We start from the raw sequence: 57,671 nt of genomic DNA, 5'->3' as shown, positions 1-57,671 counted from the left end.
AACTACGCCAAGCTGCTCGCCTACAAAGACGAGTACGAGGTGGCGCGGCTCTACTCCGACTCGGCATTCCAGGCGGCGATTAAGCGCCAGTTCGAGGGCGACTACACGATCAGGTTCCATCTCGCCCCGCCGCTGCTCGCCAGCCGCGATCCCAAGACCGGCCATCTCGTGAAGCATGCGTTCGGTCCCTGGATGATGCCGGTGTTCAAGGTCTTGGCGAAGCTCAAGGGCCTGCGCGGCACGGCGTTCGACCTGTTCGGCTACACGGCCGAGCGGCGCACCGAGCGCGCCCTGATCGGCGAGTACGAAGCCTTGGTCAATGAGCTGCTGAGGGAGCTGTCGCCGGCCAACCACCCGCTTGCCGTCAAGCTTGCCTCCCTGCCCGACGAGATCCGCGGCTACGGCCACATCAAGGATGCCAGCATCGAGAAGACCCGCCGCAGGCAGGCCGAGATGCTGCACCAATGGCGCAACGCGGAGACGCTCCGCATCGCGGCGGAGTAGTCACAGTCCTCCCCAGCTTCGCTGGGGAGGTGCCCCGTCACACGGGGCGGAGGGGTCATGAGCTTCAGGCTCGACCCTCTCCCATGACTCATGACCCCTCCGTCGCCGTATGACGGCGACACCTCCCCAAGCTTCGCTTAGGGAGGAAAATGATTACCGATCGTGATCGCGATGGACATCGTGCACGACGATGCCAGAGCCATGCTGCGGCATCACCACCCAGTCTTCGCGCCGCAGGGTGCGCTTGGTGTCCTCGTAGCAGCTTTGCCAATGCTCGCGCATCGAGGTCGCCGAGAATTCGTAGTCCTTGTGCCGCCCCATCACCTCCAGTGGCGCGATCTCTGATGATTTCACACATGACGCGCCACTGGAGTGGCGCGCCCCCGGCACAAGAGCCCTTACCCGGCCCCCGTTGACAACGCCCCCTGCCCGCGCGCCCAATTCGCGCCGGAAGTGGAGTGCGTTGCATGAACGATATTGGCGTCTCGTCCCTCCATAAGCCCGATCCGGTGGCCCGCGCCCGCGAGGTCGGGCCGGCGATCGCCGCCGTGGCCGACGAGATCGAGCGTCTGCAGGATATCCCCGAGCCCCTGATCAGCCGGCTGCACGAATCGCGCCTGTTCCGCATGCTGCTGCCGCGCTCGGTCGGCGGCGACCAGGTCGAGCCGTGGGTCTATTTCCGGGCGATCTCCGAGATCGCGCGCTACGACGGCTCGGTCGGCTGGAACATGTTCGTCGCCAACAGCTCGGCCCTGATCGCGCCCTTCATCTCACTCGAGGCGGCGCGCGAGATCTACGGCGACCCGCGCGGACTGATCTCCTGGGGACCGCCCAACCAGCATCGCGCCGTCGCCGCACCGGGCGGCTACCGCGTGACCGGCGAATGGCATTTCTCCTCCGGTTACCGCCAGGCCAACTGGATCGGCGCTCACGCGCTGGTGGTCGAGCCGGACGGCTCGCTGCGCCTCAACCGGTTCGGCCGGCCGACCGTGCGTACCATGCTGATGCCCAAGAGCCGCACCGTGCCGATCCACGACTGGAACACGCTCGGCATGCGCGGCACTGCCTCGGAAGGCTACTCCGTGAAGGACGTGTTCGTGGCCGAGGCGTTCAGCGGCACGCGCGAGGATCCGACCTTGCGCCGCGACCGTGGCCCGCTCTACGCCTTCACGACACAGGGCCTCTACGCGGTGGGCGTCGCGGCCGTGGCACTCGGCCTGGCGCGCGCCATGCTCGACGCCTTCATCGAGCTCGCGCTGGAGAAGACGCCACGCAACATGGTCCGGCTGGCCGACAGCCCGGTTATCCAGTCCGACGTTGCACGCCGCGAAGCCGATATCGGCTCGGCCCGCGCCTACATGGTCGAGATCCTGCAGGACATCTGGGAGCACGCCGACGACGTCGAGCCGATCGGCACCAGCGATCGCGCACGGCTGCGGCTCGGCTGCACCCAGGCCATCCACATGGCTGAAAAGACGACGAACTGGGTCTACAAGGCGGCCGGCACGTCGGCGATCTTCATCGGCACGCCGTTCGAGCGCCGCTACCGCGACCTGCACACGCTTTCGCAGCAGATCCAGGCCCGCGAGGCCCATTTCGAGACGGTCGGCCGCATCCTGATGAACGGCGACCCGGACGGCACCTTCCTCGGATGAAAATCGTCAGGGCCTGGGATGACGATCGTCAGGGCTGCGCCGCAGAGAGATTGACCGAACGGCAGCCATTGCCCTGCCAGCGATAGGCCTTGGTGGCGCCGTTGGCGACCGTCCATTCGACGATGCAATTCTGGCGGACCAGCGTCGGCGGGAAACCGCCGATCGGCATCAGCATGCCGCCGAAGCGCTGGTACATCGGCGCCATGCCCGGGCTGATATAGGACGTGTCCCAGCGCCATTGCAGGATGCGGGTCTCGGTGTCGAGCTGGTAGGAATTGTCGGGAATGCGCCCCATGCTGCCCAGCAGATCGCGCTCGCTCGAGCCCGCCATCTCGCGCAAGCGGAGATCGAAATCCTCGACTGTCGGGCCGGCAGTGCAAGCGGCCACCACGAACATCAGCAGAAGACTGGCGAACGGACAGCGCATGCGACACCGGGCCGCCAACGGACCAAGGCTGCGCCGCGTTGCACATGCCGGTCAAGGCCCGGCACTGTCTCAGTTTGAAATTCGGCGCCTGGATCCGGCCCGGTGACGGACAACTTCGTCGCCCTGATCGACGCGGCGGCCCCGGTTCCGAAGCCTCGCGGCCCCTACAAAAAGCGGATGGTTGTGTAACCTAGGCTACGCAACGCGCGGCCCAAGATGTTAGCATCGCGGCAAGCAACCCGGCGCTGAGGCTCTATGCGATACGCAACGCTATTGGCGAAGGCAGCACTCGCGTTGGCGTTGCCGTTCATTCTTGCGCAATGCGTGGGTCTGCAGTCCACGCGAGAGCCGCTATCCTTCGATGCCAAGTCGGTCGGCGGCCCCAATAGCGGCGCTCCTTTAGAACTGTGGCTCCCGCCGGGAACCGGTCCGTTCCCGGCAGTGCTGGTCATGCATGGCTGTGACGGCGTCATTGATCACACCCGATCTTGGGCGGGTCGCCTAGTCGGCTGGGGCTACGCCGCTGTGATCGTCGACAGTTTCGGGCCACGCGGTCAACGGAGCATCTGCGAGCGTTTCGTCATCTCGGCTACCGTGCGTGGGCAGGACGCCCACAACGTCGCAATCTATCTGCGCACCCTACCCGACATCCAAGCCGATCGGATCGGGATCGTGGGCTTCTCCCAGGGTGGCTCGACGGGCATGTGGGCCGCGATCGACGAATGCATTCCTGTCGATCGCGGCGGCCGCCCGTTTCAGGCGGCAGTCGCTTATTACCCCGCATGCTCGGGCGGGACGGTCGTGTCGCCGTTTGCTACGGACGTGCTGATTCTGATCGGCAAGGACGACACTGCCACTCCGGCCGACCTCTGCATCAAGACGATTGCGTCGAGAGCTAACCAAGCCCATCCGCCCGCCATCAAGGTCTATTCCGGTGCAGTGCACGCCTTCGACTTCAGTACCTTACCCAGGGTCTCCACTTACGGTTGGATGTTTGGCAACCATCCCGAAGCGGCGGCCGATTCGTTCGCCATGACGAAGGCTTTCCTCGATGCACGTCTCAAGGCGAAGTAGCCGAGCGAATGCCCCGTTCCACGCTCGCGAAATATTCAAGCTGAGTCAGTGCCCAAGGCCCGATACGGTCCCGTGCCGAATGTCGATCGAGCCAACACGACGGCGCGCCGGAAGCGCGCCACGGATGGACGCTGAGTTTGCCGGAAGAGTGCGTCATGCGCCGGGAGCGCGCCACTCTTGTGGCGCTCTTCTCGTCGATCACGCATCCCATGAGCGCCACAGGAGTGGCGCGCTCCCAGCTGTGAACGCTGCTCCTGCGAGCGGCCGGACTCGCTTACGCTTCGCCGTTCAATGACCCTCGAGACGCCCCTGCGCTGGCTGGCGTTCGTCGCCTGCGTGGCCCTGTTCGTGTGGGGGCCGTTCGTCTCCATGTTCGAGGCGGTCGAGCGCTACGGCTACCTGGCGGACATCATGCCGTCCGACTGGCTGGCCACCAACCTGTGGCTCGACACGACCGACTGCGCGCTGCAGCGCGGCGTCTGGCTGGCCTTGTGCGAGGACGGCAAGCTGGTGCCGTTGTCGGAGCGCGCCATCGCCGACGATCCCGGGCACGCCTTCCTGCTCGACCTGTGGTCGATGGCGATCGGTCGCCGCGCCACCCTGCCGGATGTCGCCCGCCTCAACACGCTGGTCGATGCAGCCGGCCTGGTCGGGCTGGCCGGCCTGCTGTTCGCGCTGCGCGCCTATGCGACGGCGATCGTGCTGCTGGTGCTCGGTCCGCCCGAGTATCTCGGCTGGATGGGTACCTCGCCGCATTGGAGCTTCATCGGCGTGGTGAGCCTCTGCGCGGTGCTGCCGATCGCCCTGCTCGCGCGCGACAGGGGGTTGCTGTCGCGGCGCAGCGGCACGGCCTGGATTGTGGCTGGCGTGTTGTTTCTTGCGCTGGCGACCCTGATCCGCGAATCGATCGGGCTGATGGGCTTCGTACTGAGCCTTCTCAGCGTCGGCGCACTCGCCTTCGGCCGGCCGCGCTCTGTACGGCGTGTCGCCGGGTACGCGGTGATGGGCGTGCTGGTGCTTGGCGCCTTCTCGTCGGCCAAGTGGGTGGTGATGGCGCGCGACGCCGCCTTCGACATGCAGCCGGCCACGCGGTTGGCCACGCACGGCCTCTCGCACACGCTCTATCTCGGGCTCGGCACGATCGAGAACAAGTGGGGCATCCGCTACGACGACGATTACGGCCGCGAGGTCGCCCAGCAGATCGATCCCGGCATCGTCTTCTGCTCGCCGGAATACTTCCGCGTGATGTGGCGGATGTACCTGTCGCGCTGGCTCGACGATCCGGTCGAGGTGATGCGCATCTATCTCGAGAAGGCGATCTATCTCGCCACCACGCCGACCCTGTTTCCCGGGCCGCCGTTCGGCGTCGTGCTGCTGATCGGCCTGCTCCATCTCGGTGTCGCAACGGCGCTCGGCCTGTGGCGCAAGATCGGCTTCGAGCAGGGCTTCGTGATCGAGATCGTCGCCGTGGGCTTCATCGGGCTCTTTCTCGCCCAATCGATGGCGGCGTTGTCGAGCCAGACCTACGCGATGCCGGTCAACGCCTTCGTGCTGACGCTGGCGGGGGTGATCGTGGAGTTTGTAGGGCGGGCCCTCGCCTCCCCAGCTCTGCTGGGGAGGTGGCGCCGTCATACGGCGACGGAGGGGTCATGACTCAATGCCGGGAGCGCGCCACTCCGTGGCGCTCTTCTATTCGATCGCACACCCCATGAGCGCCACGGAGTGCGCGCGCTCCCAGCCCATGACCCCTCCGTCCGCGATTACGCGGACACCTCCCCAGCGAAGCCGGGGAGGAGAAGAGGCTACAGCCCCAGGCGCTGCCAAAGGGACTTGTTGCGGGGCGCCCAGCCGCGGGCTTCCATGCAGCGGGCCGTGAGCTGGTCGACGTTCCGCTTGTAACCCTGATTGGCCATGGTGTTGTAGAGGTCCTGCTGACCGAAGCGTTCGCGCTCGCCGTCGAACACGGCGCGGCGCTGGTCTTCGATGTTGCGCTCGCTCTGCGCGACCGAGCGGACCGAGGCACGGCACTGCGCCTCGTCCTTGGCCATCTGCTCGGCGCTCTTGTTGTCTGTTGGCACAGTAGGATTCGCACAGCCGCCGGCCAGCGCCAGGCTGGCCAACGCCATCGCCGCCAAAGCGGCCCGCTGCCTCATTTCGCCTCGGCCAGCGCTGCCTCGATCGCCTGCAACGCCTGATTTGCCTTGGAGGCATCGGGGCCGCCACCCTGCGCCATGTCAGGCCGGCCGCCGCCGCCCTTGCCGCCCAGCGCCGCGACGCCAGCCTTCACCAGCTCGACGGCGCTCAGGTTCTTCGACAGATCGTCGGTGACGCCGACCACCGCCGAGGCCTTGCCGTCCTCGACGCCGATCAGGGCGACCACGCCCGAGCCGAGCTTCTTCTTGAACTCGTCGGCCATGCCTTTGAGGTCCTTGCCCGGCACGCCGTTCAGCACGCGGCCGATCAGCTTGACCCCGCCGACATCGCGCACCTCGTCGGCCGTCTGGTTGCCCGACGAGCCGCCGCCCGCCAGGGCGAGCGCCCGGCGCGCCTCGGCGAGCTCGCGCTCGACCCGGCGCTGGCCGTCGACCAGCGCCGACAGCCGCGCCGGCAGGTCCTCCGGTCGGACCTTGAGGATCGATGCCGCCTCGCCCAGCAGGCGCACCTGCTCGCGCACATGCTCCTCGGCCGCCGCGCCGGCCAGCGCCTCGATGCGGCGCACGCCGGCCGACACCGCGCCCTCGCCGATGATCTTGAACAGGCCGATATCGCCGGTGCGCAGCGCATGCGTGCCGCCGCACAGCTCGACGGAGTACTTCTTGCCGTCCTCGCCGCCCATCGACAGCACGCGCACTTCCTCGCCGTACTTCTCGCCGAACAGCGCCATGGCGCCGGCCGCGATGGCCTCCTCCGGCGTCATCAGGCGCGTCTGGACTGCCGAGTTGTGGCGGATGCGGTCGTTGACCTCGTCCTCGACCCGGCGCAGCTCCTCGAGCGAGATCGCCTTGGTGTGGCTGATGTCGAAGCGCAACCGGTCGGGCGCCACCAGCGAGCCCTTCTGGGTGACGTGCTCGCCGAGATGACGGCGCAGCGCTTCGTGCAGCAGATGGGTCGCCGAGTGATGAGCCCGCAGCTGGGCACGGCGGATCGGATCGATGGTCATGACCAGATCGTCGCCGACCTTGAGCTCTCCCTTCTCGACCGTCGCATGATGGGCATGCAGGTCACCCACGCGCTTCTGCACGTCACTGACCGCCGCCTCGCCGCCGGCGCCGCCGAGACGCCCGGTGTCGCCCTGCTGGCCACCCGATTCGGCATAGAACGGCGTCTGGTTGGTGACGATCCAGCCGGTCTGGCCGGCCTTCAGCGACGCGACCTCCGCAGCCCCGACCACGATCGCCTTGATCTGGCCCTCGGCGCGCTCGGTGTCGTAGCCCAGGAACTCGGTGGCGCCGACCTTCTGGCGGACGTCGAACCAGATCGCCTGGTCGGCGGTCTCGCCGGAGCCGGCCCACGCCGCACGCGCCTTGGCGCGCTGCTCGTCCATCGCCGTGTCGAAGCCTGCGGTGTCGACCGTGATGTCGCGCGCCCGCAGCACGTCCTGCGTGAGGTCGAGCGGGAAGCCGAACGTGTCGTAGAGCTTGAAGGCGACGTCGCCCTTCAGCACGCCGCCGGCGCCGAGGTCCTTGGTCTCGTCGTCGAGCAGCTTGAGGCCGGTGCCCAGCGTCTTCTTGAAACGCCCTTCCTCGAGCTTCAGCGTCTCGGTGATCAGCGGCTGTGCCCGCACCAGCTCGGGATAGGCATCGCCCATCTCCTTCGCCAGCACCGGGACCAGCTTGTAGACCACGGGATCGCGCGCGCCCAGGAGATGGGCGTGGCGCATGGCGCGGCGCATGATGCGGCGCAGCACGTAGCCGCGGCCCTCGTTCGAGGGCAGCACGCCGTCGGCGATCAGGAACGAGGTCGTGCGCAGATGGTCGGCGATCACCTTGTGCGAGGCCGATTGCGGCCCGTCGGGATCGACGCCGGTCTCGTGCGCCACCGCCTCGATCAGGGCGCGGAACAGGTCGATGTCGTAGTTGTTGTGCTTGCCCTGCAAGACGGCGGCGATGCGCTCCAGCCCCATGCCGGTGTCAATCGACGGCTTGGGCAGGTTGACGCGCTCTTCCCTGGTCACCTGCTCGAACTGCATGAAGACCAGGTTCCAGATCTCGATGAACCGGTCGCCGTCCTGGTCGGGGCTGCCCGGCGGGCCGCCCGGGATGTGATCGCCGTGATCATAGAAGATCTCCGAGCAGGGACCGCAGGGGCCGGTGTCGCCCATCGCCCAGAAATTGTCCGAGGTCGGGATGCGGATGATCTTGCCGTCGGACAGGCCGGAGATCTTCTTCCAGTAGCCGGCCGCCTCGTCGTCGGTGTGAAACACCGTGACCAGCAGCTTTTCGCGCGGCAGGCCGAAATCCCTGGTCAGCAGGTTCCAGGCAAGCTCGATCGCGCGCTCCTTGAAGTAGTCGCCGAACGAGAAGTTGCCCAGCATCTCGAAGAAGGTGTGATGGCGCGCCGTGTAGCCGACATTCTCGAGGTCGTTGTGCTTGCCGCCGGCGCGCACGCATTTCTGCGAGGTCGCGGCACGGCTATAGGACCGCGGCTCGAGACCGGTGAAGACGTTCTTGAACTGCACCATGCCGGCGTTGGTGAACATCAGCGTCGGGTCGTTGCGCGGCACGAGCGGGCTCGAGGCCACGACCTCGTGGCCGTTGCTGCGGAAATACTCTAGGAAGGTGCGGCGGATTTCGCTGACGCTTTGCATGCCGGCCTTGTAGCGTGCGCGCGACGGTTTCGTCCAGAACGGGGACCCCGACAGAATATGGCCGAAATGGCCCATTCCACTGCCACTTTGCGCCTCACCGTGGGCGATCTGCGCATCGTCCACCCGATCACCGTGCCGAGCGGTCCGGTCGAGGCGGCCGAGGTCGTGCCCACCCTGCAGGGCCTGGTGAACGCGGTGGTCGGCGCGGCCGCGGCGGGCAAGACCGTGTCCTGCCGCAAGGGCTGCGGCGCCTGCTGTCGGCAGCTGGTGCCGGTGTCGCGTAGCGAGGGCGAGCGCCTGCTGCGCATTGTCGAGGCCATGCCCGAGGAGCGACGCGAGGCACTCCAGGTGCGCTTCGCCGCCGCCGAGGCGGTGATCGAGGCCGCCGGCCTCGGCCAGCGCGAGGGTCGCAACGACCGCGAGCTCTCGGCCGCCTATTTCGCTCTTGGCGTCCCCTGCCCCTTCCTAGAGGACGAAAGCTGCTCGATTCATCTCGAGCGACCGCTGATTTGCCGCGAGTATCTCGTCACCTCGCCGGCCGAGCTGTGCGCCGGCCCGGCCCAGGAAGGGGTGACCCCCCTGCCTGTCCCAAAGGTTTCGCTGGCGGCGCGCGGCCTGCAGGACGACGCCGACGACTGGTTCCCGCTCGCCCTGCTGATGGCTTGGCGCCGCACCCGGCCGCGCAAGACCGCGCGGCACCCGGGGCCGGAATGGATGCAGCGGTTTTTGCGTCAGCTCGGCCGCAAATAAGCATGGCTGGCGAAGAAGCCGGTTTCGCCTATATGCACTCCGGTGGCAGACTGGCTGCAGGAGGAATGATGCAGACCTATCGGAAAACTCCCGAAGCGCTCGCAAAGCTCTCGCGTGAACAGTTCCGCGTCACCCAGCAGAGCGGCACCGAGTACCCCGGCACGGGCGAATACCTGCACAACAAGGAGCCCGGCATCTATGTCGATATCGTATCGGGCGAGCCGCTCTTCGCCTCCGCCGACAAGTATGAATCAGGCTGCGGCTGGCCCTCCTTCACCAAGCCGATCGAGCCAGCCAACGTCAAGGAGCTGCACGACGCCACGCACGGCATGATCCGCACCGAGGTGCGCTCCAGGCACGGCGACAGCCATCTCGGCCATGTCTTCGAGGACGGGCCGATCGATCGCGGCGGCCTGCGCTATTGCATCAACTCGGCCTCGCTCCGCTTCGTCCACCGCGACGACATGGAGAAGGAAGGCTACGGCGCCTATCTCGACCAGGTGGAGGACGTACGATGAGCAACGAACGTGCAGTGCTGGCCGGCGGCTGCTTCTGGGGCATGCAGGACCTGATCCGCAAGCTTCCCGGCGTAATCTCGACCCGCGTCGGCTACACCGGCGGCGACGTCAGGAACGCGACCTACCGCAACCACGGAACCCATGCCGAGGGCATCGAGATCATTTTCGACCCGGGCAAGATGAGCTTCCGCCAGCTGCTCGAGTTCTTCTTCCAGATTCATGATCCGACGACGATGAACCGCCAGGGCAACGACTGGGGCACCAGCTACCGCTCGGGCATCTACTACACCAGCCCCGAGCAGAAGCAGGTCGCCGAGGACACCATCGCCGACGTGAACGAATCGGGCCTGTGGCCCGGCAAGGTCGTCACCGAGCTCGCCCCCGCCGGCGATTTCTGGCAGGCCGAGCCCGAGCACCAGGATTACCTTGAGCGCTATCCCAACGGCTACACTTGCCACTTCATCAGGCCCGGCTGGAAGCTGCCCAGGCGGGCGAAGGCGATGCAGCAGGCGTAGACCCATCATTTGGTGAAGGCGGCTGATGGCCGAGGTGCCCGCCCTCACGGATGGCGAGCGGCAGGCAGCAGCCACGTGGTTCAAGGAAGGTCATCCAGCGAGGCCGATCATCGCCACTGCCTTCGGTAGCCGTTTGCCCGGCAAGCGGAAACAGGCTTGAGCCGCGCGTCGGGCGGCCTTGCAAGCAAGGCAGTGCTCGCCCCATGCGTCCCTGTTCTAAACAAGACGGCACAGGGAGGAAGAATGACGAGATCAATCAGCCGGCGCCCCGTGCTCGTGGGCGCTCTGGCAGCAGGGGCGACATCGCTTGGAGGCCAAAGGCTGCGAGCCGAGGACGCGTGGCCGACGCGGCCAGTGCGCCTGGTTGTCCCCTATTCACCGGGCGGTGCACTCGATGCGCTTGCCCGCATCATGGCCGGCAAGATGTCCGAGATCCTGGGCCAGCAGGTCGTGGTCGAGAACAAGCCGGGCGCGGCCGGCAACATCGGCAGCGCCGCGGTCGCCCAGGCAGCGCCTGACGGCTACACGCTGCTGTGCTCCGCCGCCGGCAGCTTCTCGATCAACCAGTTCCTTTATGCCGAGATGCCTTATGTCGCCGCGCGCGACCTCGTCGGCGCGTTCGTGATGGGTCGCACCTCGCACGTCGTGATCGCCAACAAGGATCTGCCGGTGCGCTCGCTGAAGGAACTGGCGCAATACGCGCGCGACAATCCCAGCCGCATGAACTACGGCTCGGCCGGCGTCGGCACGATCGGGCAGATCGGCTTCGAGGCGATCAAGCGTGGCCTGGGGTTCAGCGCCGAGCACATCGTCTATCGCGGTAGCGGCGACGTGCTGATGGCGCTGATGGCGGGCCAGGTGCAGGCGGCGATGGACGTTCTGCCGGTCTACCTTCCGCGCATCCGCGACGGCTCGGTGCGCGCGCTGGCGGTCGGGACGGCCGAACGCTCGCCCCTCCTGCCCGAGGTGCCGACTGTCGCCGAGGCGTCCGACCTCGCGGACTTTTCCGTCTTCACCTGGTGGGCGGTCGGGGCGCCGGCGGCAACACCCAGGAATGTCGTGGCGAAGATCAACGTCGCTGGCGTACAGGCGCTTGCCGCACCGGATGTGAAGGAGAAGTTCGCTGCTCAGGGTGCTGACCCGGTCGGCGGCTCGGTCGACGAGACCATCGCCTTTCTCGCTGCCGAGACGGCAAAGTGGCGCCGCTTCATCGAGCAGGCCGGCATAAAGCCGCAATGATCCGGCGATCGCCATGACCGACGCGACAAGCCTCTTCCTGACCCCGAGATCCGCCGACTTCGTCGCCGAGGCAAACGGGGTCGATTTGCGCCAGCCGCTCCCGCCAAGCGTCGCCGCGGCGATCGAGGCAGCGATGGACCGCTACGCAGTCCTGATCTTTCCCGGCCAGCTGCTCGGCGACGCCCAGCAGGTCGCCTTCGCACGGAACTTCGGGCCACTGGAAGACGATCCCACGCAGGTCGCCCTCGATCAGCGCCGCCTCACCAATCCCGACATGACCGACGTGTCGAATCTGGACGCCCAGGGGCGCATCATGCAGGTCGACAACCGGCGCCGCCTCGCGAACCTCGGCAATCGGCTGTGGCACAGCGATTCGAGCTTCAAGCGGACGCCGGCCAAGTACTCGTTCCTGCATTGCCGCATCGCTGCCCCGGAGGGCGGTGAGACCGAGTTCGCCGACATGCGCGCGGCCTGGGACGCCCTGCCCGAGAAGACCAAGGCCAAGGTGCGTGACCTCGTGTGCGAGCACAGCCTGCTGTTCTCCCGGCGCCAGCTGGGTTTCACTGACTTCACGGACACCGAGCGCGAGAAGCACAAGCCGGTGCGCCAGCGCCTGGTACGCCGCCATGCCGGCTCGGGTCGCCTGGTGCTCTATCTCAGCGCCCATATCGGCGCCATCGTCGACTGGCCGGTCCCCGAGGCACTCGCCCTGCTTCGCGACCTTGGCGAGCACGCCACCCAGCGCGAGTTCGTCTACCGCCATCATTGGCGGCAGAACGACCTTATCATCTGGGACAACCGCGCCACCATGCATCGCGTGCGTGCGTTCGACGATCTCGAGCATCCGCGCGATATGCGGCGCGTCACTTTGAAGGACAGCGCACCGACCCTCGAGCAGGCGGCGTAGCAGCGCCCCCTCAGCCTACGGCATGCCCGGCCGAAACAGCCTACGCCGGTGGATAATGTTGCCGGCGACCATGAAGGCGCCGTCGCAAGAGCATGGCTGAGATGCCAGGAGCGCTGTTGAAACGCTACGTAGCGTAGGGTTAGCGTCCTTTCCCAAGCGCTGGCTCGAACCGGCGGTCTCGGGAGGAGACACGAACAGTCGGGATGTGCGGCCCGCAACCGCCGCTCCGCGTCGCACCGTTACGGGCACCTTCTCCTGGCCTCCTTCGCGTCTCGCGCCTGCCATCGAGCTTCAGCAGGAAAGGACAGTGCCTTGACCAAATACAGCTTCGACGAGAACGAGGGCTTCAAGAAGGGCAAAGAGGTGTGGTTCGAGATGCGCGGACCCAAGGTCGCCGAGGCGGCGATGGAGCAGGCCGCCCAGCACGAGATGACGCGCGACCTGCGCCAGTACCTGTTCGAGCACTGCTTCGCCGCGGTGTGGGCGCGACCCGGCCTGGAGCGGGCGACGCGCAGCATCATCACCATCTCGGTGCTGACCGCGCTCGGCCGCACCGAGGAGCTGAAGTCGCACATCCGCATGGGCATCAACAACGGGCTCACGCGCGAGGAGCTGAAGGAGATCTTCCTGCATGTCGGCATCTATGCCGGCGTGCCGACCGCCGTCGCCGCCGTGCGCGCAGCGATGGAGGAGTTCACCGCGCTCGACAAGGCCAAGGGGTAAGACCATGAAGATCGGATTCATCGGACTCGGCACCATGGGGGCCTTCATGGCCGCCAACCTGCAGAAGTCCCAGTACAAGCTCGTCGTGCACGACATCCGGCGAGAGTCGGCCAAGGCGCATCTCGAGCGCGGTGCCGACTGGGCCGATTCGCCCAAGGCAGTCGCCGAGCAGTGCGACGTGATCTTCACCAGCCTGCCCGGCCCGCCCGACGTCGAGAAGGTGGTGTTCGGCAAGGACGGGCTGCTCGAGGGCATCAGCGCCGGCAAGGCCTATTTCGATCTCTCGACCAACAGCCAGGCGATGATGCGGCGGGTCAACGCCGCGCTCGCCGAGAAGGGTGCGTTCGGGTTCGACGCGCCGGTGTCGGGCGGCCCCAAGGGCGCCGAGACCGGGAAGCTCGCGATCTGGGTGGGCGGCGACAAGGCGGTCTACGACAAGCACAAGAAGGTGCTCGACGCGATCGGCGACCAGGCCGCCTATATCGGCCCGATCGGCAGCTCGACGGTCGCCAAGCTGGTCCACAACATGGCGGGCTACGCCATCCAGACGGCGCTGGCCGAGGTCTTCACCATGGGCGTGAAGGCCGGCATGGAGCCGCTGGCACTGTGGAAGGCGGTGCGCCAGGGCGCGATGGGTCGCCGCCGCACCTTCGATCGCATGCAGCTGCAGTTCCTGATCGACAAGTACTCGCCGCCCGACTTTGCGCTCAAGCTCGCGCACAAGGACGTCTCGCTGGCGGTCGGGCTCGGCCGCGAGCTCGGCGTGCCGATGCGGCTCTGCAACCTCGTGCTCGAGGAAATGAACGAGGCGCGCAATCGCGGCTGGGACGATCTCGACAGCCGTTCGCCCATGAAGCTCCAGGTCGAGCGCGCCGGCGTGAAGATCAAAGTCGATCCGGCCGCGGTCGACGAGGTGATGGCGGCGGACAAGGGGTGATCAGTGTTCTTCTCCTCCCCAGCTTCGCTGGGGAGGTGTCGCGTCATACGCGACGGAGGCGTCGTGAGTCATAAGAGAGGGTTGAGCCTGGGGCTCATGACCCCTCTGTCGCCCTATGAGGGCGACACCTCCCCAGCTTCGCTGGGGAGACCCCCAGCACGCCGGCGCGCACCACGATGCTGAGAAAATCGGGGCGGTGCCCGCCCCGATTTTCATAGGAGGAGAGTTTGAGGAGTGACGCGAAATGTCGAGACTTGTTGTGCACACCAGTCGGCGCACCGTCCTGCTGGGCGCTCTCGCAGCGCCGGCAGTGCTGCGCTCGGCCTGGGGCCAGGGCTTTCCGATGCGGCCGATCCGGCTCGTCGTGCCGTTTCCGCCGGCGGGCGCGGCCGACATCACGGCGCGGCTGGTCGGCGAGCGTGTGGCCAGCCTGCTGGGCCAGAGCGTCGTCGTCGACAACAAGCCGGGCGCCGGCGGCAACATCGCGGCCGAGTTCGTCGGGCGCGCGGCGCCGGACGGCTACATGCTGTTCCTCGGCGGCGCGACCATCTTCTGCGCCAACAAGTTCCTCTACGGCGGCAGCATTCCGTTCGATCCCGTCAAGGACTTTACCCATCTGACGCGGGTGTCGATCGGCACCACCGTCCTGGTCGTCAACGCCAGGGAGCCGTGGCAGACCTTCGCGGAGCTCGTCGCCTATGCCAAGGCCAACCCCGGCAAGATCGTCATGGCGTCGTCCGGGCAGGGCACGATCAGCCATCTCACGCTCGCCAAGCTGATGCACTCGGCCGGGATTCAAATCACCCATGTGCCCTATCGCGGCCTGGCGCCGGGCCTGAACGACCTGTTGGCCGGTCAGGTCAACATGATGTTCGACGGCATCCCGGCGCTGATCCCGCAGGTGCGCGAAGGCAAGCTGCGCGCTCTGGCCGTCGGCAGCGCCAGGCGCGTCGACTACGTGCCCGGCCTCGAGTCCGTCCCGGGCATGACCGAGCTGCTGCCGGGCTCGGGCATGGACATGGAATTCTGGTACTCGATCGACGGGCCCGCGGGGCTCCCGGCCGAGATCGCAAATCGCCTGCATGCCGCGGTGGCCCAGGCCGTCAGGCAGCCCGACTGCGGTGAGAAGCTGCGGCCGCTCGGCTTCACCCCGATCACCGACCCCTCGCCCGCCGAGTTCACTGCCTGCATCGAAGCGCAGATCCCGCTCTGGCAGGAGCTGGTCCGCGTCTCGGGCGCGCGCATCGAGTAGCGGCAGCGCTCCATGCGGACCGAGGCGGCAGAGTCGGGAGGAGTCGCGCGACGCGGGCGGCCGCGCAGCGTCGAGGCGCAGGAGAAGATCCTGGCGGCAACGGCCGAGCTGTTGTCGGAAGGCGGCCTGCCGGCCGTCACGATGGAAGCCGTCGCCGCGCGCGCCGGCGTTGCGAAAACCACGCTCTATCGCTGGTGGCCCAACCGGGCCGCGCTGGCGCTCGACTGCGTCGCCGCCCGCATGGCGCCGATCGCCGACGGACCGCGCGGCGGCCGCTTCCGCGACCGCTTCCGGCGCCAGCTTTCGGCAACACTTCGCTTGCTCAATGGCAAGCAGGGCCAGGCGATCCTGGCCCTGATCGGCGCCAAGCAGATCGACCCCTCGCTCGGCCGCGCCTACACCGAGCAGATAGCCCAGCCGCGGCGTGCCCAGACACGGCGCCTCGCCCGCCAGGCAATCGAGGCCGGCGAGCTCTCGCCCAGCACCGATCCCGACCTCTTCCTCGATGCTCTGTACGGGCCGCTCTACTACCGCAAGGTGGTGTCGGGTGATCCCATCACCGACGCCTTCATCGACCAGATCGTCGATGCCGCGTTCCGCGCCTTCGCCCCGCCGCGGCGGACCATTCGATGACTTCATCTCCGTCCGGACCGCGAGCGTGCCGCTCTCTCATCATCATGAGCGAGCGAGACGCCCGCGGTCCGGAAGAACACGAACATCCTTACCAAGGACAACCATGACTCCCTACGAAGTCTACGCCATCAAGTACGCTACCCGCCCGGCGACACGCAGCGCCCACTTCATCGGCGGCGATCCGCATGACGGGCCGATGCCGATGGACTACTTCGTCTGGCTGGTGTGCAACGCCGAGCGCTGCTTCGTCGTCGACACCGGCTTCAGCGAAGCCGTCGCCCGGCAGCGCAAGCGCACCTTCCTGCGCACGCCGCGCGAGGGCCTGGCCCTGCTCGGCGTCGATGCCGCCACGGTTGAGGACGTCATCATCACCCACATGCACTACGACCATGTCGGCACGTTCTTCGACTTCCCGGCAGCCCGGTTCCATCTCCAGGACAGCGAGATGAGCTATGCCACCGGTCGCTACATGCGCCACGGCCGCTTCAACCACGGCTACGAGGTCGACGATGTCGTCGGCATGGTGAAGCTGGTGTTCAAGAACCGCGTGAGCTTCCACCTCGGAACGGCCGAGCTCGCGCCGGGCATCAGCGTGCATCACATCGGTGGCCACACCGCCGGCCTGCAATCCGTGCGCGTGGCGACCGCGCGCGGTTGGCTCGTGCTCGCCTCCGACTGCAGTCACTACTATGAGCACATGGAGAAGGGTCGCGTCTTTCCTACCGCCTTCCACATCGGCGACATGGTCGAAGGCTACGACAAGCTGCGCGCGCTGGCCGAGTCGCCCCAGCACATCATCCCAGGGCATGATCCGCTCGTGATGGAACGCTATCCGGCACCTGATAAGGATCTTGAGGGAATTGTCGCCAGGCTCGACGTCGTGCCGCGCTAACCAGCCGGGTATTGCGACCTTGGCATTGCACGGGAGGAAGACTAGATCGGTCAATCTGACCAGCTAGTACCCGTGCACAAGGTCTAATCGACGACACGGCAGCGCGAGCGGCCCGGTGCAAGCGGGCGTCACCGGACCGTGGCTTGACGCGCTGCCAGAACAAAGAGAAAACAGCCCGGAAACCCATTGCCACCTGCATTGCATGCACATCACGAGCGAATCGGCGGAGCTGTTTCGTCATCTAAGCGCGGAAAAGGCCGCGTTCTACCGCTGCATCATGGACGTGTTCGCAGCGGCGAAGCGGCAGTATCGCCTGCAACTCCGGCCGGACGAGGTCCTGGCCGAGGCCGACTGGGCAGGCACTCCGGCGCGCATCGAGGATGTCAGCGCAGCCCTGACCCAGCTCACGGCCTGGGGCAACCTCGAATCGCATCCTGACACTGCCCGGGTCTCGACCCTCAACGACTTCTACCGCGCGCGCTTCCTCTACCGGCTGTCGCATGGCGGCGAGGCCGTGGAATCCGCCTTGGCCGTCTTCGTACAGACGCTCCAGCGCCGCGCGGAACTGCAGACGGTGGCGCTCGAGGACATCGCCAGCCGTCTGCAGGCGCTTCAGGCCCTTGTCTCCGAGCCCGAGACGGACGTCGCCAAGACCCACGCGACCCTGCGCGACCTCGTGCGCGTGTTCGAGAGCCTGGCCGAGAACGCACAGGCCTTCATGGCGAGCGTGGCGCGCAGCATCGAGCTGCAGCAGGCCGAGGCGACAGCAGTGGCCAGCTACAAGCGGCGGCTGATCGAGTACCTCGAGCGCTTCATCGGCGATCTCGTTCGCCGGTCCAATGCCATCGCCCGCTGCATCATCGACCTCGAGCCGCACGTCGACGCCTTGCTGACCCGCATCGCCGAACGTGAAGCGCGCGATGCGGCACCCGGCGATCCGGGCGAGCAGGCCGACGCCCGGCTGGGCTACCGGCTGGCCTGGCAGGAACGGTGGAAGGGGCTGCGCGGCTGGTTTCTCAGCACCGGCCACGAGCCGCCCCAGGCCGAGCTGTTGCGGGCGCGTGCCCGATCGGCCATCCCGCAGCTCCTGGCGGCGATTGCGGCCCTCAACGAACGGCGCAGCGGCCGCAGCGACCGCTCGGCAGATTTCCGCGTGCTTGCGACCTGGTTTGCCGCCTGCAGCGACGACGGCGAGGCGCATCGCCTTGCGCGCGCCGCCTTCGCGCTCAACCCGGCTCGCCATTTCCTGTTCGACACCGACGCCGACGCAGGCACCGACGTACCGGCCAGCATGTCGTGGTCCGACGCGCCGCCGCTGCGGATTCATCCGCGCCTGCGGGAGTACGGCGAAGCGGCTGCGCGCGGACCCTTGCCGCGCGTCAAGGATCGCAGCGGCGACCGCGCCCGCCTGGCGCGGCATCTGGTCGAGGAGGCGCGCCAGGTCGAGGCCGCTCGCCGGCGACTTGCCACGGGCAAACCGGCGAGGCTTTCGCAGCTCAGCGATCTCGACAGGCATGCCTTCGGCCTGTTCCTGGGACTGCTGGGCGAAGCGTTGACCGAGCAGGCCGGGCCGGATGCTCCGGTCGATCGGTTGACGGGCGACGGAACGCTGCATGTTCGGCTGGCGCCGCTCGCGCCCGAGTCGCGCGCCGAGATCGCGACGCCGGACGGCATCTTCGCCGGACGTGATCACGTCATCACCATCACGCCGACCGGAGACGCGAGGTGACCTCCGATCGCATCGCAGACAGCCGCGCCATCGGCGAGCAACAACGGCGCTTCCAGCGCGAGGAGTTCCGCGGCTCCGTGCGGGCCTTGCTGATGAACCCATTGATGAACCCGGCGCACGAGGAGTTCGCCGCCGTCCGCCGCCAGGCCGAGGCCTTGCGCGACTGGTTCGCTCGCGAGACCGGCTGGGCCTTGCAGGTCGAACGCGACGGCGCGCGCCTCTACAAGAGGCCCGCCACCCTCGACGACGCGACCCGCGGTCTTCCCGGCTACGATCGCCGGCGCTACGTGCTGCTGTGCCTCGCCTGCGCGGTGCTCGAGCGTGCCGATCCGCAGATCACCTTGCGGTTGCTGGGCGAGAAATTGCCGGAGCTGGCCACCGACCCGGCGCTCGTGGCGCTTGGCTTCACCTTCACCCTCGAGACGCAGCATGCCCGACGCGAGCTGGTCGCCGTTTGCCGCACGCTGCTGGGTCTCGGCGTGCTGCAACGGGTCGCCGGCGACGAGGAAGCCTTCATCCAGGCCGGCGATCAGGCGGATGCGCTCTACGACGTGCAGCGCCGGCTGCTCGCCGGATTGCTGGCGGCGGTGCGCGGTCCCTCGACCTGGGCGCCGGAGCAGGCGCCCCGATCGCTCGATCGGCGCTTGCGCTCTCTCGTCGAGGAGCATGTGCCGGACAGCGAGGAAGGCCGCCGCACGGCCCTGCGCCACGCGCTCGCCCGGCGGCTTCTCGACGATCCCGTGATCTATCTCGACCAGCTCGAGCCGGATTCCCGCGGCTATTTCGTCAATCAGCGCGGCGCCATGGCCTCCCGCCTGTGCGACGCCACCGGCCTCGTCGCCGAGCAGCGGGCGGAGGGTGTGGCCCTGGCCGATGAAGCGGGCTCGCTCACCGATGTCGCCATGCCTGCCGAGGGAACCGAGGCGCACGCCACTTTGCTGGTCGCCGAGTTCCTCGCGACGCGCCAGCGGCAGCAGCGGAAGTCCGGCGCCGCGACAGCCGATGCCGCCCAGGTCGTCGCCGAGCAGGAGGTCGTGGCGTTCCTGGGCGACGCCAAGCAGCGCTTCGGCCGCTATTGGCGCAAGTCGGCCCGCGAGCCAGGCGGCGAGCGCGAGCTCGCCTTCCTGGCTCTCGACCGCCTCGAGAAGCTGCAGCTCGTCGAGCACTTTTCCGGTTTGGTCCGGCCCCGGCCGGCTCTGTCCCGATTTGCGCTCGGCGAGGCGGAGATCCGCGACACGCGCACGGTGCCCGCATGAACGAGGAGGTGGCTCTGCTCGATTGGGCGTTGCCGAAGCCCGCCCTGCCGACACCGACGCGGGAGCGCTGGCAGCCGCTTCGCCTGGGCCTGGTCGAGCTGTTTCACTACGACAGCGAGGAATTCTGGTTTCGCGACGGCCACCTGCTGCTGCGCGGCAACAACGGAACGGGCAAGTCGAAGGTATTGTCGCTGACCCTGCCCTTCCTGCTCGATGCCCAGCTCAAGCCGTCGCGCATCGAGCCGGATGGCGACAGCGGCAAGCGGATGGCCTGGAACCTGCTGATGAACAGCTATCCCAGGCGCATGGGCTATGCCTGGATCGAGTTCGGCCGCCGCGCCGCGGACGGCACTGCCCGCTACCTTTCCCTGGGCGCCGGCCTGTCGGCGACGGCCAGCCGGCCGCAGGTGGACAGCTGGTTCTTCATCCTCGAGGACAGCGACCGTCCGGCGCGCATCAACAGCGACGTCTGGCTGACCAGCCCGCAGCGCGTGGTGCTCACCAAGGAACGGTTGCGCGATCTTCTCGAGGGCCGCGGCCAGGTCTTCGACTCGGCGAAGGACTACCGTCGCGCCGTGGACGAGCGGCTGCTCCATCTCGGCACCAGACGCTACGAAGCGCTGATGGACACGCTAATCCAGCTTCGCCAACCGCAGCTCTCGCGCAAGCCCGATGAAACCGCCCTGTCGAATGCCTTGACGGAGGCCTTGCCGCCGCTTGCCCCGGAGCTGCTCGCCGACGTCGCCCAAGCTCTCGGTCAGCTGGAGGAGGATCGCCGCCAGCTCGAGGAGTTTCAGGCCCTGGCGCAGGCCGTCGACCGGTTCGAGCAGCGCTATCGGGTCTATGCCGGCACGCAAAGTCGCCGCCAGGCGCGAGTCCTCCGCCAGGCCCAGACGGATTTCGACAACGCCAGCCGGGCGCGGGGCGAGGCGCAGGCCCATCTCGAAGCGACGACGCAGGAGGAAGGACGCGCCCGGTCGCTTCGCGACCAAGCCGAGATCGATCTCGCCGGCGCGCGTGCGCGCCATGAAGCCCTGCAGCTTCATCCGACGATGCAGGACGCGAGCCGTCTCGACCAGGCGGAGAAGGAGGCGAAGGCGCGACGGGAATCCTCGAGCACGGCGGACGCGGCGCGACACGAAGCCGAGCGGCGCTTGTCCGCCAGCGTCGACGATACCGGTCATGCCGCGCAGCGGGCCGAACGCGCCGAGCAGACGTGGTCGCGGCTACGCCTCGAGGCGGCGGGACACGCCGAAGCCGCCGGCGTCGCCGTCGCCCATGCGGCGCATCCCTTCGCTGGCTTCGATCGTGCCGCTCTGGTCGGCCTCGACTCGCGAAGCTTCGACGCCGCCGACCGCGAGCTGCGCGCAGTCGTCGCCGGCCGGCGCGAGCAGGTCGGCTTGCTCCGCGAGCGTCATGCCGAGGCGGGCAAGGCGGAAGCCCGGTACATGCAAAGCCGCACGCAACGCGACGAGCGGCAGCTGGACGCCGATGCCGCCGAGTCGCGCCGTCACGACGCGGATGCCGAGGTAGAACGCGCCGGACGGGTGGCGGTCGAGCAGTGGCAACGTCATCTGGAAGGGCTGCAGATCCTGTCGGTCGATCCGGATGCCGCGGCGGCCGCCCTCGATGCGTTGGCCGACTGGGTGGTCGGCCCGACGAGCGACAATCCGGCGCGCCAGGCGCTGCAGTACGCTCAGCTACGAGCTACCGAGCGGCTGGCCGGGCGCCATGCCGAGCTTGCGAGCCGTCGGCAGGACCTCGAACGCGAGATCGCGACTCTCGAGGATGAGCGCGCCCGTCTCGAAGCGGGCGTCGACGCGAGCCCGCCGCCGCCCTACACCCGCAGCCCGGACGCGCGCAGCGTTCGCATGGGTGCGCCGCTCTGGCAGCTCGTCGACTTTCGCCAGCCGGTGACCGCGGCCGAGCGCGCCGGGCTCGAAGCGGCACTCGAAGCCTCCGGCCTGCTCGATGCCTGGGTTACGCCGGACGGCTGCGTCCAGACCGCCGGCGGCGAGGCGATCCCACACGACATCCAGCTGCAGGCACGCGGCCGGCGGACCGCCTCACTCGCCGACTGGTTGATGGCTTCCGTGCCGAGCGGCAACCCGGTGGCGGCCGGTGTCGTCGCGCAGGTGCTGTCGAGCATCGCCTGTTCGCTCGATGATCCGTCCGAAGCCGAAGCCTGGGTCTCGCCCGACGGCCGCTTCCGCCTCGCTGGATTGGCCGGCGCCTGGGCCAAGCCCGCCGCAGCCTATGTCGGGCATGCGGCCCGTGCCGCTGCGCGGGCGCGCCGGCTCGCTGAGATTGCCGACGGCCTCGCCGTGCTCGGGCACGACTTGGCCGACGTGCAGGCCCTGGCCGAGGAGCTCGCCCTGGATCGCCGGCGCGCCGACGATGAATGGCGGCGCGCGCCGGCCGACGATGACCTCAAGCACGCCCATATCGTCGCGGCCAACCGTGCCGCGGAGCTCCTGCTTGCCCGAGAGAGATTCGCCGAGGCCGACGGTCGCTGCCGCGACGCCGAAGCGGCCGTGCGTGCCGCACGCCAGCAGCTGGTGCGCGACGCCGCCGACCTGCGTCTTCCCGATGAGCTGGCATCCCTGCCGCCCGTCGAGATCGCGCTCGACCACTATCGCGATGTGCTGGTTCAGCTCGTGCAGGCGAGTCACGAGCTGCGCCTTGCGGTGCCTGAGCTGCAGCGACGGCAAGACCGCGAGGACGAAGCACGCGAGGACCTGGGTCGCGCAGAATACCGCCTCGGCCTCGCCCTCGGCGAAGCCGAGGAAGCGACAGCCCGCTTCGAGGCGGTACGCGAGGCGGTAGGCGCCGAGGTCGAGGCGCTGCAACGGCGCCTTGCCGACGCGCGCCTCGAGATGAACGGCTGCGACGGCGCCTTGCGACGGGCCAATGCGGCCCTCCACGCCGCCGGCGCGGCCCACGCCGTCGCGAAGGAGAAGGCGGATGCCGCCGAGTCGCTGCTGCAGCAGCGCGCCGACCAGCGATCCCACGCCGTGTCGCGCTGGCAGCTGTTCGTGGCCACCGGCCTGTTTGCAGCGGCGCTGCCGCAGATGGAGCTGCCCAGCCAAGCCGCGCCGTGGACCATCGATCCTGCACTGACCCTGGCGCGGCGGGCTGAACAGGCGCTCGCCGGCCTGCCAGACGACGACGACAGCTGGACCCGCGTGCAGCGCCAGGCGAACGAAGGATTTGCCGAGCTGCAGCGCGCCCTGAGCGCGCTCGCGCACCAGACGATGGCCGACCATGGCGACTGGGGGTTCGTCGTCCACATCGTTTATCAGAACCGGCCCGAACGCCCCGACCGACTCGCCGCGCTGCTGAACGAGGAGATCGTGCAGCGCAGCGAGCTGCTCACCGCCAAGGAGCGCGCCATCCTGGAGAACCACCTGCAGGCCGAGATCGCCTCCGAGATCCAGCGCCTGCTGCAGGGAGCGGAACGCCAGCGCGATTCGATAAACAAGGAGCTGCACAAGCGTCCGACCAGCACCGGCGTGCGCTTCCGCCTGATGTGGCAAACGCTGAGCGAGGATGAAGGCGCGCCCGTCGGACTCGAGGCGGCGCGCAAGCGCCTGCTCAACACCAGCGCCGACCTGTGGTCGGCCGAGGATCGCAGTGTCGTCGGCGCAATGCTGCAGCAATGCATCGCCGCCGAGCGCGAGCGCTCCGAGGCCATCGGCGGCAGGGGCGGCAGCCTGCTCGATCAGCTCGCCGCGGCGCTCGACTACCGGCGGTGGCACCGCTTTCGGGTCGAGCGCTGGCAGGACGGCAGCTGGCGCAAGCTGTCGGGCCCCGCCTCCAGCGGTGAGCGCGCCCTCGGGCTCACGGTGCCGCTGTTCGCGGCAGTGGCCAGCTTCTACAGCCAGGGCGCACATGCTCTGGCGCCGCGCCTGATGCTGCTCGACGAGGCCTTCGCCGGCATCGACGATGCCGCGCGCGCCCATTGCATGGCGCTGATCCGCGAGTTCGACCTCGATTTCGTCATCACCAGCGAGCGCGAATGGGGCTGCTATGCCGAGCTGCCGGGCGTGGCGATCTGCCAGCTGCAGCGGCGCGAAGGCATCGACGCGATCTTCGTCTCGCGCTGGAGCTGGGACGGCAAAGCAAGGACGCTCGAAACCGATCCCGACCGCCGGTATGCACCGGCATGAGCGACGCCGGCGACGTGCGGTTGCAGCGCCTGCTCGGCGGCGATCGGCTCGCTGCGCTGCGCCTTCGCCTGCGGCGCCGCTTCGAGCGTGCGATGCCCGGCCAGCCGGTCGAGCACGTCCGGATCGCCGGGCTCGACGCCCGGGAACATGCAGCCCTGGCCTCGCTGATCGGGCGTCCGCAGCGCCATTTCAGTTCCCTCTCAATCGACGTCCGAATGCTCGACGCCTCGCTTCGTCGCGCCGGTATCGCCGACTCCTTGCGTGATGCGCTGGAGCGCCTCGACGGACCGATCCTCGACTTGGCTGCCTCCCGGCAGCGCCTGCAGGCCCAATGGGCAGACCTGATCACGGATTGCCGTCACCCTGGCCTCGCCGCGCTGCTGCGGACGCCAGCCAGCCTCGGCCTGTTGAAGCGCCTGGTGCGCCAGGATCCGGCGGCAGCCGCACGATTGTGCCGTCAGGCCGAAGCGGTGCTGCAGCGCTTGCCGGCCAAGGGACAGGCCCGATCGCACCTGGCGGCCGAGATCCTTGGCGATGCCCACGCCCTCGACGATGGCCAACCCGTGGCAACTCTCGTCCTCGCCGTGCAGCGCCGAAGCATCGCGCCGACGGACGATGTCGATCCGCCAACGACCGCAGAGCGGGCGCGTGACATCTGGGCGGCTGCAGGCATCCTGGTCAATGAGCTTGCGCGACCCGCCCTGTTTCTGAACCTTGTGACCGAGGATAGGGACGACCGGACACTTGGCGAGCCGTCGTTCATTTCCCTGCGCGCGCTCGTGCGCACTCCTCGGCATTGGAGGCTCGGAGGCCGCGATGTCCACGTCTGCGAGAATCCGAATCTGGTCGCCATCGCCGCAGACCGTCTCGGTGCGAGGTGCCGCCCCCTGGTCTGCACCGACGGTATGCCGGCGGCCGCGCAGCGGACCCTCCTGACGCAGCTCGCCCGCGCCGGCGCCCGCCTGCTCTACCACGGCGACTTCGACTGGCCGGGCGTGACCATTGCCAACACGGTCCTGCGCGACCATGGCGCACTGCCGTGGCGGCTCGGCGCCGCGGACTATCTGGCGGCGATTCGCGGAGCGACGGCCGACCGGCAGCCGCTCGCCGCCGGACAGGTCAGGGCAAGCTGGGACGAGGCCTTGACGGCCGCCATGGAGCAGCACCGGGTTGCCATTGCCGAAGAGTCGCTGGCGGAGTCGTTGCTTCGCGACCTCGAGGAGCGATAGAGCGACCAGGGCGAGGGACGGAAATAGCCCCATGTCAGAACGCGACGCGGAAGATGCGGCTGCACAGGCGAAGGCTGGATGACCCCGATTCCGCCGGGTTCGACCTGATCGCCACGGCCGCCGGCAAACCGGCGACCGGCTCCAGGCACCAGAGGCGATACTGGCCGGCAATCTGCGACGATCCGCCGACCTTGACGTCCAGGCAATCCATCGTCGGATCGACCGCGACCTCGCACCAGTCGAGCTCGAACGCCAAGCCGACGCCAGCCGCCTTGACCATCGCTTCCTTGCGGGTCCAGCAGGCATAGAAGCCCCGCGTGCGGAAGCCGGCAGGAAGGGCGTCGAGCTCTCTGTTCTCCCGCGCGGTGAAGGTCCTGCGGGCGACCGCGTCGAGGTCCGCCAGATCGCGGATCGCCTCGATATCGACGCCGATGTCCACCCCGCGCACGACACCCAGCATCGCCCATCGATCCGAATGCGACAGGTTGAAGCGCAGGTCTGTGCCTTCGGCCAAGGCTGGCTTGCCATGGGCGCCATAGGCGAAGCGCACAAAGCGCGCCTCCTGCCCCAGGTAGCCCCCGAGCACGGCCCGCAACGCCCCGCGCCCGACGCGAAACCGATCCTGGTGCTGGCGCCGGATGAACCGTGCGGCGCGCTCGCGTTCGTCATCCTGCAGCAGCGCGTCGAACGGTTCTGGCGCCTGGTCGAGATCGATCAGCCACAGCTGCACTTGGTCCGCTTGCAGGTGCACCTTTCCAACGCCTCCTTACCTGTTCCGTGCTCCGCGCCTGCACGCCCGGCAAGTCCCATCATCGCGGCCCGAGCCGAACGCAGGACCTCGCACCCGCGCGACAAGCCTCCTTCCTGCCCTGATCTGTCCTGAACCCTGGCATCGGTCGCCTGCCCATCCGATCCGTCCTTTCCGCTTCTCGGAGGTGATCTCGCTTTCAAAGAACGCTGCCGATATCCGTCCTCGAAAAGCCATTGCCGATGAAAAGGAGGCGGCAATCGTGTTCCTTTGCCACCGCGTAGGCAAAGCAATCGCCGAGGTTGAGTGCCGCCGGACTCAGCTCCTTGCCCCAACGTTCGTAGGCCTCGGCGATACGCCCCGCCGCTGCGGCCGTGATCGTGACGACCTCCAGGCCGAGGCCGTTGATTAGCCCCGTCATTTCCGCGCCGACATTGCGCCGTCGCGCGACGATCAGCGCCTCGGCTACCGTCCCCGCGGAAATCAGGATCTCACTCTCGGACGCGAGCGCCGCAATGCAGGCGCCCGCTTGGGGTTCGTCCAGCACGATTGCCATCAGGGCCGACGTATCGACGGCTATCATCCGGGCAGTCCGTCATCGCCGTAGAGAAAATCCTGGCTGCGCGCCGCCGATGGTCCAACGGTGGCCTTGGCACGGCCGGAGGCTCGCGCCGCTTCGAGCAACGTTTTGCGAGACTCTCCATCCACAGCCGTCTTTATCGGAACCAAGCGCACAGCGGCCTGCCCATGTCGGGTCAAAATGACCTCATCGCCGGCTTCGGCCCGGCGAACCAATTCGGTCAATTGGGCTTTGGCCTCGCTTACGGAGATTCGCACGGCCTCCTCGCATTCTCTTTTGGACCATTCAATAGTCCAATAATCCCTGCTTGAACAGGAGCAACGATCAACATTTTTCTGTCCCTGCAATCGCGGAGAGCGAACAAGGGCCGCGTGCTAGGCTGCCTGCCATGACCCCATACTCCGAGTACAAGCCCCTCACCTTCCATGACGCTGCGCGTCGCTTCACCGACGGCAACGACAATCCGCGCGCCTACCTGGAGCGCTGTCTCGAGACCATCGCGGCGCGCGAGCCGGTGGTGAAGGCGCTCACCGCCATCAACGAGCCGGGTGCCCGCGCCGCCGCCGACGCCAGCACCGCTCGCTGGAAGGCCGGCAAGCCCCTGTCGTCGATCGACGGCATGCCGGTCGGCATCAAGGATCTGCTCGAGACCAGGGACATGCCCACCGAGATGGGCTGCGCGGCGATGAAGGGGAACTTCCCCAAGCGCGACAATGCCGGCGTGTGGGCGCTCCGACAGGCGGGCGCTGTGATCCTCGCCAAGACCGTGACGGCCGAGCTCGGCGGCTCGCATCCCGGGCCGACCACCAACCCGTTCGATCCGGCGCGCACGCCGGGCGGTTCGTCGTCCGGGTCGGCGGCCGCTGTCGGCGCCAATATGGTGCCGATGGCGATCGGCACGCAGGTCGGCGGGTCGATCATCCGGCCGGCCGCCTATTGCGGCAACTTCGCGCTCAAGCCGACGCAGGGCGGCATCAACCGCGGCGAGCGGCTCGCCACCAGCCAGAGCACGCACGGCCCGCACGCCAACTCGCTCGAGGACATGTGGCATTCCGCCATCGAGATGGCCAAGCGCTGCGGCGGCGATCGCGGCGCATTGGGACTGATGGGTCCCGATACGCTTCCCGCCGCGCACAAGCCCGACCGGCTGATCGTGCTGGAGACCGAAGGTTGGCCCGACCTCGATGCAGCCACCAAGACCGGCTTCGCCCAGCTCCTTCGTGCACTCGAGGCAGCCGGCGTCAGCCTGATCCGCCGCGCCGATCACCCGTTCGTCGAGGCGCTGGAGCGGACGATCGCCAGCAGCCGCGCCGTCTGCAACGGCATCACCAGCTGGGAGAACCGCTGGTACCAGCGCGGCATGCTGGACGCCGCGCCCGACGGCTTGAGCGCCCGCGCCAAAGCGACCGTGCTCAGGGCCGAGGCGATGACGCCCGACGACTACCGCGCCAACCTGCTGGCCCGCCAGCAGGCGCAGCTCGCGCATGCCGCCGTGGCCTCGCTGGCCGACGGCGCGATCACGCTCGCGTGCCCCGGCCCGGCACCGCTGTGGTCGGGCGACGTGCCGGGCCAGCCACCGGCGCCACGACCGACCGGCGACTTCGTGTTCAATGCGCCCTCCTCGATGCTGTTCGCGCCGGTCGTGACGGTGCCGCTGATGAGCGTCGGCGGCCTGCCGGTCGGCGTGCAGGTCATGGGCCAGCAGCACGAGGACGCCCGCGTGACCGGCCTCGCCCGCTGGTTCACCGAAAACATCAAACGCATCGCCACCGCCTGAACCAGACGCGCCGGAGAGCCGCATGATCGCCCTCAGGTCCCGTCTGGTGCTCGCCATCGCCTGTCTTGGGCTGGGGCAAGGGGCAAATGCCGCTGATCTCGCAGCCAGCAAGGCGGCCATCGAGCGCAGCCTCGATGCGCAGTACCCGCACATCGAGGCGCTCTACAAGGACATCCACGCTCATCCCGAGCTCGGTTTCCAGGAAACGCGCACGGCGGCGAGGCTCGCCGCCGAGATGCGGACGCTGGGCTTCGAGGTCACCGAGGGCGTCGCCAAGACCGGCATCGTGGCGCTCTACCGTAACGGGCCGGGACCGACCGTCATGGTGCGCACCGAGCTCGATGCGCTGCCGCTCCTCGAGAAGACCGGCCTGCCCTACGCCAGCACGTTCAAGCAACTGCTGCGCGGCGCCGAGACGCCGGTCATGCACGCCTGCGGCCATGACATCCACATGGCAGCATGGGTCGCCGCCGCCAAGGTGCTGCTGGACATGAAGGACCAGTGGAACGGCACCCTGATGTTCATCGGGCAGCCGGCCGAGGAAGGCGGTGGCGGCGCCAAGGCGATGGTGGCCGACGGGTTGTTCACGCGTTTCCCAAAGCCGGACTATGGCTTCGCCCTGCACGTCGGGCCGGGTCCGTTCGGCTACGTGAGCTACAAGCCCGGCGTCATCAACTCGACCGCCGACAGCTTCTCGATCACCTTCACCGGCAAGGGCGGGCACGGCGCGCGGCCGCACACCACGATCGACCCGGTGATGATGGCGGCGCGCTTCATCGTCGAGGTGCAGAGCGTGATCAGCCGCGAGAAGGATGCCAACCGGTTCGGGGTCGTCACGGTGGGCGCAGTGCAGGCGGGCAACGCCGGCAACGTCATTCCCGACACGGCGACCTTGCGCGGCACGATCCGCTCCTACGATGAGCCGACCCGCGCCAAGCTGATCCAGGGCGTCGAGCGCACCGCCAGGGCGACGGCGATGATGTCGGGCGCCGCCGAGCCGGAGATCACGATGGTCGGCAGTGCCAAGGCGGTGATCAACGACGCGGCGCTGACGCAGCGCAGCGGTGCGGCGCTGAAGGCGGCGTTTGGCGACAAGGCGCGGCTGATGCCCGAGCCCGGCTCGGCCAGCGAAGACTATTCGGAGTTCGTCATGGCCGGCGTGCCGTCCTTCTATTTCGGCATCGGCGGCCTCGATCCCAGGCAAATGGCCGAGGCGGCCGCCAAGAGGATCCCGGTGCCGGGCAACCACTCGCCCGAGTTTGCTCCAGTCCCCGGGCCCACAATCCGCACCGGCGTCCAGGCCATGGCGCTGGTGGTGCTCGAGGTGCTGCAGAAGAGGTAGCGGCGACAAGAACGCTGTGCCGAGGGCGCGCCACTCCAGTGGCGCGAGCATCGTCGATCACAAAGAAGACGCGTGACTGGAGGCGCGCGCACCCAACGGCCTCCCCCTTTCTTGGCGAGGCAATTGAGTACCTCGTGCTCCCATAGAGGCGACGACATGGACAGTTCTCTGCAAACCCCGCCCCTCGCCCCCAAACGCCCGTTGGTGCGTACGTTCCATGGCATCGCGCTCGCCGACGACTATGCCTGGCTGAAGGATGCGAACTGGCAGCAGGTGCTGCGTGATCCGTCGCTGCTCGATCCTGCCATTCGCGCCTACCTCGAGGCGGAGAACCATTATGCTGAGGCGGTGCTGCGGCCGACCGAGGCGCTACGGAAGATCCTAGTTGCCGAGATGCGCGGGCGGATCAAGGAAGACGATTCCAGCGTGCCGCAGCCCGATGGACCGTTCGCCTACCTGTCGCGCTATCGCGACGGCGGCCAGCATCCGCTGATCGGCCGCACGCCGCGCGACGGTGGCGACGCAACCACCCTGCTCGACGGCGACGCGCTCGCCACCAGCTCGGCCTACTTCAAGTTCGGCGGCACACGGCATTCGCCGGACCACCGGCTCGAGGCCTGGAGCGCCGACGTCCGCGGCTCCGAGTACTACACGGTGCGCGTACGCAGCTGGCAGACCGGAGAGGATCTGGGCGATGTCCTCGAGCAGACCTCGGGCGGCGTCGTCTGGGGCCTCGACTCAACGTTCTTCTACTATGTCGGGGTCGACGAGAATCACCGGCCGCTGAAGGTCTACCGCCATCGCCTGGGCAGCGCGCAGAGAGACGATGTCCTTGTCTACGAAGAGCCGAACGTCGGTTGGTTCGCGCGGGTCGAGGAAAGTGCCAGCGGCCGCTACTGCGTCATCGCCACCGGCGATCACGACACCTCGGAGAACTGGCTGATCGATCTCTCGCAGCCCGACGCCGTGCCGCGCCTGGTGACCGCGCGCGAGACCGGCATTCGCTACGGCGTATACGATCGCGGCGACGAGCTTTTCATCCACACCAACGACGGCGACGCCATCGACTATCGCATCGCGACGGCGCCGATCGCATCGCCCGAACGCAGCCATTGGCGCCCGCTGATCCCCCATCGGCCGGGCGTCTACATCGTGAGCGTGGCGCTCTACGCCGGATACCTGGTGCGGCTGGAGCGCGCCAACGCGCTGCCGGCGATCGTCATTCGCCGGCTCGCCGACGGCAGCGAGCATTCGATAGAGTTCGACGAAGCGGCCTACTCGCTCGACATCATCGATGGCTACGAGTTCAACACCACATGGCTGCGCTTCGCCTACTCCTCGATGACCACGCCAGCCGAGACCTACGACTACGAGATGGCAAGCCGACAGCGCATCCTGCGCAAGCGGCAGGCAATCCCGTCGGGCCACGATCCCGCCGCTTATGTCACGAGGCGCCTGCTGGCGACAGCGCACGACGGGGCCGAGGTGCCCGTATCCATCCTGCACCGGCGCGACGTCGCGCCCGGCGAGATGACGCCGCTGCTGCTTTACGGCTACGGCTCCTACGGCATGGCGATGCCGGCATCGTTCGCCGCCAATCGCCTGTCGCTGGTCGACCGCGGCTTCGTCTACGCCATCGCCCACATCCGCGGCGGCGCCGACAAGGGCTGGGGCTGGTACCTCGACGGCAAGCGCGAGAAGAAGACCAACACGTTCGCCGATTTCGAAGCGGTCGCGCGAACCCTGATCGCCGAACGCTACACCGCGGCCGGACGCATCGTGGCGCACGGCGGCAGCGCCGGCGGCATGCTGATGGGCGCCATCGCCAATCGCGCTCCCGAGCTGTTCGCCGGCATCATCGCCGAGGTGCCGTTCGTCGACGTGCTGAACACCATGCTCGACGACACGCTGCCGCTCACGCCGCCCGAATGGCCGGAATGGGGCAATCCGATCACCGACGAAGCGGCGTTCCGGTACATCGCCTCCTACTCGCCCTACGACAATGTCGCGGCGCAACGCTATCCGGCCATCCTGGCGATGGCGGGGCTGACCGACCCGCGCGTCACCTACTGGGAACCGGCCAAATGGATCGCCCGTCTGCGCGCCACGATGACCGGCGGCGGCCCGATCGTTCTGCGCACCAATATGGGCGCCGGCCACGGCGGCGCCGCCGGCCGGTTCGACCGGTTGAGCGAGGTGGCGATCGCCTACGCCTTCGCGCTGCAGGTGGTGAAGCAGATCCCGGGTTGAACTTTGGAAGGCAAACCTGGTTGACGAGTTCAGCGTGCTGATGTTCCCGGTCATGCTCGGCAAGGGCAAGCGCCTGTTCGGCGACGGGGCAACCCCGTCGGCGCTGAAGCTGCTCAAATCGCAGGCCTACCCGACCGGCGTGATCGTGGCCAGCTACAAGCCCGATGGCGCAGTCAAGATCGGCAGCTTCCAGCTTGCCGAGCCGACCGAGGCCGAACTCGAGCGTCGACGCAAGCTGACCTGAGGCGGATCGACCATTCTCTTCCGGGCCGCGGGCGTCTGGCTCGCGCAAGCCCGTGAGCGAGCCAGACGCTCGCGGTCCGGAAAAGGCCGATCTCCCGACTGCTGCACTACAGCGCCGGCAGGCCCGCTGGCATGCGCCGCGCGTTCGAGGCCTGCTCGTAGGCGTAGGCCAGGCGCAGCAGCCTGGCCTCGCTCCACGCCTGACCGGCGAAGGTGAGGCCGAGCGGAAAGTTCGGCGTCTCCTTGTCGCCGACGCGGTTGATGAAGCCTGCCGGCACCAAGACGCTCGGATAGCCTGCCTTGGCGGCGATGGCGGCACCCACGTTGGCAGGAAACACCACGGCGTCGAGCGCGTGCTGGCTCATGTAGGCGTCGAGCCCGCGCTCCTTGGCGGACAGCAGGTCCATGGCGCGCGCCGAGCGGTACTCGAGCTCCGACAAGTCGCCGCGCGTCGCCTCGGCGGCGAGGAAGAGATCCTGGCCGAAGCGCAGCGCCTTGTCGGCATTGGCTTGGTTGAAGGCGATGATGTCGGCCATCGTCTTCATGTCGGTGCCGACCGCCCAGTCGCGCAGGTAGAGATTGAGGTCGCGCTTGAGCTCATAGAGGAAGACGATCGGCGGCATGGCCGCGCTGCCCTTGCCGCGGCTGAGCGGGTTGCGGTTGAGCACGCCCATGGTCGTGCCGGGACCGCCGATCCAGCCCGCCGTGGGCATACTGGCGCGCACGAGGATGGCGCCGCAATCCTGCAGGACCTCGAGCGCCTTCGTCATCACCGCTTTGGAAGGAGCGGGCAGCCGGCCGAAATAGACGTCGTTCAGCGGATCGGCGGGATCGCTCGGCACCCCAATCCGCGCGCCCTTCAGGCCATCCTTGTCGAGGTCCCTGGTGTAGTCGTCCGGCCGCTGCAGCGGCTCGGTCGCGGGATCGAGCGGATCGCGGGCCGCCAGCACATTCAGCAGGATCGCCGCGTCGCGCACGGTGCGGGTGAGCGGCCCGGCCGTGTCCTGGCTGTGCGAGATCGGCAGGATGCCCGCACGGCTGATCAGCCCGACTGTGGGCTTCACGGTAACCACGCCGTTCTGCGTCGCCGGACTGAGCAGCGAGCCCGACGTCTCGGTGCCGATCGCCGCAGCACAGAGGCCAGCCGCGACGGCGACGGCGGAGCCCGAGCTCGAGCCGCCCGGCAGCACGACCGGAATGCCGCGATCGTCGAGCAACGTCGTCGAATAGGGGTTCTTCACCTGCCCGCCCAGCGAGCTGTAGCCCGACGGCATGTCGATCGCGATGATGTTGGCGAACTCGGTGAGGTTCGCCTTGCCCAGGATCACCGCCCCTGCCGCGCGCAGCTGCTTGATGACCGTGGCGTCATCCTTGGCGTGCGCGCCTTCGAGCGCGAGCGAACCCGCTGTCGTGTGTTGCTTGTCGCCGGTGGCGATGTTGTCCTTGACCAGGATCGGCACGCCGGCGAGCGGCAGGCGCGCCGACGGCTTGACGGCATCGAGACCGGCGGCGATCGACAGGGCGTCGGGATTGATTTGGCGGACGGAGGCAAGACCGGGGCCGGCGCGGTCGTAGCCCTCTATCCGGGCTATGTAGGCGCGAGCGAGGCTGCCGGCGGTGGTCTTGCCGTCTGCGAGCGCCAGTTGGACGTCGGCAAGCGAGGCGTTCTCGACCGCCAAGCCCTCTTGCGCTTCGGCTTGCCCTGATGCCATGGCACCGATCGTGACGGGAAGCACGGCGAGAGTGCGTCGCGTGAGCTGGCCGCGTCGATCGCGCACCTCTTCTGGTTCTTCCGGCTTCGCCATCCTGTTCTCCGGCGCGTGTGGAAGCCAAGCATACCAGAGAGCGGACGCGCGAGCTGCCGGCGACGATTGCGACCTTGTCGCCACTGGCGGACATCGTGTTCCTCCCTCCACGAGCCAACTCTGCGGCTTGCTCCGGGAGCAGACGATCCGGTCAACGGCACCTATACGTCGGTATGCCTGAGAGGGCCGCCGGCGCCCCAGGCCCGCAGCGGCCGATCCTCCAGTCGCCGAGGTTGATCACCCGCGCGGCAAGTCGGCATCGGGCCCGTAGTAGTCTGGCCACGAGCCATACCGGTTGGACGCCTGACGGCGGCGACGCGCCCGATCGGGCTCGGCGGGCGACGAGATCAATCGCAAGGTATCTTCTGTCCCCTCGGCCAGGTCGTTCGCCAAGTCGCCGAGGGAAATCATGCCCGCAGGGCGCTTGCGGCCGTCCACCACCGGCAGACGGCGAATCTGCCGCCGTCCCATTTCCTGTTCGATCGCTTCGATGGAATCGTCCTCGAAGCACCAGCACACGTCGTCCGTCATCACCGCATGCACCGGCGTGAGGTCGGGCCGCATGCCGTCAGCCGTGGCCCGCACCGTGATGTCGCGATCAGTAATGATGCCGACCAGACGCTTGCCGTCGCACACCGGCAACGCGCCGACATTGAGATCATCCATCATGCAGGCCGCTTCGCGCACGGGAGCGTCCGGATGGACGGTAACAACATTTCTGGTCATGACTTCGCCTGCACGCATAGGGTCCTCCTTTCGATGGGTCGGATCGGGGCGGATTTGTGCCCTGGCGACCGCGTCCGTTGTAGGAAGCAGCCATCGCTCGATTGGTTGCCGTCCGGTGTTTGCGTTCGCTCAAGACGGGCAGGTCTCTGGATCAAATCCGCCGCGAAACCACCGCCCTCCGTCCACGTTGGTTGGGGCTCGAATCCGAACGAAATGCGTCGGGCGTGGCACCTTGATGGGCCTCGCGCACTTCACCCAGACTGGCACGAATCATCAGGCATCCAGCCTTCCCCGCGAGCGACGGGGTTGATCGGCATGGGCGGGCCAGCGTAACGTTTGCCTGGAAGCGGGATCGATGGTGGTCCGGTCGAGTGATCCCACGCCGCCTCTGGGAAGGGACGACAGATGGGATCGCGCGCGTGCGGCGCCGGTCGGGGCCGGCGCTGAATGGCTGTCGGCGGACCTGCGCAATCATCTCCACTATTCCTGCGGCGGGCCGATGCGGCACTGTCGCGCCTCGAGGACGGCAGCAACCTGGTGGCCGCTCTCGCCATCTTCTTCCTGATGTTCGTCGGCGTGGCCCAGATCATCGGCCGCACCCTCTTCGACTTCGCCATCTACGGCTATATCGACTGGATCGAGCAGGCGTCGTCGTTGTTCGCTTTCCTGGGCATCGCCTATGCCCAGCGCCTGGGCAGCCATATCGGCATGGACCTGACGATGTCGTGGCGGCCGGCGGCGCGCTGGCGGATCGAGCTGTTCGGCGTCGTCATGGCGATGATCATCATCACCCTGCTGGTCTATGCCAGTTTCACCAACTTCCTGCGGGCCTGGCAGATCGGCGATTCGACCATGGACATCCGCCTGCCGACCTGGCCAGCCAAGCTGATGGTACCGCTGGCGCTCGCCATGCTGTGGCTGCGCCTGGCGCTGCAGATCTGCGGCTACGTCCGCATGATCGCCCATCCGAAGGCCGAGCCGGTCGCGGTGCCCAAGCTGATCACGCTGGAAACCCAGGTGCAGGATGAAATCGCCGATGCGCTCGGCCGGGAGCAGCCGCGATGATCGAGTTCGACCCCCTGACCATCGGCGGCATTGGCGTCGCCGCCCTGCTGGCGCTGTGCTTCGCCGGCGTGCGCTTCGCCTTCGCCGGGGCGCTGGTCGGCACCGCAGGCCTGGTGTGGCTGATCGGCTGGGATGCCGGGATTCGCACCGCCGGCATCGCCCCCTACACCGCCGGCGCCAACTACACGCTGTCGGTCCTGCCGATGTTCATCCTGATCGGCTATCTCGCCTACTACGCCGGCATCACCCAGAGCGCCTTCGAGGCGGCGCGCCGCTGGTTCGGCTGGCTGCCGGGCGGCCTCGCCACCGGCACCATCTTCGCGGTCGCCGGCTTCTCGGCGGTATCCGGTGCGAGCAGCGCCGCCGCGGCCGTGTTCGCCAAGGTGGCGATCCCGGAGATGCTGCGCGCGAAGTACGACAAGCGCCTGGCCGCGGGCGTCTGCGCCGCCGGCGCCACGCTCGATTCGCTGATCCCGCCCAGCACCTTGCTGGTGGTCTACGGCATCATCACCGAGCAGTCGATCGGCAAGCTGCTGGTCGCGGGCTTCGTGCCGGGCATCGTGTCGGCCCTGATCTACGCCCTCATCGTCACTTGGCGCTGCTGGCGGCAGCCCGAGCTCGGCCCGCGCATCACCGGCTACACCTGGCCGCAACGCGTCAAGTCCCTGCCCGCGACCACGCCGATCTTCCTGGTCATCCTGATCATCTTCCTCAGCATGTATTTCGGCTGGGCGACGCCGACCGAGGCCGGCGCGCTCGGCGCCTTCGCCGTGTTCGGTTTCGCCCTCAGGGAGGGCATCAATCGCGGCGAGCTGCGCCAGTGCCTGCTCGATTCGGCCAAGCTCACGGTCATGATATTCACGGTGATCTGGGGCGTGCTGATCTTCGTGCGCTTCCTCGGCTTCTCGGGCATGCCGGAGGCGGTGTCGCGCTGGGTGACCGACCTCGACATGCCGCCGCTCGCCATCCTGCTGGCGATCTACCTGCTGTATTTCGTCCTGGGTACGGTGCTCGAGGGCATCGGCATGTTCCTGCTCACCCTGCCCGTCGTCTTCCCGGTGATCATGTCGCTGGGTTACGACCCGATCTGGTTCGGCATCGTGCTGGTCAAGCTCTCCGGCATCGCCTCGCTGTCGCCGCCGGTCGGCCTCGTGGTGTTCGTGGTGAACGGCGTGCGACCCGACATCCCCGTGCGCGACATCTTCAAGGGCATCTGGCCCTTCATCTTCGCCGACATCATCACGCTGGGTGTGCTGACCGCGTTTCCCGAGATCGTCACTTTCATTCTCGAGAGCACGGATTGACAAGGGAGGAAATCGTCATGAAGCGTAGATCGTTACTGTCGAGTAGTCTCGGGTTCGCGGCGCTGGCCGCGGCTCCGGCCAAGGCGGCGGACAAAGTCACCTGGAATTGGGCGCTGTACGGCCCGCCACGCGCGGTGACCGTGTGCATGGAGCACCTGGCCAAGGTCGCCAAGGAGAAGAGCGGCGGCAACTTCATCATCAACCTGAAGTACAACGAGCAACTCGGCGACGCGAAGGACATGCTCGACGGCCTGAAGGTCGAGGCCTTCCAGGGCGCTTTCGTTGCGTTCTCGTACGCACCGGCAAAGACTCCGATGCAGGGCGTGCTCGACATGCCCTTCCTGCCCATTCCCGATCTGGTCACCTCGCACAAGGTCCAGGACGCCTACCAAGCCTGGAAACCGGTGGCCGACGAGCTGGCCAAGTGGAATGCTTGGCACTTCATGACAGTCCTGCTGCCGCAATACGAGTTCATGGGCACCGGCAAGCCGCCGCGCAACCTCGAGGACTGGAAGGGCATGCGCGTGCGTGCGCTCGGCGGTCTGGGCGATGCCATGAAGCTCCTGGGTGCGATCCCGACCTCGGTATCGGCGCCGGAAGTCTATACCGCACTCGAACGAGGCATGTTCCAGGCGGCGTCCTTCCCCTTCGCCTACAGCTTCACTGCCTACAAGCTGCACGAGGTGTCGAAGTGGTACACGCTCGGCATGCAGCTCGGCATCATCCACAACTCGCTGGTGCTGAGCCAGACGGCGTGGAAAGCCCTGCCCGACGAGTACAAGAAGATCCTGGAAGAGGCCAAGGCCGAAGCCTACCGGCTTCAGATCGCGGCCTACGAGGAGGCGGACAAGAAGTCGATTCCGCAGTTCGAGAAGCGCAAGCTCGAGGTCATCAAGGTCATGCCCGACATGCGCGAGAAGCTGATCTCCACCGCGGGACGGGTCGTGTGGGATCAGTGGGCAGCCGACGCCGAAAAGAAGGGCTTGCCCGGCAAGGAAGCACTCGAGATGGTCCTCTCGCTCGCCAAGAAGGCCACGAACTGACGGCTGTCTTGCAGCCCCGCCCGCGGTCCAATAGGACGTGTGGGGGACACCACAAGCAAGAAACAGAGCAAGGGTCCCTCGCTGCGCTCGGGATGGCGCCGAATCTGCCATCCGAGCGCCGCGAGCGACCTTTCAGCGGTGCACGACCCGGAAAATCGCTTGCCCCCAGGTTTCGCCGCTGCGGGTCGGCTCCTGAGCCTGCAGGCAGCTCCTGTGGGGCCTCGATTTGCCACCACCTGGCACATCGGTTTGCCCTTGGCGCCGGACCAACGCAAAATATCGACTGCCCACCGAACACAGCCGTATGGAGCGCCGCGTTGCCGTCCACGATCTCCCAACCGGTCGCCGCGTCGCTGACGCGCGCTGCCATCTTCCTCGTCGTCACCATCAACGACGGGACGGAACACGAGGCCACGGCCCGCGGCCTGTGCGGCGATCTGGCCGGCTTGGTGCGCTCGGTCGGCTTCCGCGATCCCGACTCGCGCCTGTCCTGCATCATGGCGATCGGCTCGGATGCGTGGGATCGGCTGTTCGGGGCGCCGAGACCCAAGGAGCTTCACCCGTTCCGCGAGATCCGCGGCCAGCATCACGCCGTCGCGACGCCTGGCGACCTCCTCTTCCATATCCGATCCATGCGCATGGACCTCTGCTTCGAGCTGGCGGCACAGATCATGGTCAAGCTCAATGGCGCCGTCTCGACAGCCGACGAAGTGCACGGCTTCCAGTATTTCGACGACCGCGACCTGCTGGGCTTCGTCGACGGCACGGAGAATCCCGTCGACCAGGCGGCGCTCGACGCCACCCTGATCGGCGACGAGGATGCGGCGTTCGCCGGCGGCAGCTACGTCATCGTGCAGAAGTACCTGCACGACCTGAAAGCGTGGAACGCGGTACCGGTCGAGGAACAGGAGAAGATGGTCGGCCGGACCAAGCTCTCCGACATCGAGCTCGACGACGCCGTGAAGCCGACCTCGGCGCACAATGCCCTGACCATCATCGAAGAGAACGGCGAGGAGCTGAAGATCGTGCGCGCCAACATGCCGTTCGGCGAGGTCGGCAAGGGCGAGTTCGGCACCTATTTCTGCGGCTATGCCCGCTCACCGCGCCGGACCGAACAGATGCTCGAGAACATGTTCGTCGGCCGGCCGCCAGGCAACTACGACCGGCTGCTGGATTTCAGCCGCGCCGTCACCGGCACGCTGTTCTTCGTGCCGACGGCGAACTTCCTGGAAGATGTCGTTGCCGAAGCCGCGGCATCTCCTGCTGCCCAGTCTGCCGCGGGCGCCGCCGGAGATGCGGGTGCCCCTGAGTCGCCGCCCTCTCAGCCCGATAGCTCACTCGGCATCGGCTCGCTGAGGAAGGAGTAAGACGCATCGAATCCTTCTCGCTAACGGGTCTCTGCGTCAGGCGGGACCCGGTGGCGTCGATGGCAGGTTCGGCGAAGGTGACCGCGGTATGACCATCCCTGGAGAGGTCGCTCGCCGCGAACACACCGGCTATGGCCAGGACCGCGACCGCATTGCCGCCAGATATGCGACAACTGGCTGAAAATCCGCTCGGATGCTTGCACAAATGACGGACCTGCTCATCTCCGATTTCAGCAACACGCCCTATTGGTGGGAAGCGGCGCCGCTGACCACGGCCGCGGGCGGAACGCTCGCACAGGCGTACGACGTGGTCATCGTCGGATCGGGCTACACGGGATTGCGCGCCGCGCTCACGCTGGCGCGGGCTGGACGCAGCGTTGCGGTATTCGACAAGGAACGCCCAGGCTACGGCGCGTCGCGCCGCAATGCCGGATTCCTGGGCCGCACCCTGAAGAAGGCCTACATCGACCTGAAAGCGGCAAAGGGCGCGGCATACGCCACCGCGATCTATCGCGACCTCGCGACCGCCTACGAAAGCACGTTGGCCTTCATCGAGGAAGAAGGCATCGACTGCCATGCCGTGCGCTGCGGCCGTCTGATCGCGGCGACGTCGCCCGCCCACTATGCCGTACTGGAGCGTGAGCTGACCGGCATGCAGGCCGACCTTGGATTGCCGTTCTCGATGGTGTCACGCGCCCGGCTGCGCGAGGAGATGGCCAGCGACCTCTACGATGGCGGTGCGGTCATTCCCGATCTCGGATCGCTGCATCCGGGTCTCTATCACCACGGCCTGATGACGCGTGCGTTGGCGGCCGGCGTCGCGCTCTTCGGCGAGTCCGCGGTGACCGCTGTCGAGCCCGCGGCTGCCGGCCATGGCGCGCGCTTTCGCGTGACCACCGCCGTCGGACAGATGCGCGCGCGGGACGTGGTAATCGCCACCAATGGCTACACGCCCAAGAGCCTTCCCTGGCATGCACGCCGCGTCATTCCCTTCGTCGGCTACATGGCGGCCACCGAGCCGCTCCCGCCGGCGCTCCTGGAGAAGCAGCTGCCGCACCGGCGCACGGTGATCGATTCCAATCTCGACATCGATTTCTTCCGGCCGGCCCCCGATTCGCCGCGCCTGCTGTTCGGCGGCGCCACTGCCAACGGTCTGGACGATCCCGCCGCCATCGCCGCCCTCCTGCATGGTCGTCTCAGGCGCGCCCTGCCCGATCTCGCCGACGTCAAGCTCAGCCATGTCTGGACAGGCCAATGCGCAGGGACCTTCGACATGATGCCGCATATCGGCTGCCACGACGGCATCTGGTACGGCATGGGCTACAACTTCGCCGGCGTCCCGATGGGCTCGTTCTTCGGGCTGAAGATCGCGCAGAGGATTCTCGGCCTGCCGGATGCGCCATGCGCTTTCGAATCGGCCGCGTTTCCCACGCTGCCGCTTTATCGCGGCAATCCCTGGTTCCTGCCGATCGCCATGCGCTACTTCGCCTGGAAGGACGCGAGCCTCGCGCGACGGAGTCCGGCAACGCGCGCCTGAGGCGTCACTTGTAGGCCGCTCTCAAGCCTGGCAGCACGTTGCGCGCGATTCGCTCGAACATCGGCGTCTGCTGCTCGAGAATAGGATAGTAGAAACCCACCTCGGAGATGCCGAGCGCGATCACCTGCTCGACCATCTGCCGGAACGTTTCCTCGGACTCGTAGTATTTGATCGTGCCGCCGCTCGACCGGGCGGTCGGATCGAACATCAGATAGGAGCGTCGCAGGCTCGCCGGGTCACGCCCGACCGCGGCGCACCGCTTGTCGATTGCCGCCACGCGACGCCGCGTCTCGTCAAGCTGGGCCTCGAAGGTCTTGGCGAAGCTGATGCTGTTCCAGATGTCGGCGTGCCGCGCGGCGTGGCCCAGCATGACCGGCCCCATCGCCGCGATGATGATGGGCGGACGCGGCGACTGCACGGGCCGGGGACGCAGGGCTGCCGCATCGACCTTGTAGAAGCGGCCCTGAAACGACGTCTCTTCCTGCGACAGCAGCCGTTCGACGACCTCGACATACTCGCCAAAGCGCGCAACCCGTTCCTTCGCATCCCAATTCTCGATGCCCATCATGCGATACGAGGGGTCGATTTCCAGCCCGGTGCCGAGCCCGACGTCGAGCCGGCCGCCGGAAATGTGATCCGCCGTGAGCGCCTGCAGCGCAAACAAGACGGGGTTGCGCAAAGGAATCTGGGCGACCAGCGTCGCCAGTCGAATGCGTGTCGTCGCCTGGGCAATGGCGGAAAGCTGCGACCACAGCTCGAACCAGGGACCCTTTCCACCAGCCCAATCGACGAGATGATCGGCGAGGCCGACTGAATCGAAACCAAGCTCCTCGACCTGCCGGCAGCGCCGCAACAGCTCGGGCCACGGCACGTTCGGCAGCACGAGGACGGAAAATCGGAGTTGCTTGGGCACCGCTGTCTCCCCAGTCGAAGCGCGAGGCTGCACCTTATACGTTCTGCTCGCTCCCCTCCCCAGCAAAGCTGGGGAGGTGTCGACATCATACGGCGATGGAAGGGTCATGAATCTTGAGCCCATGACCCCTCCGCCCCGTATGACGGGGCACCTCCGCAGCTTTGCTGGGGAGGAGAATGAACGTCACAACGACAACCCGTCCATGAAAGCGCGAAAGTCCTCGATCTTCTCCAATTGCATCAGCCCGTCGAACAGCACCTGCGTCGCCGATCTCGTCCACACGGCTTCCCCGAGCTCGAAGAATTTCCCGCGCAGCTCCGCGGCCGTGTGCGGGCGGGTCGGCTCGCCCTTGGTGACGATACAATGACCTTCGAAGATGCTTCCGTCGCGCATGACGGCGCGGATCGACACCGGCTGCTCGGCCGGATAGCGCGCCGTGAACGAAGGATCCTCCTGCAGCTCGACGCGCCGGGCGAGATTCTGGATCGCGGGATTGGCCACGGCCGCGTCGTCGAAGCCCGCCAGCCCGGAGCGGCCGCGCACGACGATGCTCGCCAGGGCGAAGGGCACGGAAAAGCGCGCGCCGAAGCTCGTCTTCACGTTCTTCTCCTGGAGCATGGCGGCGAGCATGTAGGCACGCACGTCCAGGCGCGTGATCGCCGTCGGGTCGAGCCGCCTGCCCGGCACCTTCTCCAAGAGATCCTCGAGCGCATCGATCGCCGAATGGACATAGCGCCCGGTCGGATGAAGCTTGAAATAGCTTCTCGTGATCAGCCACTCGGCGCCCAGGTCGCGCACGACGCGCGCGGTATCGAAACGATCCGACAGGATCTTGCCGTAGATCGCCGAGACGCTGTCGATCTCGCCGGTAAAGCCGCACGCCACCAGCCGGGCCGCCATCGTGCCCATGTAGCCGGAATGTCCCGTATAGATGTTTCGCACGGTCGCGCCATCGAGCAGCGTCTGCCGGCTGGTCGTCATGCCCATCGTGGCCGACACGTTGATCAGCTCGAGCATCTTGCGCGCATCGAAGCCCATCAGCTTGCCGACGGCGAGCGCCGCACCGATCACTCCGTAGGTGCCGTGCGGATGCACGGCGAGCTTGACCTCGGCGGCGCGGTGAATGCGCGATGAGACTTCGTATCCCAGGGCGACGGCGACCAGCAGGTCTGCGCCGCTCGCTCGACGCTCCTGAGCGGCGGCGACCGCCGCCGGCACGACCTGGATGCCAGGATGCCCTTTGGCGAAGAGATTGCCCTCGTCCAGCTCGAGCCAGGTACCGGCAGTGCCGTTGAGCAGCGCGGCATCGATCGGCAGGGCCCTGCGCCCTGCGCCGAAGACCCACGCCGTGCCGGGTGGCAGCCCTGCAAGATGAGTCTCGATCAGCGCCTTCATTTCCGGCATCTGCATGCCGGCGGCGATGACCGGGATGCTGTCTGCGATGATCCATCGCGCACGGTCGATGACCTGCGGAGGGAGCGTCGCAAGCGACGAATCGCTGCAGAAGGCAGCAAGCTTCTTCAGATATGCCGGACGATCCATGACACTCCCTCACCCCAATCACACGGCCGACCAGTGGGCCCATGCCCTAGTGGATGGTGTAGCCACCGTCGACGATGAGATCGGCACCGGTCAGGAAAGACGCGTCCGTGGTCAGGAGCCAATGAACGACTTCGCCGATTTCATCCGGACGGCCAAACCGGCCCATCGGCACATAGGCCATGCGCCTCGCCGACTCCTCGGGCTGGTCGGCCTGACGATCAAGGATGGGTTGGGTGGCCACCGGCCCCGGCGACACGGTGTTGACCTGGATGTTCTGGGGCGCCAGCTCGAGCGCCATCGACTTCGCGAGATGGATCAACGCCGCCTTGGTCATGCCGTAGATCGTGCGCGTCTGGTAGGCGACGGAGCCGAGCTGGCTGGCGACATGCACGATGCGGCCGCCGCCCTGCCGACGCATCGACGGCAGCACCGCCTGGCTGGCGAGGAACGGCGCCCGCAGATTGACCGCGACGGCCTGGTCGAACTCGGCAGCGGTGAAGGCGCCGAACGGACGATTGATGCGAACGGCCGCGTTGTTGACCAGCATGTCGATGCGGCCAAATCGCTTCTCCGCTTCGGCCACCATCGCCTCGACCGCCGCTGGATCGGCAAGGTCGGCCGTCAGCGGAACGATCGCCTTGGCATCGCCCAGCAGGCCGGCACACTCCTTCGCGATCGGATCGGGCGGCGCATCCGCCGCCAGCAGCAGCCGCGCGCCCGATCCCGCCAGGCGACGGGCGATAGCAGCCCCGATCCCCACGGGCGACGACACCCCCGTCACGATCGCGACCTTGTCTTGCAACGGTTTCACGTGTGGTTTCTCCTGGTTCCAGAACGGCGATGGAGGCCGCCTTCATGTTCCTCCCCACCGCCGACGCCAGGAAGGTATCCTTCGGCTCCGTCCTCCGATGACGACAGGGCATTCTCATAAGAAAAAGGTCGTCCCGACCGAAGCTGAGCAACGCGAGGCGTAGTGGAGGGACCTTTCTTGTTCCAGCAGAGGAAGAAAGGTCCCTCGACTGCGCCACCCTTCGGGCGACTTCGCCCGGGATGACGGATTTTTTGCCAGATGCGAATGCCCTGCCCGATTACGGGGGAGGAGTAGAGGTCCTTAGCCAAGGACGCCGTAGCGCGCCTGCTGCTCGGCATGGCATTCGCGGTAGGTCGCGTAGGCGCGCTCGTGCGCTTCGGCCTGTGCGGCCGCGCTCAATGTGCGGGGATCGTCCTCGAGATCGAAATGGCCGTGGCGATCGACGCCGCGCACCAGGGTCGCCGACATGCGCCGGCTGCCACCGTGGCGAAGATGGGCCGGAATGTAGCTGATGCCGAAGCCGATGCGGCGGTCGTTGCTGCGGTTGGGCGGCGAGTTGTGTGCGATCAGCGTATGATGCAGTGAAACCTGGCCTGTCCCGATCGGCGCAAAGATGGCCGTCGAGGTGTCGATCGGCTGGCTGATCGAGCGCGCGCCGGCATTGATGGCGCCCGGCAAGGTCTCACGCCCATGCGCCAGCTGGCCCCAGCGATGGCTGCCGGGAATGAACTCCATGCAGCCCGCTTCGATCGAGGCCTCTGACAAGGCGACCCAGGCAGTGACATGCTCATAGGGGCTCAAGCCGAAATAGGTCGCGTCCTGGTGCCAGGCCGTGATGGCGTCGGTGTTCGGCTCCTTGATGAAGAACGTGCTGGTGAACACCAGGATGTCCGGACCGAGCAGCGACTCCATGACGTCGAGCAGGCGCGGATCCTCCACCAGATCGCGCGCCCAGGGGCAGCGGACATGCAGCTTGCGCCGGTTGCCCGCCGACACCGGTCCGGGCGGCAACGTGCGTTCGAACGCCTCGAGGTCGGCCCGCCAGCGCCGGGCTTCGTCGACGCCGAAGACATCGACAGGCGCATAGTAGCCGTCACGGTGGAAGGCGTCGATCTCTGCCTGGCTGAGCTTGGTCACGTCACTCTCCATCCATCAACCGCCGGTGCCGGTGGCTTTGGCAAGCGGTCCCCACTTTGCCGATTCGACGGCAAGGAACTCGGCCAACGCCTCCGGCCCGACCTTGCGCGGCATCTGATAGCCGAGCTCGGTATAGCGGCTTTGGATGGCGGGATCGGCGAGCGCCGCCTCGATCGCCTTCACGAGGCGATCGACAACCGGGCGCGGCGTGTGCGCCGGGGCCAGCATGGCCTGCCAGCTGCCGGCCTCGAAGCCTTTCAGGCCGAGCTCGTCCAGCGTCGGCACGTCCGGAACCAGACGCGAGCGGTCGAGTGACGAGACAGCGAACGCGCGCAACGCACCGCTCTTGACGTGCGGAACCAGCACGTTCTGCGAGTCCATCATGAAGCCGACGCGGCCGGCGACGAGATCGTTCATCGCGGCCGGCGTGGAGCGGTACGGCACGCGCACGAACTCGATGCCGGTCCGCTGGGCGAGCAACATCTGGCCGAGATCGGCCGAGCTGCCGGCGCCTGCGGACCCGCAGTTGATCGCTTTCGGATTGGCCTTCATGTAGGCGATGAAGCTCGCGAAGTCGGTGGCCGGCACCGAGGGATGCACCGCGAGCACGAACGGCATGACGCCGAGATGGCTGATCGGCTGGAAGGAGCGGACGGGATCGAAGGTCACGTGCGGAAACAGCTCGGCGATGACCGAATGCGCCATGCCGGTCACCAGCAGGCTGTAACCATCCGGCACAGAGCGGGCGATCTGGTCGGCGGCGATGGTCGAGCCGGCACCCGGCTTGTTGTCGACCAGCACCGACTTGCCGAGCGTGTTCGTCATGTGCTCCGCAAGAATGCGAGCCACCACGTCGATCGCGCCGCCCGGTCCGTACGACACCGTGACCTTCACCGGTTTGTCTGGATAGCCGTCCTGGGCGTAGGCCACACGCGACGAGCCCGCCGACAGGGCCATGGCCGCGCCCGCCTGAAGTATGCTCCGCCGCCGAATGCCGCGACGACTACCCGATGCTTCTCTACTGCTCATTACCCCTCCTCACGCGACACCTTCCCTGCGCAAGTATCATTCCAAATCCGGAGGCCGGCAACGAAGCGATCATCGCGGCGCGGCATTCCGCGCATCGGTCAGCGTCAAGGCCTTCTTGACAGGTGCTCTTGCGTGGCCCGCGACGCGAAGTGCCTTGTCAAACGGGCGGGGCCATGACTCTTCGCTAGGAGCGCGCCACTCCTGTGGGCTCATAGGATGCGTGATCGACCAGAAGAGCGCCACAGGAGTGGCGCGCTCCCAGCACTGACACGCTCACTCGCCTCCCTCGGCGGCAAGTCGAAGGCCTTCCGTCTTGATCTTCCAGTCTTCCGGACGCGCCCAGGGCGGCCGGTGTCGCCGGCGAGCGATCTGCTCGGGGAACTGTGACTCGGCGCTTTTCAACGCGGCACGGGCTTCGCCCGCCCGCCCGAGATAGGCCAAGGCAGCAGCGGCGTACAGATGCGGCGAGAAGAATTGCGGTCGCCGCTGCACCACCTGGCGATAGCTCTCCAGCGCTGCCTCATATGCTCCTGAGAAGAGCTGGAAGTCGGCGATGCCGTTCAGCCACTGCCAGGTCAGCGGATCGTGCGGGCTGACGCGCATCGCCTGCCGCAGTTGGCGAATTCCCTCCTCGTGATGGCCGGCGCGGCCCAGCACCAGGCCGAGCGTGCTCGTGACGAAGGCGCTGTTGGCGTTGAGGGCCAATGCGGCACGCCCCTCGGCGACGCTTTCTTTCCAGTCGCCGGCCACGCACATCATGGTCGCGAGCACGGCGCGCGCCGTTGCATCCTTGTCGTCGAGCGACACGGCCAGACGCGCTTCCGCGTGCTCGCGCCTCTCCAGGCCATCGAACGGGCACGTCGAGTAGAGCCACGAATCCCAGTACAGGGCGAGCGCATAGCCGTAGTGCCCCGGCGCAAATTTCGGATCGAGCGCGATGGCCTGTCGGAAGAAGGTTTGCGCGGTCCTGTTGTCCTCGGCGCCGTACTTGTGGAAATGCCACAGGCCGCGCTGGTAGGCCTCCCAGGCATCGAGCCGATCGGGCGACTTGCGCAGCACGCGCCGACGCTCGGCCTGGGCCAGGGTCGGTTCGATCACCGCCGCGACGCTGGCAGTTATCTCGTCCTGCATCGTGAAGATGTCGCTGGCCGCCCGATCGTAGCGCTCGGCCCACAAATGGGCGCCTGAGATCGCGTCGATCAACTGCGCGGTCACGCGAACGTCGTTGGTGCGCCGCCGGACTGAACCCTCGAGCAGGTAGCGAACGCCCAACTCGCGCCCGATCTGACGCGCTCCCAAGGCTGTGCCCTTGTAGGCGAACGCGCTGGTACGAGCGATCACGAACAGCTTGCGGAACCGCGACAGTTCGGTCGTGATGTCTTCGACCATGCCGTCGGCGAGATATTCCTGCTCAGGGTCGCCCGACAGGTTCAGAAATGGCAGGACCGCCAGCGACGGCTTCTCCGGAAGCTCCAGGCCGGAAGCGGCCGCAACGGCGGCGCCATGCGGGGCGGAAATCTCCACTTCATCCGGCGTTTCCGTGACGGTCTCGCCTGCGGCCATCCGAAGGCCCGACAGGTAAAGCGCGCGCTGGGCGGGGTCGCGCCAAATGGCGCCGTCCGGGATCGCGAAGTCGCAGATACCGCGAAGGCGCCGGACGATCTCCCTGGCGTCGTCCATCCTTCCCATGTGAGCATAGCACGCCGCCAAAAACTGGTAGGGTGCCGGAAGGCCTTCATCCTGCTGGATCGCCAGCCGAAGCTTCGTCTCGGCCTCAGCGAAGCGCCGCTGGAAGAAGTGCGCGGCACCGATGGTGAACGACGACAATCCGACACGGGCGCGAGGGCTGAGGCGAAGGGCTGTTTCCGCATGCGCGATCGCGATGTCTGATTGACCCGCCCAGTTCCTCACAACTGCGCTGACGTGCCAACCGCGGGCAAAATTCGGGTTGAGCGCAAGGGCACGGTCGACCAGGGCCGCCATCGCATCGATATCTTCCCCGAGTGCGGCCAAGGCCATGGCAGCGTTGGTGATGATGACCGGGTCGTCACCCGCCACTTCCAGAGCTCGCCGGGCATACGCGACGCCCTTGCGCGCGTCGGCGACCGGGTCCTCACTGCGTTGGTCGTGGATCAGCCGCTGGACGCACCCCGCCGCCCAGGCGAGCGCCGGCCCATAGTGGGGATCGCGCTCGATCGCCTGCTCCATCAGGCGGAGCGCCTCGGGGATTTGCCATGACGACGACCAGACCAGCGCATAGGCGCGCATATAGAGATCATAGGCAGTCAGATCGGCGGTCGGGCGGTTCGCGGAACGGGCCATCTCGGCGGTTTGCAAGGCAGGTTCGATGACCCCAGCGACGTTCGATGCCACTTTGTCCTGCAGCTCGAAGACGTCGTCGAGCGACCCGTCGAAGCGATCGGCCCAAAGATGCGCGCCGGTGGCCGCGTCGACGAGCTGCGCCGTGATGCGCACGCGATCGCCGGCTTTGCGGATCGAGCCCTCCAGCACGTACCGTACGCCAAGCTCGCGGCCGACTCGCTGCACATCGACGGATGGCCCTTTGTAGACGAAGCTTGAATTGCGCGCGGCGACAGACAGCCAGCGGATGCGCGTAAGCGCAGTGGTGATCTCCTCCACCATGCCGTCGACGAAGTATTCCTGTTCCGGATCACCGCTCATGTTCTGGAAGGGCAGAACCGCGATCGACGGTCCATCGGCGGCCTCCGTGGGCGCGAGCGCAGGCCTGTCGGCTCGGGTCGGCTGAGCCGTGAAACGGTCACCCCGCCCAGGGATCGCCTGCAGGCTGGCAAGCAACACCTTCGCCTCGACAAGATCGGACAGACCGAAGCCTTCGGTGAACCGCTCGTAGATTGGCGCAAGCAGGTCGCGTGCGTCCGTCGGACGGCCCTGCTCGCAGTGGAGTCGCGCCAGGCTGGTGGCGGCGCGCAGCTCCCAGAACCTGGCGTCCATTTTTCGTGCGATGCTGAGGGCCTCGCGATAAAGCTTGGCGGCGCCCTCGGGATCACCCCGGCGCAGCAGCAATTGTCCCTTGTGGCGGGTGAGCTCTGCCGAGTACCAACGCTCGCCTGTCTGCGAAGCCAGTGGAATCACATCGTCGAGCAGGGACACTGCCTCCTGGAACTGTCCGGCAGCCTCGCAGGCCATGGCCAGCAGATCGATGAAGGTCGGCAGCCAGATGACCGCCCCGGTTTTGCGGTAGGCCGCCAGGCTCTCACGCATGAGCCCGATTCCTCCCTCAACGTCCCCCTTCAGGGCTGTGGCGCGACCCCGGAAGATGGCGCTCCAGGCCGCGTAGTACGGCAGGCCCTGCTCGGCCGACACGGTCGCCAGCTCATTCGCCCGTTGCTCCATGATCGCGTGGTTGCCAACGAGCGACGCCTGCAGAGCCCCGAGAGCCAGTCCCACGGCGAGCGACGTCGGATGAGCCAGACGCCGGGCATCGGCGATCGCCGATGCGCTGCGAGCGAGCGCCTGATCAGGCCAGCCCAGGCTGCACAGCGTGAAGCCCAAGAACGACTGAGTCATCAGCGGGTGAGAGCCTGCCTGCTGGACCAGCGTGTCATGGACGGCAGGATCATAGAGGGCGAGCAGCCGCTCCAGATGGAACCGCGCCGTCTGAAGCTCACCCGACATGAAACAGTTTTGGCCGCAGATGCTGTGGCCCAACACGAGCCCGGCGGAGTCGTCGCGGTCGCGGCTCACCCGCAGCAATTCCTCGCCCACATACCGCGCCTCGGCGAGGTCGCCACCGTAGGCGTATGCCATCGACAGGCCATAGGCTACGTGACGCAACTCCGCCGGCGAGCCGAGTTGTTCCCACAGCTTGCGCATATGAGCATAGGCTTGACGGGTCTCGAGCGACGCCTGCCCTTTCAGGAACCTGAGCACGGCGCCCTGAGCACTGCGGATCTCCAGCTCCTGGCGCAGACTTGCAGCGCTCTCCGGCAGCAGCGCCGCCTGGTCGAGCGCCTTCTGGAACTGAGCCTCCGCCTCGGCCAGCGCCGAGCGCGCGGCCGAGCGGCGCCCCGCCTTGGCCCAGAAGGTGACGGCCTTCTCCGCCAAGCCAGCCTCGGTGTAATGCCATGCCAGCACTTCGGGCTGGGTCTCCGTCAGCCCCCGAGATTGACCTTCGAGCGCCTGTCCGATCCGCGCGTGCCACTGCCGCCGCGAACCGCGCAGCAGGCTGCCATAGGCGGCATCGCGGACCAGCGCGTGCTTGAAGCTGTAGACTGCAGTGGGCGGCATGCCGCGCTGGAATACCAGTTCGGAGGCGACGAGCTGGGCGAGAGCGCGCTTCAGCTCATCCTCGGAAAGTTCCCAGACGGCGCGCAGCAGCTCATACGAGAACTCACGTCCGATCGCCGCGCCGATCTGGGCCACCACGCCCGCCGAATCCGGACGGTCGAGCCGCGCCAGCAGCGAGGCATACAGGCTCGACGGGATCGCGAGCGCGGGCAATGGCCTGTCGATGACATAGCGATCCGTCTCCAACCGCATGAGACCGCTCTCGAGCACGCTCTTGGTCAGTTCCTCGACGAACAGCGGCACGCCGTCCGTGCGGTTGGCGATCTGCTCGATGATGGCGTCCGGCAGCGGCTTGCCGGCCACCTCCACGGCGAGTGCGATGCGTTCGCGCCTGTCGAGGCGGCTCAGCGCCAAGGTCGCCACCTGGGGCTGACCGGCCCATGCCGGCTGGAATTCGGGGCGATAGGTGATGATCACTAGAACATTCAGCTTGCGGGCGCTCTCGACAACGATGTCGAGCAGCTCGCGCGAGGTCGCATCGATCCAATGAGCATCCTCGAAGATCACCATCACCGGCCGTTGGCGTGAGAGACCCTCGAGCTGCCGGCACAACGCCTCCAGGACCCTCGCTTTCCGGCGCGCCGGACTGACATTGGGCAGTGACTGGCCCTCCGGCAGGGGCAATCCCAAGAGGTCGACGAGGAAAACCGTATCCTCGTCGCTGAGATCGGCGCGAGCCAGCAGAGCGCGCAGCTTCTCCAGCCGCGCCGCCGGCGTGTCGTCACGACCGAAACCGGCCGCTCGACCAAGCTGGTCGGCGAAGGGAAACAGCGGACTGTCGCAATGATGCGGCGAGCAGAAATAACGCAGACTGAAATACGTCTCACTGTCGAGGCGCTCCTCCAGCGCCACGACGAGGCGCGACTTGCCGAGGCCCGCTTCGCCGGTGACCAGCGCCACCTGCCCCGCGCCACCTGCGGACCGTGACCACAGGCGCAACAGCAGCCTGGTCTCCTCCTCGCGGCCCACCAGCCGCATCAGCGCAGGTCCGCGCAACGCTTCGAAGCGGCTCACCGTCATGCTCTCGCCCAGCACCCGCCAGACGCGGGCGGGTTCACCCCCGGTATCGATCGTGCCGAGTTCGCGACAGTCGAACAGCCCTCCGATCAGTCGTCGCGAATCGGGGTCGATTATCACGACCCCAGGTTGTGCCGACAAGCGAAGCTGGATAGCGAGGTTCGGAGCATCGCCGACGATCTCGCGGCTCGCGTCAGTGCCGCCCGCGGTGAGATCACCGATGATCACCATGCCGGTGGCGATGCCCACCCGGCATTGCAGGCCGGCGAGCGTGCCATTTCCTTGAGCGCCGACCGTCGCACACAAGGAGAGTCCCGCGCGAACCGCCTGCTCGACGTCATATTCGCGCGTCACGGGATAGCCAAACAGCACAAGCACTGAATTGCCGAGATGGTCGGTCACGAACCCGCCGTAGCGATCCGCCGCTTCCCCGACACACCGTTGAAAGACACCGATCGCCTCACGCAGGTCCTCGAGGTCCCTATCGTAGGCGCGACGTGACGGTCCGATCAGCTCGCAGGACAGCACGGTGATCTGACGCCGCTCGGCACCCGCACGCGGAGCTGGCTCGGGCTGGCGCGGACTCCCGATCGGTGGCCGCCTCGTGCCGGTCGCACTCCTGGCAAGAACCGGGCCGGTGAAGCGATAGCCGCGGCGCGGCATCGTCTCGATCCAGCGCTCGCCGCCGGGACTTTCACCGAGGACCTTGCGCAGGGCGGCGATCTGCACCGTCAGGTTGCTCTCTTCGACCACCTGACCGGGCCACCCGGCATCGATCAGCGCATCCTTCGTCACCAGGGCGCCGGGCCGCTCCACCAGGGCGCGCAACAGGGCAATTGCCCGGCGGCCGAGCGCCAGCGGCTCGCTTCCGCGGAACAGGAGGTCATCCTCGGTGTCCAGCCGGAATGGGCCCAGCTCGAAGATCATCGCGCGGCAGACCTTAGCGATTTCGGAACTATTTTGGAAATTCTTCGGGCCGCTTTCAGGACCCCTGGGCGGAAGGGGTGCAGGTTGCCAGGACCCAACACGTGCCTGTCCCCCTGCCGCCGGCAGCGCCAGGGCAGGCGCGACGATCCGAGGAGCCCTCCCATGTCTCTGCGCATCAACGCCGAAGCCCCCAACTTCACCGCCAACACCACCCAGGGCACGATCGACTTCCACAAGTGGATCGGCGACAGCTGGGCGATCCTGTTCTCGCATCCCAAGGATTTCACCCCGGTCTGCACCACCGAGCTCGGCTACATGGCCGGCCTCAAGCCCGAGTTCGACAAGCGCAACACCAAGATCATCGGCCTCAGCGTCGATCCGGTCGACAATCACGCCAAGTGGTCGAAGGACATCGAGGAGACCCAGGGTCACGCCGTCACCTATCCGATGATCGGCGACACCGAGCTCAAGGTGGCGATGGCCTACGACATGCTGCCCGAGGGCGTCGGCACCACCTCGGAGGGGCGTACCGCCGCCGACAACGCCACCGTGCGCTCGGTCTTCGTCATCGGACCGGACAAGAAGATCAAGGCGATGCTGACCTACCCGATGACCACCGGACGCAACTTCGACGAGGTGCTGCGCCTGCTCGACTCCTGCCAGGTGACAGCCAAGCACACGGTCGCGACGCCCGTGAACTGGCGGCCGGGTGAGGACGTCATCATTCCGCCCGCCGTATCTAACGAAGCGGCCGCCGCGAAGTACCCGAACGGCTGGAAGACCGTGAAGCCTTACCTCCGCGTGGTCGCCCAACCGCGCGACTGAGGTTTCAGGGAGACCGCTGCCCGCGGTCTCCCGCCCGCGAATCGGGGGGAGGCCCGGAGAGGCGGGTCATGGGGGCGCTACCCGCGAAGCGATCGATCTCCATCGACTTTTTCTGTCCCGGGCAGCGAGTTCTTCCTGACACGCGACGAGGAAAGCTCCGGTGTGATCGACGTCAGCCACATCCTGGGTGACGACACGCGGGATGCCTATCTGATCGACTTGCAGGCGCACTACAATTTGGGCGGCGAGCTGGTGCAGGGCGGCCAGCTCATGGTGATGTATCAGGATCTATTCTGAGGGAACCCTCAGCAACACGCCCACGCCCGGCCCCAAGGGTTGGGCGCCCATTTGCAAGGGTTGTCCGTCCAATTGAAATGATCATTCTCCACCCCAGCGTCGCCGGGGCGGAGAATGGGATGGCTTCTCCATCGACACACGGGCTCACTCTGCGCGCAGCCAAACATTGGCGCGGCCGTGAAACTCTGCTTAGGTCGCCTCTCGAGAAGGAGAGGAGATCCGACATGGCGAGCGAACCGCTGACCCCAGGCCTCACGAAAGAGATCACGACGACGGTCGACGATGCGCTGGTGGTTAGGCACATGGGAGGCGATGGCGTGCTGTCGACTCCGTCGATGATCGGCCTGATGGAACGCGCGGCGATCCAGGCGGTGCAGGCCCAACTCCCCGAAGGTCATACGACGGTCGGCTTCGAGGTCAACGTCAAGCATTTCGGCGCCACCCCCAAGGGCCAGAAGGTCACGGTCAAGGCAGAGCTCCTCGAGGTCGACGGCCGCAAGCTTCGCTTCAAGGTCGAGGCGCACGACGAGGACAAGAAGGTCGGTGACGGCACACACCGCAGAGCCATCATCCAGGTGCAGAAGAAGAGCTGATCACTGGGGTCTTTGGCTCCGTCGAGACAGCGGCGCGAGGCAAGGCCAAGACGCGTGTGATGGATTTTCTCGAGCGCTCCCAGCGAATCCCAAGCGGAGCGAGGGACCGTCAGTTATCGGGGAGCTGACGTGGCCTTTGCCCCGATGACGATGCGGATGGGAGCGTCGGTCGGCGCCGGCGTCTGCGGACCGTCGAGCGCGCCGCGATAGCGGCGCCAGTCCGCCGGCCAGTCTCCCTTCGCTGCGTTGAACCCGGCCGAGCGCAGAGCCTCCACGAGAGCGGACGCGGCCTCGTTGATTGCCGGGTCGCTGCCTTCCCTGATGAGAACGACAACACCGAGAATTCCGGCCACGCCGGTCCACGTCCATGTCTGCGACGCCCAGCCGGCGTCGCTGAGATAGGTTGAGATCGTCGCGGCTGCCGGCGGAGCTTCGGCGACGCGATCGAGGACAAACACGGCGGCGTTGGTCCCGGCATACTTCCGCAAGCTCGCGACGATGGGCGACGATGACGATGGCTGCCCATCCCGACTCGCCGCGGTGCTTTCAGATGTGGCCTCCGGCTGGGCAGGGCGCGGCGTCTCAGCCGCCTTCCCCTGGCTCGGGACGACCGCGCGCGCGGTGGCGTCCCTGACAAGCTTCGCCAGATCGGCGAGGCGCTGCTGGATCGCCGCCGGATTGAGCTGCGGCGCCGGCGCCTTCTCGCCGGCGGTCCCCTGTGGCGATCGCTCGTTGGCCTCGCGGGCAGCCATCCGTGCCGACCGATCGTTGGCCTCGCGGGCCGCCTGCTCGAACGCCGTCGCGCGTTCACGGGCCTTGGAAGCTTCCTGTTCGAGCGTTGCTGCCCGCTCGCGCGTCGCCGTCATCTCCTGCTCTAGCGCCTTCGCCCGTCCCCGCGCCGTGGAAACCTCCTGCTCGAGGGTGGCGGCCCGCTCCCGTGCGGTCGCGACATCCTTCTCGAGCTGCACGGAGCGGCCTTCCACGTCCCTGAATCGATCGACCGCGGCATGCTCGTGGTCACGCACGGCGCCGTTGAACCTGAACGACAGCCATGTCGTGGCCCCGAGCGACCCGACGGCCAGCACGGTGGCAGCAAGGCTCGCGATCATGGCCCTGTCCATGAAGGTCGCCCATCCCCGGAGCTGATCGATATCCATGCTCACCACTCCCACTACCGGTATTCGACCCGGCCCATCAGGTGACGCCTGATTGCCACCCTCTAGACCCGCTTGGGGGATCTCCTGCCTGTTCCTCCTTGTTGGCCAGGAGGGCCTGCATGTCCAAGGCCATTAGTTCATCGACGGGAACGATCGCCCCGCATGTCATCACGAAATCCTCGATGGGCGCGACCCTCATGATCATCTGTACCTTTCAGCCACTAATCCCGCAGCCGGTGGACAGGCAAGGCCCTGCACGAGCGGCGGCGGCGCGCCGGCGCGACACGATTCCTCGGCGCGGCGGCAGCGCGGATGGAACGGGCAGCCGGCCGGAATGGCGGCCGGGTTGGGCGGTTCGCTGGGCGCAGCAGCGGGCACGAGCGCGCCGCCCAGCCGCGGCACCGACGCCAGCAGGGCCTGGGTATAGGGATGCCGCGGCGCGCCGAAGACCTGCTCGGCGCTGCCCTGCTCGATGATGCGGCCGAGATACATCACCGCCACTTCGGCGCACACCTGCCGCACTACGGCGAGGTTGTGGCTGATGAACAGGAAGGCGAGCCCGCGGCGCTGCCGCAAGTCGGTCAGCATGTCGAGAGTCTGTGCCTGCACACTGACATCGAGCGCGCTGGTCGGCTCGTCGAGCACCAGCAGCTGCGGCTCAGTGGCGAGCGCGCGGGCGATACAGACGCGCTGCTTCTGGCCACCCGACAGCTCGTGCGGGTAGCGGCGCAGGAATTCACCGCCCAGACCGACCTCGGCGAGCAGCTGCTCGACGCGGTTGCTGAGCTCGTTGCGCGGGACCAGGCGCTGGATGATCAACGGCTCGGCGATGGCGGCCGCCGCGGTCAGCCGCGGATCGAGCGCCGCCGACGGGTTCTGATGCACCAGCTGCAGGCGGCGGCGCAGCGGCCGCATCGCCGCCTCGTCGAGTCCGGTGATGTCCCGGCCGTCGAACACGATTCGGCCGGCGCTGGGCGGCGTCAGCCGCAGCAGCAGGCGCGCCAGGGTGGACTTGCCGCAGCCGCTTTCGCCGACCAGGCCCAGCGTGCCGCCGGCCGCCAAGGCCAAGTCGACATGCGCCACCGCCGTCAGCCGCCGCGGCGGCTGGAACGCCGTGCGCGGCAGCGCGTAGGTTTTGGCCAGCCCGATCGCCTCGACGAGTGCGGTCATGACGGCCCGCTCACGAGGGGGACGCTCATGACGTCTCGGCGTGATGGCAGGCGACGCGATGATCGGGCGCCAGCGCGCGCAGCACCGGCTTGGTGCTGCGGCAAATCTCGCTGGCCCTGTCGCAGCGCGGATGGAAGCGGCAACCGCCGGGCGGCGCCAGCAGGTTGGGAATGCTGCCGGGGATGCCGCGCGGCTTGTGCGCCGGGTCGTCGAGGTCGGGCACCGCGGCGATCAGGCCCCGCGCGTAGGGATGCAGCGGATGGGCGAGCAGCGAGACGGTCGGCGCCTCCTCGACCACCGTGCCGGCATACATCACGGCGACCCGCGCGCAGCTTGCCGTCACGACTCCCAGATCGTGGCTGATCAGCATCAGGGCGAGCCCCTTCTCGGCCACCAGGCCCGCAATCAGCGCCAGCACCTGGGCCTGCACCGTGACGTCGAGCGCGGTTGTGGGCTCGTCCGCCACCAGCAGCGCCGGACCGCCGGCCAGCGCCATGGCGATCAGCACGCGCTGGCGCATCCCGCCCGACAGCTGATGGGGATGGCTCGCCAGCAGGCGTTGCGGCTCCGCCAGGCCGACCGAGGCCAGCAGCTCGGCGGCCTGCGCGCGGATCGCGCGGCGCGGCCGCACGGCGCCGCCCAGCGCCGCCTCCTGGCCGCGAATTGCATCCTCCATCTGGGTGCCGATGGCGAGCAGCGGATTGAGGTAGCTCGCCGGATCCTGGAACACCATGGCGATGCGCCGGCCGCGCAGCCGGCGCATGCCCGCCTCGGGCAGCGCCAGCACGTCCTCGCCCTCGAACAGGATCGCGCCCGACACCACGCGCGCCGGCGGCGACTCGTTCAGGCGCAGGAGGCTGCGCGCCAGCACCGACTTGCCGCAGCCGGTCTCGCCGACGATGCCCAAGGTCTCGCCGGCGC

Annotated in this window: 47 protein-coding genes and 2 pseudogenes (2 of these 49 cut by a window edge); 31 read left to right on the top strand and 18 right to left on the bottom strand. The window is 67.4% G+C overall.

Annotated features, from left to right (window positions below; all coding sequences use genetic code 11):
* The coding region annotated (locus ACILR9_RS09580) for a DUF6537 domain-containing protein (RefSeq protein WP_395709683.1) crosses the window boundary (this coding region is incomplete at its 5' end): on the top strand, nucleotides 1-504 show 504 of its 738 nt. The annotated region extends 234 nt beyond the left edge of the window.
* Between the two features lie 153 nt (nucleotides 505-657).
* Here ACILR9_RS09580 and ACILR9_RS09575 read toward each other — a convergent pair.
* A pseudogene (locus ACILR9_RS09575) lies at nucleotides 658-822 on the bottom strand (DUF3734 domain-containing protein); the annotation flags it as partial.
* 149 nt (nucleotides 823-971) lie between these two features.
* On the opposite strand from ACILR9_RS09575, the gene ACILR9_RS09570 reads away from it, so the two are divergent.
* Nucleotides 972-2,159 (top strand): acyl-CoA dehydrogenase family protein, encoded by a 1,188-nt coding sequence (locus ACILR9_RS09570; RefSeq protein WP_395709682.1) that lies wholly within the window; start codon nucleotides 972-974, stop codon nucleotides 2,157-2,159.
* A 28-nt stretch (nucleotides 2,160-2,187) separates the two neighbouring features.
* Here ACILR9_RS09570 and ACILR9_RS09565 read toward each other — a convergent pair whose 3' ends face one another.
* Nucleotides 2,188-2,586, bottom strand: coding sequence for a hypothetical protein (locus tag ACILR9_RS09565; protein WP_395709681.1), 399 nt, complete (start codon nucleotides 2,584-2,586; stop codon nucleotides 2,188-2,190).
* Nucleotides 2,587-2,880: 294 nt separating this feature from the next.
* Between ACILR9_RS09565 and ACILR9_RS09560 the strand changes: the two genes are divergently transcribed.
* Nucleotides 2,881-3,660 (top strand): dienelactone hydrolase family protein, encoded by a 780-nt coding sequence (locus ACILR9_RS09560; protein ID WP_395709680.1) that lies wholly within the window; start codon nucleotides 2,881-2,883, stop codon nucleotides 3,658-3,660.
* Between the two features lie 291 nt (nucleotides 3,661-3,951).
* On the top strand, nucleotides 3,952-5,313 hold the full coding sequence (locus tag ACILR9_RS09555; protein ID WP_395709679.1) for a hypothetical protein: 1,362 nt from the start codon (nucleotides 3,952-3,954) through the stop codon (nucleotides 5,311-5,313).
* A 149-nt stretch (nucleotides 5,314-5,462) separates the two neighbouring features.
* Here ACILR9_RS09555 and ACILR9_RS09550 read toward each other — a convergent pair whose 3' ends face one another.
* Both ACILR9_RS09550 and alaS read right to left on the bottom strand, forming a co-directional pair.
* Nucleotides 5,463-5,813 carry a hypothetical protein gene (locus tag ACILR9_RS09550; RefSeq protein ID WP_395709678.1) on the bottom strand — a complete coding sequence of 117 codons (351 nt, stop codon included), beginning with the start codon at nucleotides 5,811-5,813 and terminating at the stop codon, nucleotides 5,463-5,465.
* Nucleotides 5,810-8,467, bottom strand: a complete 2,658-nt coding sequence (alaS, locus tag ACILR9_RS09545) for an alanine--tRNA ligase (protein WP_395709677.1) — start codon at nucleotides 8,465-8,467, stop codon at nucleotides 5,810-5,812. The genes ACILR9_RS09550 and alaS overlap by 4 nt, the downstream gene beginning before the upstream one ends.
* Nucleotides 8,468-8,533: 66 nt before the next feature.
* Here alaS and ACILR9_RS09540 point away from each other — a divergent pair, with 66 nt between their 5' ends.
* The 15 genes from ACILR9_RS09540 to ACILR9_RS09470 all read left to right on the top strand — a co-directional run bounded on the left by ACILR9_RS09540 (nucleotide 8,534) and on the right by ACILR9_RS09470 (nucleotide 25,216).
* On the top strand, nucleotides 8,534-9,217 hold the full coding sequence (locus ACILR9_RS09540; RefSeq protein ID WP_395709676.1) for a YkgJ family cysteine cluster protein: 684 nt from the start codon (nucleotides 8,534-8,536) through the stop codon (nucleotides 9,215-9,217).
* Between the two features lie 68 nt (nucleotides 9,218-9,285).
* Nucleotides 9,286-9,735: a peptide-methionine (R)-S-oxide reductase MsrB gene (msrB, locus tag ACILR9_RS09535; protein WP_395709675.1), complete on the top strand. Its 450-nt coding sequence runs from the start codon at nucleotides 9,286-9,288 to the stop codon at nucleotides 9,733-9,735.
* Nucleotides 9,732-10,250, top strand: a complete 519-nt coding sequence (gene msrA, locus ACILR9_RS09530; RefSeq protein ID WP_395709674.1) for a peptide-methionine (S)-S-oxide reductase MsrA — start codon at nucleotides 9,732-9,734, stop codon at nucleotides 10,248-10,250. Before msrB ends, msrA begins: the two co-directional genes overlap by 4 nt.
* Nucleotides 10,251-10,275: 25 nt before the next feature.
* Nucleotides 10,276-10,410 (top strand): hypothetical protein, encoded by a 135-nt coding sequence (locus ACILR9_RS09525; RefSeq protein ID WP_395709673.1) that lies wholly within the window; start codon nucleotides 10,276-10,278, stop codon nucleotides 10,408-10,410.
* A 194-nt stretch (nucleotides 10,411-10,604) separates the two neighbouring features.
* Entirely contained in the window at nucleotides 10,605-11,489 is an 885-nt protein-coding gene (locus ACILR9_RS09520) for a Bug family tripartite tricarboxylate transporter substrate binding protein (RefSeq protein WP_395709672.1), read from the top strand.
* A gap of 13 nt (nucleotides 11,490-11,502) precedes the next feature.
* Nucleotides 11,503-12,396, top strand: coding sequence for a TauD/TfdA dioxygenase family protein (locus tag ACILR9_RS09515; RefSeq protein WP_395709671.1), 894 nt, complete (start codon nucleotides 11,503-11,505; stop codon nucleotides 12,394-12,396).
* A 312-nt stretch (nucleotides 12,397-12,708) separates the two neighbouring features.
* The gene (locus tag ACILR9_RS09510) at nucleotides 12,709-13,119 is read left to right on the top strand and encodes a carboxymuconolactone decarboxylase family protein (RefSeq protein WP_395709670.1); all 411 of its coding nucleotides are present in this window, start codon (nucleotides 12,709-12,711) and stop codon (nucleotides 13,117-13,119) included.
* 4 nt (nucleotides 13,120-13,123) lie between these two features.
* Nucleotides 13,124-14,056: an NAD(P)-dependent oxidoreductase gene (locus tag ACILR9_RS09505; RefSeq protein ID WP_395709669.1), complete on the top strand. Its 933-nt coding sequence runs from the start codon at nucleotides 13,124-13,126 to the stop codon at nucleotides 14,054-14,056.
* A 244-nt stretch (nucleotides 14,057-14,300) separates the two neighbouring features.
* Nucleotides 14,301-15,308 carry a Bug family tripartite tricarboxylate transporter substrate binding protein gene (locus tag ACILR9_RS09500; RefSeq protein WP_395709668.1) on the top strand — a complete coding sequence of 336 codons (1,008 nt, stop codon included), beginning with the start codon at nucleotides 14,301-14,303 and terminating at the stop codon, nucleotides 15,306-15,308.
* A gap of 12 nt (nucleotides 15,309-15,320) precedes the next feature.
* Complete coding sequence (locus ACILR9_RS09495; protein WP_395709667.1) at nucleotides 15,321-15,941, top strand: TetR/AcrR family transcriptional regulator; 621 nt, start codon at nucleotides 15,321-15,323, stop codon at nucleotides 15,939-15,941.
* Between the two features lie 103 nt (nucleotides 15,942-16,044).
* Nucleotides 16,045-16,833, top strand: coding sequence for an N-acyl homoserine lactonase family protein (locus ACILR9_RS09490; protein ID WP_395709666.1), 789 nt, complete (start codon nucleotides 16,045-16,047; stop codon nucleotides 16,831-16,833).
* A gap of 202 nt (nucleotides 16,834-17,035) precedes the next feature.
* A complete protein-coding gene (locus tag ACILR9_RS09485) occupies nucleotides 17,036-18,562 on the top strand; it encodes a TIGR02677 family protein (protein ID WP_395709665.1) in 1,527 nt (508 codons plus the stop codon).
* On the top strand, nucleotides 18,559-19,818 hold the full coding sequence (locus ACILR9_RS09480) for a TIGR02678 family protein (protein WP_395709664.1): 1,260 nt from the start codon (nucleotides 18,559-18,561) through the stop codon (nucleotides 19,816-19,818). The genes ACILR9_RS09485 and ACILR9_RS09480 overlap by 4 nt, the downstream gene beginning before the upstream one ends.
* On the top strand, nucleotides 19,815-23,987 hold the full coding sequence (locus ACILR9_RS09475; protein ID WP_395709663.1) for a TIGR02680 family protein: 4,173 nt from the start codon (nucleotides 19,815-19,817) through the stop codon (nucleotides 23,985-23,987). The genes ACILR9_RS09480 and ACILR9_RS09475 overlap by 4 nt, the downstream gene beginning before the upstream one ends.
* A complete protein-coding gene (locus ACILR9_RS09470; RefSeq protein ID WP_395709662.1) occupies nucleotides 23,984-25,216 on the top strand; it encodes a TIGR02679 family protein in 1,233 nt (410 codons plus the stop codon). Before ACILR9_RS09475 ends, ACILR9_RS09470 begins: the two co-directional genes overlap by 4 nt.
* A 34-nt stretch (nucleotides 25,217-25,250) precedes the next feature.
* Here the strand turns inward: ACILR9_RS09470 and ACILR9_RS09465 are convergent, their stop codons facing one another.
* From ACILR9_RS09465 to ACILR9_RS09455, 3 genes are all read right to left on the bottom strand, one after another.
* On the bottom strand, nucleotides 25,251-25,967 hold the full coding sequence (locus ACILR9_RS09465; protein WP_395709661.1) for a 4'-phosphopantetheinyl transferase family protein: 717 nt from the start codon (nucleotides 25,965-25,967) through the stop codon (nucleotides 25,251-25,253).
* 196 nt (nucleotides 25,968-26,163) lie between these two features.
* A complete protein-coding gene (locus ACILR9_RS09460; RefSeq protein ID WP_395709660.1) occupies nucleotides 26,164-26,547 on the bottom strand; it encodes a type II toxin-antitoxin system VapC family toxin in 384 nt (127 codons plus the stop codon).
* Complete coding sequence (locus ACILR9_RS09455; RefSeq protein WP_395709659.1) at nucleotides 26,544-26,801, bottom strand: type II toxin-antitoxin system Phd/YefM family antitoxin; 258 nt, start codon at nucleotides 26,799-26,801, stop codon at nucleotides 26,544-26,546. The genes ACILR9_RS09460 and ACILR9_RS09455 overlap by 4 nt, the downstream gene beginning before the upstream one ends.
* Nucleotides 26,802-26,932: 131 nt before the next feature.
* On the opposite strand from ACILR9_RS09455, the gene ACILR9_RS09450 reads away from it, so the two are divergent.
* The 4 genes and pseudogenes from ACILR9_RS09450 to ACILR9_RS09435 form a co-directional block, all read left to right on the top strand.
* Nucleotides 26,933-28,321, top strand: a complete 1,389-nt coding sequence (locus tag ACILR9_RS09450) for an amidase (protein WP_395709658.1) — start codon at nucleotides 26,933-26,935, stop codon at nucleotides 28,319-28,321.
* Between the two features lie 22 nt (nucleotides 28,322-28,343).
* Nucleotides 28,344-29,663: an amidohydrolase gene (locus ACILR9_RS09445; RefSeq protein ID WP_395709657.1), complete on the top strand. Its 1,320-nt coding sequence runs from the start codon at nucleotides 28,344-28,346 to the stop codon at nucleotides 29,661-29,663.
* Between the two features lie 156 nt (nucleotides 29,664-29,819).
* A complete protein-coding gene (locus ACILR9_RS09440; RefSeq protein WP_395709656.1) occupies nucleotides 29,820-31,913 on the top strand; it encodes a S9 family peptidase in 2,094 nt (697 codons plus the stop codon).
* A gap of 10 nt (nucleotides 31,914-31,923) precedes the next feature.
* Nucleotides 31,924-32,157 (top strand): annotated as a pseudogene (locus ACILR9_RS09435) (dihydrofolate reductase family protein); the annotation flags it as partial.
* 106 nt (nucleotides 32,158-32,263) lie between these two features.
* On the opposite strand, the gene ACILR9_RS09430 reads toward ACILR9_RS09435, so the two are convergent.
* Together ACILR9_RS09430 and ACILR9_RS09425 are read right to left on the bottom strand one after the other, a co-directional pair.
* A complete protein-coding gene (locus tag ACILR9_RS09430) occupies nucleotides 32,264-33,961 on the bottom strand; it encodes an amidase family protein (protein ID WP_395709655.1) in 1,698 nt (565 codons plus the stop codon).
* A gap of 237 nt (nucleotides 33,962-34,198) precedes the next feature.
* On the bottom strand, nucleotides 34,199-34,705 hold the full coding sequence (locus ACILR9_RS09425; protein ID WP_395709654.1) for a CBS domain-containing protein: 507 nt from the start codon (nucleotides 34,703-34,705) through the stop codon (nucleotides 34,199-34,201).
* 429 nt (nucleotides 34,706-35,134) lie between these two features.
* On the opposite strand from ACILR9_RS09425, the gene ACILR9_RS09420 reads away from it, so the two are divergent.
* The 5 genes from ACILR9_RS09420 (at nucleotide 35,135) to ACILR9_RS09400 (ending at nucleotide 41,003) form a co-directional block, all read left to right on the top strand.
* Nucleotides 35,135-35,752 (top strand): TRAP transporter small permease subunit, encoded by a 618-nt coding sequence (locus ACILR9_RS09420; protein WP_395709653.1) that lies wholly within the window; start codon nucleotides 35,135-35,137, stop codon nucleotides 35,750-35,752.
* Nucleotides 35,749-37,056, top strand: a complete 1,308-nt coding sequence (locus tag ACILR9_RS09415) for a TRAP transporter large permease (RefSeq protein ID WP_395709652.1) — start codon at nucleotides 35,749-35,751, stop codon at nucleotides 37,054-37,056. The genes ACILR9_RS09420 and ACILR9_RS09415 overlap by 4 nt, the downstream gene beginning before the upstream one ends.
* Nucleotides 37,057-37,073: 17 nt before the next feature.
* The gene (gene dctP, locus ACILR9_RS09410; RefSeq protein ID WP_395709651.1) at nucleotides 37,074-38,099 is read left to right on the top strand and encodes a TRAP transporter substrate-binding protein DctP; all 1,026 of its coding nucleotides are present in this window, start codon (nucleotides 37,074-37,076) and stop codon (nucleotides 38,097-38,099) included.
* Between the two features lie 317 nt (nucleotides 38,100-38,416).
* Nucleotides 38,417-39,466 (top strand): Dyp-type peroxidase, encoded by a 1,050-nt coding sequence (locus ACILR9_RS09405; RefSeq protein WP_395709650.1) that lies wholly within the window; start codon nucleotides 38,417-38,419, stop codon nucleotides 39,464-39,466.
* A 205-nt stretch (nucleotides 39,467-39,671) separates the two neighbouring features.
* Nucleotides 39,672-41,003, top strand: a complete 1,332-nt coding sequence (locus tag ACILR9_RS09400) for an NAD(P)/FAD-dependent oxidoreductase (RefSeq protein WP_395709649.1) — start codon at nucleotides 39,672-39,674, stop codon at nucleotides 41,001-41,003.
* Nucleotides 41,004-41,007: 4 nt separating this feature from the next.
* On the opposite strand, the gene ACILR9_RS09395 is transcribed toward ACILR9_RS09400, so the two are convergent.
* The 6 genes from ACILR9_RS09395 to ACILR9_RS09370 all read right to left on the bottom strand — a co-directional run bounded on the left by ACILR9_RS09395 (nucleotide 41,008) and on the right by ACILR9_RS09370 (nucleotide 52,708).
* On the bottom strand, nucleotides 41,008-41,916 hold the full coding sequence (locus ACILR9_RS09395; protein WP_395709648.1) for an LLM class flavin-dependent oxidoreductase: 909 nt from the start codon (nucleotides 41,914-41,916) through the stop codon (nucleotides 41,008-41,010).
* Between the two features lie 183 nt (nucleotides 41,917-42,099).
* Nucleotides 42,100-43,458 (bottom strand): MmgE/PrpD family protein, encoded by a 1,359-nt coding sequence (locus tag ACILR9_RS09390; protein WP_395709647.1) that lies wholly within the window; start codon nucleotides 43,456-43,458, stop codon nucleotides 42,100-42,102.
* Nucleotides 43,459-43,504: 46 nt separating this feature from the next.
* Nucleotides 43,505-44,269 (bottom strand): SDR family NAD(P)-dependent oxidoreductase, encoded by a 765-nt coding sequence (locus tag ACILR9_RS09385; RefSeq protein ID WP_395709646.1) that lies wholly within the window; start codon nucleotides 44,267-44,269, stop codon nucleotides 43,505-43,507.
* A 300-nt stretch (nucleotides 44,270-44,569) separates the two neighbouring features.
* On the bottom strand, nucleotides 44,570-45,406 hold the full coding sequence (locus tag ACILR9_RS09380) for a phytanoyl-CoA dioxygenase family protein (RefSeq protein ID WP_395709645.1): 837 nt from the start codon (nucleotides 45,404-45,406) through the stop codon (nucleotides 44,570-44,572).
* 15 nt (nucleotides 45,407-45,421) lie between these two features.
* The gene (locus ACILR9_RS09375; protein ID WP_395709644.1) at nucleotides 45,422-46,363 is read right to left on the bottom strand and encodes a Bug family tripartite tricarboxylate transporter substrate binding protein; all 942 of its coding nucleotides are present in this window, start codon (nucleotides 46,361-46,363) and stop codon (nucleotides 45,422-45,424) included.
* Between the two features lie 345 nt (nucleotides 46,364-46,708).
* Nucleotides 46,709-52,708: a tetratricopeptide repeat protein gene (locus tag ACILR9_RS09370; RefSeq protein WP_395709643.1), complete on the bottom strand. Its 6,000-nt coding sequence runs from the start codon at nucleotides 52,706-52,708 to the stop codon at nucleotides 46,709-46,711.
* Between the two features lie 162 nt (nucleotides 52,709-52,870).
* Between ACILR9_RS09370 and ACILR9_RS09365 the strand changes: the two genes are divergently transcribed.
* From ACILR9_RS09365 to ACILR9_RS09355, 3 genes are all read left to right on the top strand, one after another.
* Nucleotides 52,871-53,533, top strand: coding sequence for a peroxiredoxin (locus ACILR9_RS09365; protein WP_395709642.1), 663 nt, complete (start codon nucleotides 52,871-52,873; stop codon nucleotides 53,531-53,533).
* Between the two features lie 162 nt (nucleotides 53,534-53,695).
* Nucleotides 53,696-53,830 (top strand): hypothetical protein, encoded by a 135-nt coding sequence (locus tag ACILR9_RS09360; RefSeq protein WP_395709641.1) that lies wholly within the window; start codon nucleotides 53,696-53,698, stop codon nucleotides 53,828-53,830.
* A gap of 224 nt (nucleotides 53,831-54,054) precedes the next feature.
* Nucleotides 54,055-54,423: a thioesterase family protein gene (locus tag ACILR9_RS09355; protein ID WP_395709640.1), complete on the top strand. Its 369-nt coding sequence runs from the start codon at nucleotides 54,055-54,057 to the stop codon at nucleotides 54,421-54,423.
* Between the two features lie 113 nt (nucleotides 54,424-54,536).
* Here the strand turns inward: ACILR9_RS09355 and ACILR9_RS09350 are convergent, their stop codons facing one another.
* The 3 genes from ACILR9_RS09350 to ACILR9_RS09340 form a co-directional block, all read right to left on the bottom strand.
* On the bottom strand, nucleotides 54,537-55,580 hold the full coding sequence (locus tag ACILR9_RS09350; RefSeq protein WP_395709639.1) for a hypothetical protein: 1,044 nt from the start codon (nucleotides 55,578-55,580) through the stop codon (nucleotides 54,537-54,539).
* Nucleotides 55,581-55,781: 201 nt separating this feature from the next.
* Nucleotides 55,782-56,750 carry an oligopeptide/dipeptide ABC transporter ATP-binding protein gene (locus tag ACILR9_RS09345; RefSeq protein ID WP_395709638.1) on the bottom strand — a complete coding sequence of 323 codons (969 nt, stop codon included), beginning with the start codon at nucleotides 56,748-56,750 and terminating at the stop codon, nucleotides 55,782-55,784.
* A 25-nt stretch (nucleotides 56,751-56,775) separates the two neighbouring features.
* Nucleotides 56,776-57,671, bottom strand: partial view of an ABC transporter ATP-binding protein gene (locus tag ACILR9_RS09340; protein WP_395709637.1) — the 3' portion only. It continues 91 nt past the right edge of the window; only the last 896 of its 987 coding nucleotides appear in the window; its start codon lies beyond the right edge, outside the window; it ends in the stop codon at nucleotides 56,776-56,778.

It is taken from the genome of Reyranella sp. (assembly GCF_044224635.1).
GTDB lineage: Bacteria > Pseudomonadota > Alphaproteobacteria > Reyranellales > Reyranellaceae > Reyranella.
This window is presented reverse-complemented; position numbering and strand designations above follow the sequence as displayed.

Bases quoted from the DNA above. Each gene is read 5' to 3' on its own strand.
- msrB (WP_395709675.1), top strand. From the start codon at position 9,286: ATGCAGACCTATCGGAAAACTCCCGAAGCGCTCGCAAAGCTCTCGCGT.
- ACILR9_RS09350 (WP_395709639.1), bottom strand. From the start codon at position 55,580: ATGGATATCGATCAGCTCCGGGGATGGGCGACCTTCATGGACAGGGCC.
- ACILR9_RS09355 (WP_395709640.1), top strand. From the start codon at position 54,055: ATGGCGAGCGAACCGCTGACCCCAGGCCTCACGAAAGAGATCACGACG.
- ACILR9_RS09460 (WP_395709660.1), bottom strand. From the start codon at position 26,547: ATGATAGCCGTCGATACGTCGGCCCTGATGGCAATCGTGCTGGACGAA.
- alaS (WP_395709677.1), bottom strand. From the start codon at position 8,467: ATGCAAAGCGTCAGCGAAATCCGCCGCACCTTCCTAGAGTATTTCCGC.
- ACILR9_RS09495 (WP_395709667.1), top strand. From the start codon at position 15,321: ATGCGGACCGAGGCGGCAGAGTCGGGAGGAGTCGCGCGACGCGGGCGG.
- ACILR9_RS09440 (WP_395709656.1), top strand. From the start codon at position 29,820: ATGGACAGTTCTCTGCAAACCCCGCCCCTCGCCCCCAAACGCCCGTTG.
- ACILR9_RS09450 (WP_395709658.1), top strand. From the start codon at position 26,933: ATGACCCCATACTCCGAGTACAAGCCCCTCACCTTCCATGACGCTGCG.
- ACILR9_RS09540 (WP_395709676.1), top strand. From the start codon at position 8,534: ATGGCCCATTCCACTGCCACTTTGCGCCTCACCGTGGGCGATCTGCGC.
- ACILR9_RS09470 (WP_395709662.1), top strand. From the start codon at position 23,984: ATGAGCGACGCCGGCGACGTGCGGTTGCAGCGCCTGCTCGGCGGCGAT.
- ACILR9_RS09570 (WP_395709682.1), top strand. From the start codon at position 972: ATGAACGATATTGGCGTCTCGTCCCTCCATAAGCCCGATCCGGTGGCC.
- ACILR9_RS09475 (WP_395709663.1), top strand. From the start codon at position 19,815: ATGAACGAGGAGGTGGCTCTGCTCGATTGGGCGTTGCCGAAGCCCGCC.
- ACILR9_RS09500 (WP_395709668.1), top strand. From the start codon at position 14,301: ATGTCGAGACTTGTTGTGCACACCAGTCGGCGCACCGTCCTGCTGGGC.
- dctP (WP_395709651.1), top strand. From the start codon at position 37,074: ATGAAGCGTAGATCGTTACTGTCGAGTAGTCTCGGGTTCGCGGCGCTG.
- ACILR9_RS09565 (WP_395709681.1), bottom strand. From the start codon at position 2,586: ATGCGCTGTCCGTTCGCCAGTCTTCTGCTGATGTTCGTGGTGGCCGCT.
- ACILR9_RS09400 (WP_395709649.1), top strand. From the start codon at position 39,672: ATGACGGACCTGCTCATCTCCGATTTCAGCAACACGCCCTATTGGTGG.
- ACILR9_RS09445 (WP_395709657.1), top strand. From the start codon at position 28,344: ATGATCGCCCTCAGGTCCCGTCTGGTGCTCGCCATCGCCTGTCTTGGG.
- ACILR9_RS09365 (WP_395709642.1), top strand. From the start codon at position 52,871: ATGTCTCTGCGCATCAACGCCGAAGCCCCCAACTTCACCGCCAACACC.
- ACILR9_RS09415 (WP_395709652.1), top strand. From the start codon at position 35,749: ATGATCGAGTTCGACCCCCTGACCATCGGCGGCATTGGCGTCGCCGCC.
- ACILR9_RS09390 (WP_395709647.1), bottom strand. From the start codon at position 43,458: ATGGATCGTCCGGCATATCTGAAGAAGCTTGCTGCCTTCTGCAGCGAT.
- ACILR9_RS09370 (WP_395709643.1), bottom strand. From the start codon at position 52,708: ATGATCTTCGAGCTGGGCCCATTCCGGCTGGACACCGAGGATGACCTC.
- ACILR9_RS09550 (WP_395709678.1), bottom strand. From the start codon at position 5,813: ATGAGGCAGCGGGCCGCTTTGGCGGCGATGGCGTTGGCCAGCCTGGCG.
- ACILR9_RS09555 (WP_395709679.1), top strand. From the start codon at position 3,952: ATGACCCTCGAGACGCCCCTGCGCTGGCTGGCGTTCGTCGCCTGCGTG.
- ACILR9_RS09490 (WP_395709666.1), top strand. From the start codon at position 16,045: ATGACTCCCTACGAAGTCTACGCCATCAAGTACGCTACCCGCCCGGCG.
- msrA (WP_395709674.1), top strand. From the start codon at position 9,732: ATGAGCAACGAACGTGCAGTGCTGGCCGGCGGCTGCTTCTGGGGCATG.
- ACILR9_RS09345 (WP_395709638.1), bottom strand. From the start codon at position 56,750: ATGACCGCACTCGTCGAGGCGATCGGGCTGGCCAAAACCTACGCGCTG.
- ACILR9_RS09430 (WP_395709655.1), bottom strand. From the start codon at position 33,961: ATGGCGAAGCCGGAAGAACCAGAAGAGGTGCGCGATCGACGCGGCCAG.
- ACILR9_RS09515 (WP_395709671.1), top strand. From the start codon at position 11,503: ATGACCGACGCGACAAGCCTCTTCCTGACCCCGAGATCCGCCGACTTC.
- ACILR9_RS09375 (WP_395709644.1), bottom strand. From the start codon at position 46,363: ATGGCCCTGTCGGCGGGCTCGTCGCGTGTGGCCTACGCCCAGGACGGC.
- ACILR9_RS09425 (WP_395709654.1), bottom strand. From the start codon at position 34,705: ATGCGTGCAGGCGAAGTCATGACCAGAAATGTTGTTACCGTCCATCCG.
- ACILR9_RS09485 (WP_395709665.1), top strand. From the start codon at position 17,036: ATGCACATCACGAGCGAATCGGCGGAGCTGTTTCGTCATCTAAGCGCG.
- ACILR9_RS09420 (WP_395709653.1), top strand. From the start codon at position 35,135: ATGGCTGTCGGCGGACCTGCGCAATCATCTCCACTATTCCTGCGGCGG.
- ACILR9_RS09525 (WP_395709673.1), top strand. From the start codon at position 10,276: ATGGCCGAGGTGCCCGCCCTCACGGATGGCGAGCGGCAGGCAGCAGCC.
- ACILR9_RS09505 (WP_395709669.1), top strand. From the start codon at position 13,124: ATGAAGATCGGATTCATCGGACTCGGCACCATGGGGGCCTTCATGGCC.